The organism is Salimicrobium halophilum, assembly GCF_900100295.1.
In the GTDB taxonomy this organism is placed as follows: domain Bacteria; phylum Bacillota; class Bacilli; order Bacillales; family Halobacillaceae; genus Salimicrobium; species Salimicrobium halophilum.
In genome coordinates, this window is sequence record NZ_FNEV01000005.1 from 174,575 (window position 1) to 232,245 (window position 57,671).

The 57,671-nt window shown below is 47.4% G+C and carries 53 protein-coding genes, 1 tRNA gene and 2 riboswitches (2 of these 56 running past the window's edge); of the genes, 40 read left to right on the top strand and 14 right to left on the bottom strand.

Going from position 1 to position 57,671, the window contains the following annotated elements; all coding sequences use genetic code 11:
* Together BLQ44_RS09700 and BLQ44_RS09705 are read left to right on the top strand one after the other, a co-directional pair.
* On the top strand, window positions 1-73 hold the end of the coding sequence (locus tag BLQ44_RS09700; RefSeq protein WP_093193692.1) for an NAD kinase. The gene continues 749 nt to the left of window position 1, outside the view; 73 of the gene's 822 nt are visible here — the last part of the coding sequence; its start codon lies off the left edge, out of view; it ends in the stop codon at window positions 71-73.
* Window positions 70-909 carry an RluA family pseudouridine synthase gene (locus BLQ44_RS09705; RefSeq protein WP_093193693.1) on the top strand — a complete coding sequence of 280 codons (840 nt, stop codon included), beginning with the start codon at window positions 70-72 and terminating at the stop codon, window positions 907-909. Before BLQ44_RS09700 ends, BLQ44_RS09705 begins: the two co-directional genes overlap by 4 nt.
* 293 nt (window positions 910-1,202) lie before the next feature.
* Here the strand turns inward: BLQ44_RS09705 and prpE are convergent, their stop codons facing one another.
* The gene (prpE, locus tag BLQ44_RS09710) at window positions 1,203-1,943 is read right to left on the bottom strand and encodes a bis(5'-nucleosyl)-tetraphosphatase PrpE (RefSeq protein WP_093193694.1); all 741 of its coding nucleotides are present in this window, start codon (window positions 1,941-1,943) and stop codon (window positions 1,203-1,205) included.
* 166 nt (window positions 1,944-2,109) lie between these two features.
* Between prpE and mgtE the strand changes: the two genes are divergently transcribed.
* From mgtE to BLQ44_RS09740, 6 genes are all read left to right on the top strand, one after another.
* Window positions 2,110-3,474 carry a magnesium transporter gene (gene mgtE, locus BLQ44_RS09715; RefSeq protein ID WP_093193695.1) on the top strand — a complete coding sequence of 455 codons (1,365 nt, stop codon included), beginning with the start codon at window positions 2,110-2,112 and terminating at the stop codon, window positions 3,472-3,474.
* A 75-nt stretch (window positions 3,475-3,549) separates the two neighbouring features.
* Entirely contained in the window at window positions 3,550-4,335 is a 786-nt protein-coding gene (gene fabI, locus BLQ44_RS09720; RefSeq protein ID WP_093193696.1) for an enoyl-ACP reductase FabI, read from the top strand.
* A gap of 270 nt (window positions 4,336-4,605) precedes the next feature.
* Window positions 4,606-5,085, top strand: coding sequence for a PH domain-containing protein (locus tag BLQ44_RS09725; RefSeq protein WP_093193697.1), 480 nt, complete (start codon window positions 4,606-4,608; stop codon window positions 5,083-5,085).
* On the top strand, window positions 5,075-6,526 hold the full coding sequence (locus tag BLQ44_RS09730; RefSeq protein ID WP_176757488.1) for a PH domain-containing protein: 1,452 nt from the start codon (window positions 5,075-5,077) through the stop codon (window positions 6,524-6,526). The genes BLQ44_RS09725 and BLQ44_RS09730 overlap by 11 nt, the downstream gene beginning before the upstream one ends.
* Window positions 6,527-6,538: 12 nt before the next feature.
* Window positions 6,539-6,919 carry a CotO family spore coat protein gene (locus tag BLQ44_RS09735; protein WP_093193699.1) on the top strand — a complete coding sequence of 127 codons (381 nt, stop codon included), beginning with the start codon at window positions 6,539-6,541 and terminating at the stop codon, window positions 6,917-6,919.
* A 19-nt stretch (window positions 6,920-6,938) separates the two neighbouring features.
* A complete protein-coding gene (locus BLQ44_RS09740; RefSeq protein ID WP_093193700.1) occupies window positions 6,939-7,628 on the top strand; it encodes an RluA family pseudouridine synthase in 690 nt (229 codons plus the stop codon).
* A gap of 62 nt (window positions 7,629-7,690) precedes the next feature.
* On the opposite strand, the gene BLQ44_RS09745 is transcribed toward BLQ44_RS09740, so the two are convergent.
* Window positions 7,691-8,143 (bottom strand): CotY/CotZ family spore coat protein, encoded by a 453-nt coding sequence (locus BLQ44_RS09745; protein ID WP_093193701.1) that lies wholly within the window; start codon window positions 8,141-8,143, stop codon window positions 7,691-7,693.
* 200 nt (window positions 8,144-8,343) lie between these two features.
* Here BLQ44_RS09745 and BLQ44_RS09750 point away from each other — a divergent pair, with 200 nt between their 5' ends.
* Window positions 8,344-8,649, top strand: a complete 306-nt coding sequence (locus BLQ44_RS09750) for a hypothetical protein (protein WP_093193702.1) — start codon at window positions 8,344-8,346, stop codon at window positions 8,647-8,649.
* Window positions 8,650-8,673: 24 nt separating this feature from the next.
* A complete protein-coding gene (locus BLQ44_RS09755; RefSeq protein ID WP_093193703.1) occupies window positions 8,674-9,567 on the top strand; it encodes an MBL fold metallo-hydrolase in 894 nt (297 codons plus the stop codon).
* Here the strand turns inward: BLQ44_RS09755 and BLQ44_RS09760 are convergent.
* Window positions 9,562-10,236 (bottom strand): DUF421 domain-containing protein, encoded by a 675-nt coding sequence (locus BLQ44_RS09760; RefSeq protein ID WP_093193704.1) that lies wholly within the window; start codon window positions 10,234-10,236, stop codon window positions 9,562-9,564. The two genes, BLQ44_RS09755 and BLQ44_RS09760, sit on opposite strands and share 6 nt — an antisense overlap.
* A gap of 298 nt (window positions 10,237-10,534) precedes the next feature.
* Here BLQ44_RS09760 and BLQ44_RS09765 point away from each other — a divergent pair, with 298 nt between their 5' ends.
* Window positions 10,535-10,762 (top strand): hypothetical protein, encoded by a 228-nt coding sequence (locus BLQ44_RS09765; protein ID WP_093193705.1) that lies wholly within the window; start codon window positions 10,535-10,537, stop codon window positions 10,760-10,762.
* 104 nt (window positions 10,763-10,866) lie between these two features.
* Window positions 10,867-11,364 carry a GNAT family N-acetyltransferase gene (locus BLQ44_RS09770; protein ID WP_093193706.1) on the top strand — a complete coding sequence of 166 codons (498 nt, stop codon included), beginning with the start codon at window positions 10,867-10,869 and terminating at the stop codon, window positions 11,362-11,364.
* A gap of 93 nt (window positions 11,365-11,457) precedes the next feature.
* On the opposite strand, the gene qoxD is transcribed toward BLQ44_RS09770, so the two are convergent.
* From qoxD to BLQ44_RS09805, 7 genes are all read right to left on the bottom strand, one after another.
* Complete coding sequence (qoxD, locus tag BLQ44_RS09775; RefSeq protein ID WP_093193707.1) at window positions 11,458-11,739, bottom strand: cytochrome aa3 quinol oxidase subunit IV; 282 nt, start codon at window positions 11,737-11,739, stop codon at window positions 11,458-11,460.
* 1 nt (window position 11,740) lies between these two features.
* Window positions 11,741-12,337, bottom strand: coding sequence for a cytochrome aa3 quinol oxidase subunit III (gene qoxC, locus BLQ44_RS09780; RefSeq protein WP_093193708.1), 597 nt, complete (start codon window positions 12,335-12,337; stop codon window positions 11,741-11,743).
* Window positions 12,334-14,283: a cytochrome aa3 quinol oxidase subunit I gene (gene qoxB, locus BLQ44_RS09785; protein WP_093193709.1), complete on the bottom strand. Its 1,950-nt coding sequence runs from the start codon at window positions 14,281-14,283 to the stop codon at window positions 12,334-12,336. Before qoxB ends, qoxC begins: the two co-directional genes overlap by 4 nt.
* An 18-nt stretch (window positions 14,284-14,301) precedes the next feature.
* A complete protein-coding gene (gene qoxA / locus BLQ44_RS09790; protein WP_093193710.1) occupies window positions 14,302-15,192 on the bottom strand; it encodes a cytochrome aa3 quinol oxidase subunit II in 891 nt (296 codons plus the stop codon).
* Window positions 15,193-15,471: 279 nt separating this feature from the next.
* Window positions 15,472-17,001 carry a sensor domain-containing diguanylate cyclase/phosphohydrolase gene (locus BLQ44_RS09795; protein WP_093193711.1) on the bottom strand — a complete coding sequence of 510 codons (1,530 nt, stop codon included), beginning with the start codon at window positions 16,999-17,001 and terminating at the stop codon, window positions 15,472-15,474.
* Between the two features lie 5 nt (window positions 17,002-17,006).
* Window positions 17,007-19,859, bottom strand: a complete 2,853-nt coding sequence (locus tag BLQ44_RS09800) for a CheR family methyltransferase (RefSeq protein ID WP_093193712.1) — start codon at window positions 19,857-19,859, stop codon at window positions 17,007-17,009.
* A 131-nt stretch (window positions 19,860-19,990) separates the two neighbouring features.
* Window positions 19,991-20,062: transfer RNA gene (locus BLQ44_RS09805), tRNA-Val, on the bottom strand.
* A 179-nt stretch (window positions 20,063-20,241) separates the two neighbouring features.
* Here BLQ44_RS09805 and BLQ44_RS09810 point away from each other — a divergent pair.
* Genes BLQ44_RS09810 through BLQ44_RS09820 form a run of 3 tightly spaced genes read left to right on the top strand, consistent with a single transcriptional unit; the run spans window position 20,242 to window position 21,931 of the window.
* Window positions 20,242-20,970: an alpha/beta hydrolase gene (locus BLQ44_RS09810; RefSeq protein WP_093193713.1), complete on the top strand. Its 729-nt coding sequence runs from the start codon at window positions 20,242-20,244 to the stop codon at window positions 20,968-20,970.
* A gap of 17 nt (window positions 20,971-20,987) precedes the next feature.
* Window positions 20,988-21,503, top strand: a complete 516-nt coding sequence (locus BLQ44_RS09815; RefSeq protein WP_093193714.1) for a YjcG family protein — start codon at window positions 20,988-20,990, stop codon at window positions 21,501-21,503.
* Between the two features lie 2 nt (window positions 21,504-21,505).
* Window positions 21,506-21,931, top strand: a complete 426-nt coding sequence (locus tag BLQ44_RS09820; protein WP_176757497.1) for a GNAT family N-acetyltransferase — start codon at window positions 21,506-21,508, stop codon at window positions 21,929-21,931.
* 518 nt (window positions 21,932-22,449) lie between these two features.
* Here BLQ44_RS09820 and BLQ44_RS09825 read toward each other — a convergent pair.
* Window positions 22,450-23,919, bottom strand: a complete 1,470-nt coding sequence (locus tag BLQ44_RS09825; protein ID WP_093193716.1) for an MDR family MFS transporter — start codon at window positions 23,917-23,919, stop codon at window positions 22,450-22,452.
* 324 nt (window positions 23,920-24,243) lie between these two features.
* Between BLQ44_RS09825 and BLQ44_RS09830 the strand changes: the two genes are divergently transcribed.
* The 4 genes from BLQ44_RS09830 to BLQ44_RS09845 all read left to right on the top strand — a co-directional run bounded on the left by BLQ44_RS09830 (window position 24,244) and on the right by BLQ44_RS09845 (window position 29,186).
* Window positions 24,244-25,230: a helix-turn-helix transcriptional regulator gene (locus tag BLQ44_RS09830; RefSeq protein ID WP_093193717.1), complete on the top strand. Its 987-nt coding sequence runs from the start codon at window positions 24,244-24,246 to the stop codon at window positions 25,228-25,230.
* An 81-nt stretch (window positions 25,231-25,311) separates the two neighbouring features.
* Window positions 25,312-26,616 carry an MBL fold metallo-hydrolase gene (locus BLQ44_RS09835; RefSeq protein WP_093193718.1) on the top strand — a complete coding sequence of 435 codons (1,305 nt, stop codon included), beginning with the start codon at window positions 25,312-25,314 and terminating at the stop codon, window positions 26,614-26,616.
* 153 nt (window positions 26,617-26,769) lie between these two features.
* Window positions 26,770-26,947: riboswitch (Lysine riboswitch) on the top strand.
* Between the two features lie 113 nt (window positions 26,948-27,060).
* A complete protein-coding gene (dapA, locus tag BLQ44_RS09840) occupies window positions 27,061-27,954 on the top strand; it encodes a 4-hydroxy-tetrahydrodipicolinate synthase (RefSeq protein WP_093193719.1) in 894 nt (297 codons plus the stop codon).
* Between the two features lie 128 nt (window positions 27,955-28,082).
* Entirely contained in the window at window positions 28,083-29,186 is a 1,104-nt protein-coding gene (locus tag BLQ44_RS09845) for an N-acetylmuramoyl-L-alanine amidase (RefSeq protein WP_093193720.1), read from the top strand.
* Between the two features lie 406 nt (window positions 29,187-29,592).
* Here the strand turns inward: BLQ44_RS09845 and BLQ44_RS09850 are convergent, their stop codons facing one another.
* The gene (locus tag BLQ44_RS09850; RefSeq protein ID WP_093193721.1) at window positions 29,593-31,629 is read right to left on the bottom strand and encodes a catalase; all 2,037 of its coding nucleotides are present in this window, start codon (window positions 31,627-31,629) and stop codon (window positions 29,593-29,595) included.
* A gap of 185 nt (window positions 31,630-31,814) precedes the next feature.
* Here BLQ44_RS09850 and BLQ44_RS09855 point away from each other — a divergent pair, with 185 nt between their 5' ends.
* From BLQ44_RS09855 to BLQ44_RS09940, 18 genes are all read left to right on the top strand, one after another.
* Window positions 31,815-32,522, top strand: coding sequence for an ABC transporter ATP-binding protein (locus BLQ44_RS09855; protein ID WP_093193722.1), 708 nt, complete (start codon window positions 31,815-31,817; stop codon window positions 32,520-32,522).
* Window positions 32,519-33,532 carry an ABC transporter permease gene (locus tag BLQ44_RS09860; RefSeq protein WP_093193723.1) on the top strand — a complete coding sequence of 338 codons (1,014 nt, stop codon included), beginning with the start codon at window positions 32,519-32,521 and terminating at the stop codon, window positions 33,530-33,532. The genes BLQ44_RS09855 and BLQ44_RS09860 overlap by 4 nt, the downstream gene beginning before the upstream one ends.
* 136 nt (window positions 33,533-33,668) lie before the next feature.
* Window positions 33,669-34,514 carry an ABC transporter ATP-binding protein gene (locus tag BLQ44_RS09865; RefSeq protein WP_093193724.1) on the top strand — a complete coding sequence of 282 codons (846 nt, stop codon included), beginning with the start codon at window positions 33,669-33,671 and terminating at the stop codon, window positions 34,512-34,514.
* Window positions 34,465-35,415, top strand: a complete 951-nt coding sequence (locus tag BLQ44_RS09870; protein ID WP_093193725.1) for an iron-hydroxamate ABC transporter substrate-binding protein — start codon at window positions 34,465-34,467, stop codon at window positions 35,413-35,415. The genes BLQ44_RS09865 and BLQ44_RS09870 overlap by 50 nt, the downstream gene beginning before the upstream one ends.
* 89 nt (window positions 35,416-35,504) lie before the next feature.
* Window positions 35,505-36,488 (top strand): FecCD family ABC transporter permease, encoded by a 984-nt coding sequence (locus BLQ44_RS09875; RefSeq protein ID WP_093193726.1) that lies wholly within the window; start codon window positions 35,505-35,507, stop codon window positions 36,486-36,488.
* Window positions 36,485-37,492: a FecCD family ABC transporter permease gene (locus tag BLQ44_RS09880; protein WP_093193727.1), complete on the top strand. Its 1,008-nt coding sequence runs from the start codon at window positions 36,485-36,487 to the stop codon at window positions 37,490-37,492. The genes BLQ44_RS09875 and BLQ44_RS09880 overlap by 4 nt, the downstream gene beginning before the upstream one ends.
* 313 nt (window positions 37,493-37,805) lie before the next feature.
* A complete protein-coding gene (gene menA, locus BLQ44_RS09885; RefSeq protein ID WP_093193728.1) occupies window positions 37,806-38,729 on the top strand; it encodes a 1,4-dihydroxy-2-naphthoate octaprenyltransferase in 924 nt (307 codons plus the stop codon).
* Between the two features lie 18 nt (window positions 38,730-38,747).
* On the top strand, window positions 38,748-40,076 hold the full coding sequence (locus BLQ44_RS09890; protein ID WP_093193729.1) for a polysaccharide deacetylase family protein: 1,329 nt from the start codon (window positions 38,748-38,750) through the stop codon (window positions 40,074-40,076).
* A gap of 158 nt (window positions 40,077-40,234) precedes the next feature.
* Window positions 40,235-40,324: riboswitch (SAM riboswitch) on the top strand.
* A 73-nt stretch (window positions 40,325-40,397) separates the two neighbouring features.
* The gene (locus tag BLQ44_RS09895) at window positions 40,398-41,117 is read left to right on the top strand and encodes a phosphoadenylyl-sulfate reductase (RefSeq protein WP_093193730.1); all 720 of its coding nucleotides are present in this window, start codon (window positions 40,398-40,400) and stop codon (window positions 41,115-41,117) included.
* A gap of 16 nt (window positions 41,118-41,133) precedes the next feature.
* A complete protein-coding gene (gene cobA / locus BLQ44_RS09900) occupies window positions 41,134-41,901 on the top strand; it encodes a uroporphyrinogen-III C-methyltransferase (RefSeq protein WP_093193731.1) in 768 nt (255 codons plus the stop codon).
* A 19-nt stretch (window positions 41,902-41,920) separates the two neighbouring features.
* Entirely contained in the window at window positions 41,921-42,685 is a 765-nt protein-coding gene (locus BLQ44_RS09905; RefSeq protein WP_245688145.1) for a sirohydrochlorin chelatase, read from the top strand.
* Window positions 42,660-43,271, top strand: a complete 612-nt coding sequence (locus tag BLQ44_RS09910; protein ID WP_093193733.1) for an NAD(P)-binding protein — start codon at window positions 42,660-42,662, stop codon at window positions 43,269-43,271. The genes BLQ44_RS09905 and BLQ44_RS09910 overlap by 26 nt, the downstream gene beginning before the upstream one ends.
* Complete coding sequence (locus BLQ44_RS09915; protein ID WP_176757490.1) at window positions 43,268-44,137, top strand: uroporphyrinogen-III synthase; 870 nt, start codon at window positions 43,268-43,270, stop codon at window positions 44,135-44,137. The genes BLQ44_RS09910 and BLQ44_RS09915 overlap by 4 nt, the downstream gene beginning before the upstream one ends.
* Complete coding sequence (locus BLQ44_RS09920; protein WP_093193735.1) at window positions 44,103-45,911, top strand: assimilatory sulfite reductase (NADPH) flavoprotein subunit; 1,809 nt, start codon at window positions 44,103-44,105, stop codon at window positions 45,909-45,911. The genes BLQ44_RS09915 and BLQ44_RS09920 overlap by 35 nt, the downstream gene beginning before the upstream one ends.
* Window positions 45,912-45,939: 28 nt before the next feature.
* A complete protein-coding gene (gene cysI / locus BLQ44_RS09925) occupies window positions 45,940-47,655 on the top strand; it encodes an assimilatory sulfite reductase (NADPH) hemoprotein subunit (protein ID WP_093193736.1) in 1,716 nt (571 codons plus the stop codon).
* Window positions 47,652-48,581 (top strand): sulfate adenylyltransferase subunit CysD, encoded by a 930-nt coding sequence (gene cysD / locus BLQ44_RS09930; RefSeq protein ID WP_093193737.1) that lies wholly within the window; start codon window positions 47,652-47,654, stop codon window positions 48,579-48,581. The genes cysI and cysD overlap by 4 nt, the downstream gene beginning before the upstream one ends.
* A 1-nt stretch (window position 48,582) precedes the next feature.
* The gene (cysC, locus tag BLQ44_RS09935) at window positions 48,583-50,406 is read left to right on the top strand and encodes an adenylyl-sulfate kinase (protein ID WP_093193738.1); all 1,824 of its coding nucleotides are present in this window, start codon (window positions 48,583-48,585) and stop codon (window positions 50,404-50,406) included.
* Window positions 50,407-50,449: 43 nt separating this feature from the next.
* Window positions 50,450-52,225: an SLC13 family permease gene (locus tag BLQ44_RS09940; protein ID WP_093193739.1), complete on the top strand. Its 1,776-nt coding sequence runs from the start codon at window positions 50,450-50,452 to the stop codon at window positions 52,223-52,225.
* Window positions 52,226-52,325: 100 nt separating this feature from the next.
* On the opposite strand, the gene BLQ44_RS16550 is transcribed toward BLQ44_RS09940, so the two are convergent.
* On the bottom strand, window positions 52,326-52,478 hold the full coding sequence (locus BLQ44_RS16550; protein ID WP_176757491.1) for a hypothetical protein: 153 nt from the start codon (window positions 52,476-52,478) through the stop codon (window positions 52,326-52,328).
* A 271-nt stretch (window positions 52,479-52,749) separates the two neighbouring features.
* Between BLQ44_RS16550 and BLQ44_RS09945 the strand changes: the two genes are divergently transcribed.
* A complete protein-coding gene (locus tag BLQ44_RS09945; RefSeq protein WP_093193740.1) occupies window positions 52,750-53,922 on the top strand; it encodes a hypothetical protein in 1,173 nt (390 codons plus the stop codon).
* 55 nt (window positions 53,923-53,977) lie between these two features.
* On the opposite strand, the gene BLQ44_RS09950 is transcribed toward BLQ44_RS09945, so the two are convergent.
* Window positions 53,978-55,693: a pyruvate oxidase gene (locus tag BLQ44_RS09950; RefSeq protein WP_093193741.1), complete on the bottom strand. Its 1,716-nt coding sequence runs from the start codon at window positions 55,691-55,693 to the stop codon at window positions 53,978-53,980.
* Window positions 55,694-55,877: 184 nt separating this feature from the next.
* Here BLQ44_RS09950 and coxB point away from each other — a divergent pair, with 184 nt between their 5' ends.
* Entirely contained in the window at window positions 55,878-56,573 is a 696-nt protein-coding gene (coxB, locus tag BLQ44_RS09955) for a cytochrome c oxidase subunit II (protein ID WP_093193742.1), read from the top strand.
* A 16-nt stretch (window positions 56,574-56,589) separates the two neighbouring features.
* Window positions 56,590-57,671 carry the 5' portion of a cytochrome c oxidase subunit I gene (locus tag BLQ44_RS09960; protein ID WP_093193743.1) on the top strand. The gene runs 832 nt beyond the window's last position, so only the first 1,082 of its 1,914 coding nucleotides appear in the window; the start codon lies at window positions 56,590-56,592; the stop codon falls past the right edge of the window.

Here is a 57,671-nt window from a genome sequence, read left to right on the forward strand (position 1 = left end):
TTTTCCGTTTTGGCGCAGGGTTCATGATTCGTTCATATCCGATCAATATACGGAGGAAGGGAAGGACAAGTGAGGAAGGTATTCTCCGTATCAAGAGCGGGGACCGTACAGGAGGCGCTTCGTCTGGATGCATCGTTGTCCCGCAGAATGGTCAGAGAAATCAAGAGAAGCGGAACGTTACTACTGAATGGAAAGCCTGTCCTGCACTACGAACAGGTGAAAGAGGGAGATAGCCTGACGGTTCATTTTCCTGTTGTAGATACTTACCCTTATGAGCCGGAATATGGTCCGCTTGACATAGCATATGAGGATGAAGATCTTCTGATCATAGATAAACCTGAAGGCATGGCCATGACCCCTTCTGCTCAGCACCCCTCCCATACCATAGTACAGCGCGTGCTGTCTCACTACGAAGCTTCAGATTGGAAACAGACAGTGCACCCGGTGACGAGACTGGACCGGGATACCTCAGGCCTTTTGCTTATTGCGAAACACCCTTACATTCATTCTCTTTTCAACCGGAAAGAGATGATCCGCCGGAGTTATCTTGCTCTCGTCGAAGGGGTACCTGAACAAGAACAGGGAACGATTTGTGCATCGATAGCACGTGCGGAGGATTCGATCATCCGCCGAAAGGTAGCTGCAGGAGGAAAGGAAGCAGTCACTCATTATAAGGTGGTGGATACTGACGAAGGTAGAAGTATCATTCAGCTTGAACTCGAAACAGGCAGAACGCATCAGATCCGCGTCCACATGGCTTCCCTGGGTCATCCGCTCGTCGGGGATACGCTTTATGGAGCTGCTTCCGATCTGTCTCATGGACAGGCGCTTCATAGTGCAAAGCTTTCTTTTACACATCCGTGGACGAAAGAGGCGATGAGCTTCAGTTCTTCTCCACCATTCGTCTGATCAGTCTCCTTAGGCTCGAGGGGATGCCTCCGCTTTTCTGATCTAGTTGCATCACCCAGAAACCGGAGCCACAAGCAGCCTCGCTTTTTTAGGGATAGAACGCCCAAAAGAAAACAAGGCTGCTTGTGACTAAGGTTTCTAAGCGGGGTGATTCCACTTTTCTTGATCTAGTTGCGACATCCAGAAGCCCGTGCCCTAAGTAGCCCGGATCAGAAAAAAGGAAGAACGTTTTTTATCTGACCGGTCTACTTAGGTCAGAGCTTCTAAGCGGGATGCCTCCACTTTTCTTTTCTCTACTCGAATTTCCTGAAGCTCTCTGGTTGAAAGGGAAGAGAGGATGGGACTTGGACAATTTTCTCCTCAGGGAGTCTTAGGGCGGTCAGTTTGTTTCCGAAGACGCAACCGGTGTCGATGTTGACCGTGTGATTTTTGAACCTCGGTTCCAGGACGGGTGTATGTCCGTATACGATTCTTTTATTACCTGTATATCCGGCTGCCCAGTCTAGACGTTCGGGGCGTCCATCCGGCATTGTTTTTCCTGTAGTTGCTCCATATAAGACGAAGGAGCGAATCCGCTTGTTCATCTGCCCGATATCTTTTTCGAGGATGCCGGCATGAGCAACCACTGTATCGATTTCGGGAAGCTCAAGGTAAAGAGGAGAGGATTCGACCAGGGTCATGAATTTATCCCGGACGATGACTTGTTCTTTTGAAGGAAGGGAACGATATTCTTCTGTCGTAGTCTCGAGCCCGTGCTTTTCCTGTACGGGATTCCCTCGGAAGTAGCGGTACAGTTTATCACAATGGTTCCCTGGAATATATCGGCCTTTCTGATGGGTGATGACGAGATCATGGACGAAATCGATCGCTTCGATCGAGGAAGGGCCGCGGTCGGTGATATCACCAAGGAATACGGGAATTCTGCCTTCCGGGTGGACAGGGATACCTCTTTCAAATTGGTAACCGAGGTCTTCGAATAGTTGCTTCAGTTCATCGAGGCAGCCGTGAACATCACCGATAATATCGTAAGACATGAGCAGTACTCCTTTTCAATAACAAGATTTTCGTTTACATTCAGTATTACCCCTATGAAGATGTAAATCATACTTCTTTTAAGATGAAGGATTTAAAGTAGAGGTCTGATTTATACCTTCATCGGGACAAACTCACTTTTCATTATAACAAAGGAGGTGGACCGAAATGGAACATCTGGACGAACAGGAACGTCAGAATGCCTGGAATGAAATCGAGGAGTCTTTGAGAAATGGGAAGATCGATCAGTTCCGTGCTGAATTTCTGGAATTGCATCCATATGATCAGGCAAGGATCTTCGAGGAATTGGAAGAATCGTTGCGCCAGGAAATATATATGTACGTCTCGCCTGAAGAAATGGCGGATGTCATGGAACATGTGGACGATGAAGAAGTAGAGCCGTATTTTTCGGAAATGGATCCGCGGTTCGCCTCGGACGTATTCGCTGAAATGTCTTCGGATGATGCCGTAGATATCATGAATCAGCTGGACAAGGATAAAGTCGCCAGTTTCCTGACCATCATGGAACAGGAAGACGCTCAGGAAATCAAGGACCTGCTTCATTACGAAGAGAAGACGGCCGGCTCGATCATGACGACAGAATACGTTTCTCTCAAAGCTTCGATGAAAGTGCAGGAAGCGATGAATCACTTGCGCACAGAAGCTCCTGATGCAGAAACGATTTACTACACCTACGTCGTTGATGAAGATAAGCGATTAGTCGGTGTGATCTCCCTCCGTGACTTGATCATCTCTGAGCCGGAGTGGACAATCGAAGAGGCGATGAGTGACCGTGTCGTAAGTGTCTCCGTAGCGAAGGACCAGGAAGAGATTGCGCAAATGATGCGTGACTATGACTTTCTGGCACTCCCGGTCGTCGACTTTCAGGATCATCTTCTCGGGATCATAACGGTTGATGATATCATGGATGTCATGGATGAAGAAGCGAGTGATGACTATTCCAAGCTGGCGGCGATTTCAGACGTGGATGGACCGAATGACAATGCGTTCACTTCCGCCAAGAAGCGTCTGCCATGGCTGATCATTCTGCTGTTTCTCGGAAGCCTCACAGCGAGCCTGATCAGTCAGTTCGAAGAGCAGCTCAATCAAGTGGCGATACTCGCCATTTTCATTCCGTTGATTGCCGGTATGGCCGGTAACACAGGGACGCAAGCGCTTGCCGTAGCAGTGCGTGGGATTGCTACGGGGGAAATAAGGAAGCAGGGGAAAGTCCGTATGATGTTCAGAGAAGCATCTACGGGGTTGATCACCGGTGTCGTTTGTGGATTGATCATCATGGGAATCGTCTACGTATGGCAGGGGAATTTCTTTCTTGGCGTACTCGTAGGTATTTCCATCATGTCTGCCCTGATTGTAGCGACCATCGCAGGTTCGTTTGTGCCGCTCATTATGGACAGGCTGAACATTGACCCGGCTGTCGCTTCAGGTCCGTTCATTACTACGATCAATGACCTGATTTCTATTCTCATCTATTTCGGCATGGCATCTGCTTTTATGAATTTACTCGTGTAATTGTATTTTCGAGCGAGGTATAATAAAATAAGAGCAGGTACTAATAACAAATACTAACCTCAAGGAGGGGTTTTCATGAATTTTTCATTAGAAGGCCGTACATACGTCGTAATGGGCGTGGCCAACAAACGAAGCATTGCATGGGGAATTGCACGTTCGCTGCACGAAGCCGGTGCGCGTCTCGTATTCACATACGTGGGCGAACGTTTCGGGAAATCTGTGCGTGAACTCGCAGAATCGCTTGATACAAGTGAAGGACAGGAACCTCTTTTCTATGAGTGTGACGTGACAGATGATGAGTCCATCATTCAGACGTTCGAAGCGATCGGTAAGGATGTAGGAACCATTCACGGACTTGCCCATTGCATCGCCTTCGCTAATCGCGATGAGCTGAAAGGGGAATTCCTCAACACGAGCCGGGACGGATTCCTGACGGCGCAGAACATCAGCTCTTATTCTCTGACTGCAGTCTCCCGCGCCGCGAAACCGCTCATGACTGAAGGCGGGAGTATCCTGACGATGACTTATCTCGGCGGAGAGAAAGTTGTTCAGAACTATAACGTCATGGGTGTAGCGAAAGCAAGCCTTGATGCAAATATGCGCTATCTCGCAAGTGACCTTGGAAAAGACAGTATCCGTGTGAATGCTATCTCTGCTGGTCCGATCCGTACGTTGAGTGCAAAAGGAGTCGGAGATTTCAACTCGATTCTTTCTGAAATCGAGGAGCGGGCCCCGCTTCGTCGTCCAGTAACACAGGAAGAAGTCGGAAGTACCGCTTACTACCTGTTGAGTGATCTGTCCCGCGGCGTGACGGGAGAAATCATCCACGTCGATTCCGGGTTCAACATTATCGGTTATTAATCAAAAAAACGGTGCCTTCTATGGAAGGTACCGTTTTTTGTGGTTATCGTTATGGAGCGTTTTTTATAAAGAAGAGAGGAGAAAGTACCGCATAAAAATAGATATGCGGCATTTTTCATGGATGTACTATATTTATCATGCAATACAAAAATGTATGGGACAGAAATATTGAGAAAAGAGAAAAATACTGCCCTATAATCGGTAAATCAAGGAAGATTTCGCAATTCAAAGAAGCATTCGTTATAATGGAAAACAGGAAGGAGGGAGGATATGCGTCAATCTCCCGCACATCATATCGAAAAAACAGCGATTGCCGCATGGCGATGGACCGCTGTTCTGTTTTTGTTCATACCTGTACTTATAATAGCTGCATCCATTCTGACTTACATATATTTTTCATGGCCTTGGTGGGTAATCGCCCTGGCTGTGCTGTTATTCGTCATCGATCTTGTTCTGTCCGTATTCCTTGTCCCGGCTCTCCGGTGGAGACGCTGGAAATATGAAGTGTTTGAACAGGAAATTTATATCCAGCACGGAATCCTGATACGAAGAAGAACGATTGTACCGATGCTCCGCGTACAGCACGTCGATACGAAGCAGGGCCCGATTCTGAAACACTTCTCCCTTGCGACAGTGACTATATCGACGGCCGCTACGACCCACGAGATTCCGGCTCTCTCAGATGGAGAGGCTTCTGATTTACGGGATAGGATTTCAGAGCTTGCAAGGGTGGATGAAGATGATGTCTGAAAAGCGATTGCACCCGGCAGCTATTTTGTTCCAGTTCATAAAATCGCTCAAGGATATGGCACTTGGTCTCTTACCGATCATCGTCATTTCCTTCAACGGAGATACCCTCTGGTATGCAGTCATCGGCGCAGCGGTGCTGGTTGTATTGTTGTCGCTCATGGCGTTTGTAAAATGGTTGAGATTCTCTTATTTGATTACAGAAGATGAACTTCAAATCAAACAGGGTATAGTCATACGAAAAGAACGACGCATCTCGAAAAATAGAATTCAATCCATCGACTTGACGCAGTCTTTGATTCACAGGATATTCGGTTTGACGAAAGTCCAGATTGAGACCGCAGGGAGCGATGAGAACGTGGACGCTTCCCTGTCGGCTGTATTGTTCTCGGAAGGAGAGCGGGTCCAAAGCGAACTGAAGACGGGGAAACGTACGAGCCTGGAAGATGAGGAAGAGGTGGAAAAGGAGTATCCATCTGAGACGCTCGGTTACGGAAGACTTGCTCTCACGGGAGCCACGTCGGATAATGCGATTATCATATTAGGGTTGATGTGGCTGTTGTACTCGCAGGCGAATCAGATCATTCCGGACGAAGTGTACGAGCAGGTGACGACATGGGTACTGTCGTTGGCTATACAAGTACTTGTCTTCTTCCTGTTGTTGTCTGTGTTTATCGTTTGGGGAGCGGGAGTGCTCTGGACGATAGTGAAATATGGGAATTTCACGATTACGAGATACGACAAGGAGCTATATATGACGTATGGTCTGCTTGAAAAACGGCAGCGCACCATCCCTGTCCACCGTATTCAGGCAGTGATTGTGAAGGAGAATCTGATCCGTCAGCTGTTCGGTCTCTGCTATGTGTACGTCGAAGTTGCAGGAGGAGTCAGTGGAGGCCGTATGGAAGAGGGGACGGTATATATGCTTCCTTTACTTAAGAAAAAACGGGTTCCCGCTTTTCTTGAGATGTACCTGCCCGAGTATTACCGGGAGGAACCAGGGATTAAGCGTCCCCCGCTCGCAGCTATTCCTTATTACGTATGGAAAGGCGCTCTTGTATCTATAATTGCGGTCATAGCGGTATTCTACTTTTCACCTTCCTGGATTGCTGTACCATTAGTAGCTGTTCCGATTTTCCTCAGCTGGGGGTTATTCCGCTGGCAGACAGCAGGGATCGCTGTGGATGATCCATACTTGAACCTGCGTTTCCGCAAGATCAGCCGCGAAACGGTAACTCTGCAGAAGCGACGCCTTCAAGCTTTCGAAAAAAATGAGAATTGGCTTTATAAACGGCAGCAGCTTGCTACCATCGATGTAGCGATTCTCAACAACACGGCGGGCCGCCACTTTATCGTTTCCGCTCTTAAAGAGAAGGATGTAACCGAGGCATCTGCACAATTTTCAAGCGTGCCTCATATACATACAAGTGAGCAAGAACGATAAGGAGGAAGTCATATGAAGCAGGAAGGAACTTATATTACGAGACCGAAGCTTTATATAACGCAGCCACCCTTGCCTTCGATCGAGAAGAAAGGGCAGGAGACTTACCGCTCATCACCGGAAGTAAAGAAAGAAGAGAGTGGGAACGACCATGCTCCAGGAGAACGCCGTCGACGTTTTCAGGATATGGAGCTTGAAGAAAAAGTGAATTATTTCGTGACATTACCTTCACAAATGCCTAAAATGAAGTGTGTTGTCGAAACTAAAGAGAAAGAGATCCAGGGATACGTTATGTCTTACGACGGGACGGACGTAGGAATGAAGACATTTCGACGCCCTTACCATGAAACAGTGCCGTTTGAAGAGATTACTTCTATACGGCTCCTTGGCTTTTGATTAGAAAGGAGGGGATATTATCCATATCCCTATTATATATGAGGACAACCATCTACTCGTTGTCGAAAAACCTGTGAATGTGCCCGTACAGGAAGATGCGAGCGGAGATGACGATTTGTTGTCGATACTTAAAAGAGATCTGAAAATCCGATATGACAAGCCCGGGAATGTTTATCTCGGACTGGTCCATCGTTTGGATCGCCCTGTCGGTGGTGTGATGGTGTTTGCAAAGACATCGAAAGCGGCGTCGAGACTCTCCGATCAGATTCGTAGGAATGCGATGGAAAAGTACTATCTGACTATTGTCCATGGAGAAATGGAAAAAGATAGAGGACGACTGGAGAATTATCTCGTCAAAGACAGGAAAAAGAACGAAGTCTATGTTGTAGGAAAAAGCAATAAATACGGAAAAGAGGCCGTGCTCGAATATGAAGAGAAAGAACAGGAAGCCGGGTTCAGTCTTTTGGAAATCGATCTTCATACCGGTCGCCCGCATCAGATCAGGGTCCAACTATCCCATCATGGTTGTCCGATTTTCGGTGACCAGAAATACGGACAGGATGTGAATCATCCGGGTCAACAGATTGCATTGTGGTCTCATCGTCTGGTGTTGACTCACCCTACGAAGAAGGAAGACATGACATTCACTTCCCACCCGCCAGAGGAGTACCCATGGAGTATATGGCCTTCTTATACAGAGAAGAAATAGTGACTTGAATTATGAAAAATAGAACGGTGAAGGGAGAGCCCTTCACCGTTCTTGTTTTTGGATCAGGATAATGCTTCGACGGCAGGAAGGCAAGTGATGTGGCAGAAGCAGTCGACATCGACAGTGATACAGATACCAGTCGCTTTCAAATTCTTCGTGAATTGTTTGACTGGAGACTCCGGATCCTCGCACGTGTCATGCGGGTCTCTTAGAAGCTCCAGTGTTGCACAGTCGTGACTATCGATAGATTTCACCCGGAAGTAAAAGCTTGCCATAATATCTTTGATTGCTGTCTTCTTCGCTCCATACCCTTTGAAAGGTTTACATGTACCTTCGCAGTAAAGTAGCACAGGAACGGTATCAAGGCCTGTAGCCCCCGTATCTCCCAGCAGGTCACTGATGGATTGCTCGCAACTTGAGTCACAGTCGTGCAGAACGTCCGATTGGGCGTCCACAATTTCTTTCAGAATGTTTGAAACGCAATTCTTGGAATCAAATTTTTCTCCGCAGCCCATATGTCCGTCTCCTTTCCTCTTGGATTGACGTGGTGTCCTTATTAACCTATGTCGCTACACGAAATGCGTATAGGCTGACGTCCCCTTTATCGTTGATTTCGTCTCCGTATTTTCATAAGCTATGTTAGCTTCACATTGAGATTCTTCCGCTTAAAGTTCTGTGAAACGGGTATACAGAAAGAAGAAGGGAGGAGAAAGCGATGGGTTATATTCTGCCGATCAACCATTATCAGTATCAGGATTACCAGCATCGTGTCGTTCAGCGGGAACGTTCTCCGGTTGGCCTTGATAAAGTATGGAAGATCGTATTGGATCAGAAAGTGAAAGAACGAAAACAGATGAGGGAAGAAGATCGTTTGGAATACCAACAGCTGAGCGACTTGATGTACACACCATCTACTATTCATAAGGCAGAGAGTAAGAGTAGACATGTACCTAGTGAAGTACAGGAAAAAGTTTATTCGAGTATGACAGGAAAAGGATCCTTTTTCAGCGAATCTGTATGAGAGAGGCTGAAAGGGGAGAGTAGATTGAGTTTTACAACCATCACTGAAGATATACATTATTACGATAGTGCCGTTAACATTGGATATGTAAAGAAAGGATCGACAGGACTGTTGATCGATGCAGGTATTGATCGTTCCGCCGCTAAGAAGGTAATGAAAGAAATCGAAGAGAAGAATTGGCCGCTCACCCACTTGTTTATTACGCATGCACATGCGGATCATTATGGGGGAGCGGCTTTTGTGCGCAATAAATACAAAGTAGAAACGTGGGCACCTCCATTAGAAGCTGCTATCATGGAACACCCCGTAATCGAACCGCTTTATTTACATGGAGGAAATGATCCACTTCCGGAGATGAGGAATAAATTTCTTGAAGGGCCTCCGGTAACGATCGATATGCTTAGAGAAGAGGGAGAAGTACGAATCGGGGATATACATGCGAACGTCTTCATTCTTCCCGGTCACAGCTATCGTCAGGCCGGCCTTGTGATTGATGGAATTCTGTTCGCAGCAGACAGTTATTTCGGCGTGGACTACCTTCATAAACATAAAATTCCTTATATCACCGATGCTCATCTTCAATTGGAGACCTTAAACAGGCTGCTCGATATGGAGGTGTCCGGCGCAGTTCCCGGGCATGGGGAATTTGAGAATAACTTCAGAGATACTGTAAAGGAAAATATAAAATATCACCAGGAGGCGATGGATTGGGTTGAGGGATTCATTAAGGAAGAAGAAGAAGTAAGTCACGAGACACTGGTTGCTGCGATGTGCGAAGCGTACGATGTTTCCGTTACGAAGATGCCTGCCTGGATGCTGTATCGTACAGCCGTCACAGCATATATAAACGGTCTGCTACGCAATGAAAAAATCAGCGGTTATCTCAAAGATTACCGCTGGACATTTTCCATATTATAATTTGAGCAGAAACAGGGATTCCCCTTCTTTATATTCTGCGTACATGACTTCTTTGGCAGAATCGATTTTTTGTTTCTTGAGCTGGCGATGTAACCAGGTTTCGTCTTTTCCAAGTTCCTTCAGGTTATCTTCGATGATTTCTCCATCAGTGATAAGCGCCCGGGGTAGTGGAAGGTTCTGGACAGGGAAAGAGAAATCATCTTTGGTAGGTACCTGGGCCGGATCGTTTTTCATGACAGACACCGTGCCATCCGTCTCAAGAATGGCATAGGCGACATCCTGGACGGAAAATACATCCTTGGCACGAAGCAGGTGAAGCAATTGATTGACGTCGAGCTTATTTTTCTTCAGAGACTGACGGTCTATTTTTCCATGATTGATGATGATGGAAGGCTGACCTTCAAGAATGTTTCTTGTACGTTTCCACTTCTGGGTAACGATTTCCGTCGTGTAGATAAGAATCCCCCATAACAAAATAGCGAAGCCGATTTCAACGATTCCCGTATCCGGGTCGTAGAGAGCGTTTCCTACCAGCTCCCCAAGCACAAGGGCAGCAATGAAATCGAAGGCAGTGATTTGAGTGATCTGTGTTTTTCCAAGCAGTTTTGTAAGGATAAACAACCCGAGAAAGCCGAACAGGGTATCAAAAGTGATTTCAACATAGTTCATTTACTAAACTTCCTCTCCCGGAATGTAAGAATGATCGGGCCGAACGACTCCCGTTTCCTACTCCTATTCTGTCCGTGAAGAGGAGGGGTTTATACCCTGGATGTCCAAGAATTGTTCAGGGATGATCTTGTTTTTCCTAATAAACGTGGATCGATTCGTCATTCTTTATCATACCTTACCTGTAAAAGTCGAAATACGTATACAGAGCATTTCCCGGGAAATAATAATGAAAACGTTATCAAAAAATGTTTGACAATATTGTGAACAAGGGTAATAATAGAAGTAAGAGGTGATGAAAATGAATTCGAAAACGTTGAATGCAGTACAATATACGGGTGCAACGATTCTTATTATGGGAATTGTGACATTTTTGTTAAGTGTGATGGGAGTCGGTGACCGTACATTAACGATGGTAAGTGTCGGGCTGGTCATGGGATCGGTATTCATTTTCATGATGGGACTGTTCCTGGTCATGTCCGAAGAATTGACGTTGCGCTTCAAAAAAGACAAACGACTAAATCATTAATTGTAAGAACCCTAATTCTTGATTGAATTAGGGTTTTGTTATGGATGAAAAATGGAATACGTAAAGATGAGAAGCAACGATGCATGGACAAGGGGGAAAGATACATGGACTATCGTCCGCTTGATATCGATGACGCACAGCAATTTTTGAAACTCAATAAAGAACTGGATGAGTCCGGGTACATGCTTTATGCACCGGGAGAAAGAAAGATGAGTGTAGAAGAGCAGCAACAGCTTATACATAAAATCACGGAAGACCCTTCATCGGATCTTTTGGTCGGAGAAGAGAATGGAGAAATCACCGGTTTCATTTTGATGAAAGGGAATGAGCTCGAAAGGAATCGTCATGCTGCTTATTTAGCACTTGGCGTCAAAGAAGCGTGGAGAGGACAGGGAATCGGCAAAGCGTTATTACGTCAGGCATTCAGATGGGCGAGAGAAAAAGGGGTATCACGTCTTGAACTGACGGTTTTGAAGGGAAATAAAACTGCGATCCATATGTATAAACAGATGGGATTCAAAATAGAGGGGGAAAAGGTGCACTCCCTTAAAATCGATGGGGAGTACCGTAATGAATACTATATGTACAAGCTTTTGAAGTGAATAGAAATAGGTGAGCCCGGCTAATGAATGTGATTCCATCAGCCGGGCTCTTTTATTTAACATATCCAGTCGTCTCTATTTTTAATTTGTTTCTTAGTATCCCCATACCATCGCAAGGAGTGAACCAAATACGATAGCAAGGGCAATGAAGATTCCGTAATACGTATTTACATAGATCGAATCGGAATCCGGTGATTCTCCGGCGTGCATGAACACGACAAGCTGCAGTCCTGCCTGTGTGAAGGCCGTAAGAAGTAGAATGATCATGCCGAGCTGGAAGCTCATATCGATGAAGTACACCAGCAGGGCGATGACAGTCAGAACGAGAGATGCAATGAACCCTACGACTTGCTTCGCTGGAAATAGCTCTCTCATATTACATCATTCCTTTCAGGTAGACGAAGCTGAAGATGAAGATCCAGACAACGTCCAGGAAGTGCCAGTAAAGGGAAAAGATGAACGTCTTATTCGCTGTGCGAGGAGTGAATCCCCGTTTAGCCAGCTGAATAATGATTGCAATTCCCCAGAAAAGGCCGAAGGAGACGTGAGCCCCGTGTGTCCCGAGAAGGGTGAACAGTGCTGCAGAAAAGGCGCTCGTCTGAAGCGTCAGTCCTTCGTGTACATATTCATAAAACTCATAGATCTCGACACCGACGAACCCGAGACCGAGGATCAGTGTGATGATCAGAAAACCGATCGTTGCACCTTTGCGACCGACCCTCATAGCGTTGACAGCCAGACCTATCGTAAAACTACTCGTCAAAAGAACGAATGTCTGAATCATCAACGTCGAGATGACGAAAAGATGCCCTGCGGAAGGACCGTCAGCGACGCGTCCTTCCAAAATGAAATAAGCTGCGAAAAGGGTAGCGAACAACGCGATTTCGGCTCCGATGAACACCCAGAACCCGATGATATTCAGGTCATTCGTTTCAGTACTATATTCAAGCGGCTTGGAATGATCGATATTCATCGCGTGTCACCTCCCATTTCTCTTTCCGTTTCACGTACATCTTCCTCGTGGATATGACGGCCATCATCCTTCTCGAAAGAACGATAGAATAGAAGGACAGCGATACCAGCGGCTGCAATGTAAACCAGCAGCCAGAGACTGAACACCAGACCGAATCCGAGAACAAAGAAGAAAGAGCTCATAATGAATGGCTGACCACTGTTATTCGGCATGTGGATGTCGGTGATCTTCTCTTTAAAGAGTTTCTCTCCTTCGTACTTGGAGTCCCAGAACGGTTCACGGGTATTCACTTCCGGTTCTACCGCAAAGTTGTACTCAGGCACAGGAGTGCGTGTCGCCCATTCAAGCGTACGTGCATCCCATGGATCGTCTCCGATATCGCGGCTTGCATAGCGGGCGCTGTAGTAAACGTTGTATACGATGAGTATGAAGCCCATCGCCAGGCCGAGTCCTCCAAAGAAGGAGAGAAGGTTCCAGACACCGAATCCGGCTACTTCCGAATACGTGTACATTCGGCGCGCCTGTCCATCAAGTCCAGCGATGAACATCGGGAAGAACGCGAGACAAGTACCTATGGCAATGTTCCAGAATGCCCATCGTCCTATCCGTTCGTTCAGCATGAAGCCGAACATCTTCGGCCACCAGTAAGTCATTCCGGCAATCATCGCAAAGACGACTCCAGGGATGATCACAAGGTGGAAGTGAGCAACGAGGAACATCGTGTTGTGATACTGATAGTCCGCACTTGCGATACCTAGCATTACTCCGGTCACACCACCAATAGTGAAGATCGGGATGAAACCGATGGAATAAAGCATCGGTACGGTGAATTGTATCTTTCCTTTCCACATCGTAAACAGCCAGTTAAATATCTTGATTCCCGTCGGTATGGCGATGGCCATCGTCGTAATCGAGAAGATACTGTTTACAAATGCGCCTTGCCCCATCGTAAAGAAGTGGTGCACCCAAACGAGGAAGGCGAGTGTGGATATGACTACAATGGCGACAACCATTGAAGTATAACCGTATAAGTTTCGTTTGGAGAACGTAGAAATAACTTCACTGTATATACCGAAGGCGGGAAGCACAAGAATATATACTTCCGGGTGTCCCCAGACCCAGAAGAAGTTCGCCCATAGCATGGCCATACCGCCGTTATCGATTGTAAAGAAGTGGGTACCGAATAACCGGTCCATCGTTCCCATCGCGAGAGCCACTGTAAGGACAGGGAATGCGAATACGATCAACAGGTTCGTGATCAGAGCACTCCACGTAAACAGAGGCATTTTCATAAGAGTCATGCCCTTCGCGCGCATTTTGAAAATGGTGACGATAAAGTTGATCCCGGTGATTAATGTACCCAAGCCGGCGATCTGCAGGGCGATCATGTAGTAGTTCGTACCGACGTGTTCCGATAACTGATTACCGGCTAGCGGAAAGTATGATGTCCATCCGGAGCTCGGCGACCCTCCGATAACGAAGGAGATGTTGAAAAGCATCGCTCCCATGAAATAAAGCCAGAAGCTGAGCGCGTTAAGGCGTGGATAAGCAACGTCCCGTGCTCCGATCTGAAGCGGTACAGCAAAGTTCATCAAAGCTGTAATGAAAGCCATAGCCATGAAGAAGATCATGACGACTCCGTGTGTCGTGAATATCTCATTGTATTCGGCTGCACTTAATAACTCGTTGCCGGGCCTGGATGTCTGTGCACGCATCATAAGAGCGTCGACACCACCACGGAATAGCATGAGTAGCGCGGAGATCAAATACATGATTCCGATTCGTTTATGGTCAACCGTCGTCAGCCATTCCCTCCAAAGGTATCCCCATTTTTTGAAATAGGTAATACCTGCCAGGACCGCAATCAGTGTGAGACCGATGGCGACCATGGACAGATAGATGGTGGGAGTGGGGTTCGGGACGGCAAATTGTTTGAAAAACTCCATCCGTAAGACTCCTCTCTCTTAATGTTCCGAGTGTTCCATATCCTCTTCGTTCATTTCTTCCTTGTTCATGTCCCCATGGTCTCCATGTTCTTCCGGAGCAGGATCGAACTCGAGGTGTGTACCGGTAAAGGTCTTCTGACCCAAATGACCGGGTTCAAGTAGTTCATCAAATGTTTCTTCATCAATAGGTTCTGCGGTTTCCTGAACTTCTTCGACCCATTCATTGAACTCTCCCTGAGAGACTGCATTTACGTTGAAGGTCTGTTCGGCGAACCCTTCGCCAGAGAAGTTGGAATTTCGTCCCCACATCTCTGCTTCTTCCGTAGCTGCCAAGTTCAGTTTCGTGAGCATCCCTGTCATGGCGTATTTTTGTCCGCCTAGTTGAGGAATCCAGAAGCTTGAGATGGCATCAAACGAGTAAAGGCGGAATTCGATAGGACGATCCGTAGGGATATAAAGGTAGTTCAACGTTTCGATATCTTGTTCCGGGTAGCTGAAATGCCATTTCCAGTTTGAAGAAGAAGCGTAAATCACCATAGGTTCCTGGTCTTTGAACCCTTCAGGTACGCTTTCTGCCTGATACGTACTTTGAACTGATACAAACGATAGAAAAACGATGATCAGAACAGGGATTCCGATCGTAGTGATCTCCACCCATATGTTTCCTTTGATGATTGGTGGTCTATAGTCTGACGCCGTTTTCGTAGAACGATATTTGACTAGAATATATATAAGCAAAACGAAGACGACAACAACGACAAACAGCATCGTCCAAATGGAAATCATGATGACGTCTTTCAGTAGTGCTGCCTGAGGACCTTTCGGATCAAGCACCGTGACCGGTTCACAGCCGCCGAGAAAAAGAATGACCGACAGCAGGAGACCGGAGAACAGCCATTTTTTATTCATGACCAGACTCCTTTCTGAGTAAGTTCTGTAAGCGTGTATTCCTATCATAGGGGGTGAGGACAGACGTTCGCAATGATTATGTCAACAGTTCACAAATTGTTCATGTTCAGTGAAAAAAATGTCACAAAGGTGTGACGAAGTTGTGAAAAAGTGGAATAAAAAGCGGTTTGTAGACATAATCTTCACAATTCATCGAAAAAACGCGTCACCTATCATTTTACAGAAGAACGTGTCGAATTGATAGGCTAATAACCAAAAAAGAATCCTGAAGGAGGACCTTCAGGACTCTAGTACGTTTTCTATAAATAAGTCTACGAGTTTAGGATCGAATTGTGTGCCGGAATGATTCTTAAGCTCCTGGATCGCTTTTTCTTTCGATAAAGCTTCCCGGTAGGGAGTTTCACTGATCATGGCATCATAGGCTTCTGCAATCTGCAGAATACGTGCTTCGAGCTTGATATCTTCTCCTTGTATTCCAAGGGGATAACCGCGTCCGTCGAAGTGCTCATGGTGGGAAAGGACGACCATAGCGATATCGGCGAATTCTTCGGAAGAATTAAGAATCCGGTGGCCGACTTCCGAGTGACGCTTTACTTCTTCGTACTCTTCCGAAGTAAGTGGACTTTCTTTGTTGAGAATCGAGTGGTCGATGGCTATTTTCCCGATGTCATGAAGCATTCCTGCTGTTTTCAGGCTGAGTAAGTGCGTATCATCGAGCTGCAGCGCCTGGCCGAGCTTTTCGGCCAATTGACTGACCCGTTTGGAATGGGCTTCTTCTCTTGGAACTTTTTCGAACAGACTTGCCATCATACTGTTGATATAGCTTGTCCGATGACTGTTTTTCTGGAACAGTTTGTTCCGGTACATCCTGTTCTCAGCGAGCTGCAGCACTTCCTCTGTCGGCTGGAATGCCATCTTCTTCACCGAAGAGCCAAAGGACACGGTGATATGGAGGTTGTTTTCATGCTTGATGACACAGGAACGCTCAAGTCTTGATCTTACCTCCTTCACTTCTTTCTCTGTCGCATTCGGAAGGATGATCGCAAACTCATCCCCTCCCAGTCGGGCGACGACATCTCCATCTCGAGTATTGCGACAGAGTTCTTTGGAAACTTCATGAATGATTTCGTCTCCTTTTTGGTGTCCGAATGCATCATTGATAAGCTTCAATCCGTTGATGTCTGCCATAATGAACCCAAGAGGGAAGTAGCGTGTAGAATCGAATTCTTCCACTTTCTGTTCAAAGTGACGACGATTGTACAAGTCTGTCATCTGGTCATGGATAGAAAGGTGTTCGACATGCTTCTGATGTTCAACCATTTCTGTCTGATCCATACAGGCGATGCGATACTGACCTTTATTGACGAAGTTACTTTCAATCTGCATATGCTTTTCTATACCATCGATGATAAAAGTGATATTCGCAGGATGCGCTTCCTGATGGTGCTCAAGCTTTTTCGTATGAAAATAAAAAGCGTCCTGGCTATCTTCTTTGATCCACTGGTAGAGCTTTGTTCCTTTCAGGTCCCCTGTACCGAACAATTCAGAGGCTTTCTTGTTGTAATCTGTAATCAGAAAAGTGTCATCTACGAGCAGATAGGGTAGTGGCGCATCATAAAATAAAGACTCATATTTTTCTTTCATGACGGTTAGCTGATGGTTCGTCCGTTTCAACTCTTCATTCTGGAAGCGAAGTTCTTCATGATAGACAGAGAGCGTGGAGAGGATCTCTTCTTTCGTTTCATTCTTATAATCTTCAACGTTGTTTCCCTGAAGTATTTGTTCGATCACTTCTTCCATACGTTCCATAAAATCTATTCTCCTTGTTCTTTGTAGTTGGAAATATCGATGATGGTACCTCCGATGCGTGTAGGATCTTCATCATGGTCCTTTTCTAGAACTCTACCGAGAAGATGGACCGGAATGTAGCTATCATCGTCGCATCGATAGGAAACGAATATATCAATGTTATCCTTATACCCGTTAAGCATATCTTCAAAAGCACTTTTTACGCGGTTTGTCTTGAAATAATTACTTATATCCTGAAGGGTAGTCGGGAAATATTCTTTATCATAGCCACAATTCTTCAAGAACGAAGAAGAAATATCAAAATGATCGCTCCTTCCATCATACTCCCACCATCCCATATTGCTGATCTCGAGTACCTGCTCGAATTTTTCTCGGGTTTCTTCTACTTTAGTACGTTCCGCTTTCAGGGTCGTGATTTCGATGAGCGTTACGATGATGCCGTCCACAGAATTGTACTCTGTACGATAAGGGCGTATGCGTACGAACCAGTGGCGTCCTTCATTGTCCTCGATTTCTTTTTCCTTTTTGTTCAGGGAGTCCAGTACTTCGTATACATCATCGACGATTTCCGGGTATCCGGACATGACGGAAATATGCGAAATCGGTCTTCCGGTATCTTCTTCTCGTATGTTCGATACTTCGTTCATAATCGGTGTAATGCGACGGATGCAAAGTTTATCATCAAGGTAAAGTGCGCCCATCTCTGTATTATTAAGCAAGTTGTTCAAGTCGTTATTCGCTTTGGTTAGTTCTTCGATTTTTTCCTGATACTCATTGTTGACCGTGTAGAGTTCCTCATTGACGGATTGAAGCTCTTCGTTCGTACTCTGCAGTTCCTCGTTTGAAGCCGTCAGCTCTTCATTCGAAGACTGGAGTTCTTCGTTGGAGGTTTCCAGTTCTTCGACAGTCGCCTGTAATCCTTCACGTGCCAGCTGCAGTTCAGATTCGAGGTAGCGGACCCGCTCTTTCATTTCATCAGACATGTTCACGTCGCTGTTACCTTCCTCTTCTTCGCTTTGAGAGGATTCCACGAAGCTTACGAAATAGAAGATCTGGTGCTTCATTTCGATGACATGCCCATTCAGGGAAAGGGTCGTGTCTTCCTTCGCTCCATTCATAATATTGTTCAGTTTGATATGCTGACGTTCCGCTTTCAGTCTGCGTAGCATATTGTTTACAAATAGAGACAGCTCCCGGGACATATTCGTATTGAAATTGTTCGAGAACTTGCCTGGTTGTGGTCTCAGATAATCGGACATGTCGTTGATGACATGAATGATCTGATCGTTCCCGTCAATGATGAGAGACGGCGGTGAAATGCTGGAGACCGCTTTTTGCAGGACGTTTTCAAGATTCACATTCGTGGAGGAGGGTTTTGACACCTGACTTTCTTTCTCGATTTCCGGATTCTTCTTGTCATAGAAAGAAATGCTTGAGGGAACGTCCGGCTGATATCCTTCCCGAGGTTGGAATATCTTCCACTTATTATCGATCGGGTGATAGGCTTTCGTCATGTCTCCAAGGGTCTCACTATTACCAAGGAACAAAAATCCGTCTTTCTGTATCGAATAATAGAACTTATTCAGAACATATTGCTGCGTTTCGTTCTTCAAATAAATGAATAGGTTACGGCAAACCAACAGATCAAGACGGGAGAATGGCGGGTCTTTGATTAGGTTATGTTTGGCGAAGACGACCATCTTCCGGATAGGGTTCGACACCCTGTATCCTTCTGCTTCTTTGATGAAATATTTGGCGATCAGTTCCGGGTTCACATTCGCCATCAGACTCTCGGGGTACGAACCGGTACCGGCCATTTCCAATGCTTTCTCATCGACATCTGTGGCGAAAATTTTGACGCTGGTACGAATATTGTTCTTCTCCATGTATTCATTAAGGAGAATCGCCAAAGAATATACCTCTTCGCCGGTAGAACAGCCAGCAGACCATATCCGGATCGCATCTTTGTTATAGTCCAAGTTCGGAAGCACATTCTCTTTCAGGCTGTCGAAAGCTTCCGGGTCCCTGAAGAATCCGGTCACACCTATGAACAGCTCTTTTTGTAGAATGTTCCGTTCTTTCTCGGATTCTTTCAGGTACTCCACATACTCTTCAAGACTTTGAAGACGGTTGATTTTCACTCGTCGATTGATGCGGCGGACCATCGTCGACTCTTTATAGTTATCGAAATCGATCTTCGAATGGGTACGCATCACCATGTTGATGCGTGATAATACGTCTTTATCCGGTGTCTCTTTGCCGTTGGAAGCATCCGGATTCACCGGGTGTTTGATGAAGTTGATCATTTCTTCCGACATATCATCCGGTGGAAGAATGTAGTCAGCGAGACCGGTGGACACGGCGCTCCGGGGCATTCCATCGAATTTAGCCGTAGCTTCGTCTTCGACCATGACCATCCCGCCAGCTTCTTTCAACGAACGTACGCCAAGGGTACCATCACTCCCTGTCCCTGAGAGGATGATTCCAATCGCATTCTTGCGCTGATCCTCAGCGAGGGATTTGAAGAAAATATCAATAGGTAGATTCAAATGCTTCCGTTCATTCTGTTCACTCAAATAAAGCGTTCCGTGATAAATGGACAGGTTCTTCCGGGGAGGGATGAGATAGACGGCGTTCGCTTCAGTCTCCATCCCGTCCTCAGCTACGCGGATGTCCATACTTGTGTAACGGCTCAGCAGATCATCCATATGGCTTTCGAAATCCGGAGAAAGATGCTGGATGATGATGAAAGTGAGCCCTGTATCGTTCGGCATCGTCTTGAAAAAGCGTTCCAGGGACTCCAGTCCTCCGGCGGAAGCACCAATTCCGACGAAATGCCGTTCTTCGGTCTGTGTCATAATGTCACCTCTGTCACTTAGATTGTTGATATTCCCTATTCTACATGAGATGAAAAATAATGATAATCAAAAGCATACAAAAAAGGTTCTTTTCCTCAAATACCTTGAGGAAAAGAACCAATTGATTGAAATGGGCCGTGCTGGGATCGAACCAGCGACCTCTTGGTTGTCGACCAAGCGTTCTCCCGCTGAACTAACGGCCCGTGTTTTGTATTTGTGAATGGGACATGTAATAATATACTATGTGTCTGAGGTGAATGTCAATCGTTTTTTTGAATAACAATACCCTTATTTAATATGGTAAAATGATAAGGGGTAAGTTTATTCGGCGATGCAGCAGGGAAATCATTATCAGCCAACTTCATAGACTAGGGGTGTTGATGTGAAAAGAAAAGGAACATTCGAAGAACATATAATATCAAGCGACTATCTGAAAGAAGATATGAAACTCAGAGTATACTTACCAGAGAATTTTTCTGAATTATATAAATACCAGTTCTGTATCATGCAGGACGGAGAAGATTATTTCCAGATGGGACGGGCTGCAACGCTGAGTGATGAGTTGCATGAATCGAAAGAAATCGATCCTACGATTTTCGTCGGGATTCATTATGAAGACAAATTCGACCGTCAGGATAAGTACCATCCGGAAGGGGAGAGACAGCAGAACTACATCGATTTTATCGTCAACGAGGTCACACCTTTCCTGGATGATACGTATCCGAGTCATTGCATGGCGAGTTGCCGGACTCTTATAGGTGATTCACTTGCCGGATCACTTGCGTTTATGATTGCCTGTCGTTATCCATACACCTTCTCGAACTGTATTATGCAAAGTCCATTCGTGAACGACACAGTAATGGAAGATGCGAAAAAAGCCAGTGATTTCACTCCGCTTTCCATCTATCATACGATCGGGGATAAAGAAACGGAAGTGACTACCACAGAAGGCATCGTGAAGGATTTCTTGAACCCGAATCGTGAATTGAACAAGTATTTGGAGAAGAAACCGTTCGATTACACGTTCCATGAAATCGAAGGAGGAGACCATACGTGGGGCTCCTGGCAGAAGGATTTCAAAAGGGGACTTCTAACTATATTAGGAAAATAAACTAGGAGGGATAGAGAATGAAATACGGAATTGCCATTTTTCCATCTAAAAAAGTGCAGGATGAAGCGAACTCGTACAGAAAGCGTTATGACCCGCATTATGCGTTGGTGCCACCACACATAACACTGAAGTATCCATTCGAATCGGATGATGAAGAGATTGAAAAGTCGATCATCCCGGCTCTGGATGAGATTGCTAAAAATCATAAACCCATCGATATCGAAGTGAAGAAAGTCGGTTCGTTCAAGCCGGTGGAGAATGTCATTTACCTTAAGATCGAGCCGAATGATTACCTTGAAGCTCTCAGTGATGAAATGCATAAAGGTGCGATGGAAGGGGAGCGGGAACATACCTTCGTGCCCCATATAACGATTGCTCAGAAGCTGTCGGATGATGAATTCTCTGACGTGTATGAAAGTCTGCGTATGTCGAAATTCGACCTTACAGATCGCATTGATCGTTTTCAATTGCTGTATCAGCTCGAGAACGAATCGTGGAGCGTATATGAAACGTTCCGTCTGAAAGGGGAATAATGTTGGATATAAAGGTCGTAGAGACAGAACAAGAGAAGAAAGACGCATATAGCGTACGTCGGGATGTATTCATAGAAGAACAGGGAGTGACGGAAGAAGAGGAGCATGATGGGCTAGATGAAGTCGCAGTCCATTTCGTAGGGTACGAAGAGGGTAAGCCGGTGGCGGCATCACGCTTGCGGCTCATGGACTCATACGGGAAGCTCGAGAGGATCTGTGTAATGAAAGATCATCGAGGTCGTTCTTTTGGCAAAGAAATCATCCTGGAGATGGAAGAGTACGTAGCGAAACAGGGGCGCGACACATCCAAATTGAACGCCCAGACCAGGGCGGAAGGATTCTATCAGAGTCTCGGCTACCATACTACTTCCGGAGAATTTATGGACGCCAACATCCCGCATGTCGCTATGGAAAAAAGTTTTAAATAAAGAAAAGCGGAATCACCCTGTTTAGAAACCTTAGTCATAAGCAGAACCGTCAGACAAAGGTGCTCTTTCCTTTTTCTGATCGGTTCTGCTTATGGCTCCGGTTTCTGGGTGATATAGCTAGATCGAAAGAAAAGCGGAAACACCTTGCTCAGCCCTTCTCGCATAAGTGAAAATCAGCCTAAAGAAGCGCTTTTCTTCTTTATGGATGGTTTTCGCTTATGTCGCTAAGGGCTAGGTGTCACAGCTAGACAAGAAAAGCGGAGCCATCCCGCTTAGAATCTGACATATGGAAAACCCGGCCGAAGTTGCCGGGTTTTTTGTTTTGGAAAATATTCCTGCGTAAAACGAAGCAGTGGATGCAGGTATCCGATGTTATTTTGTCCGTTAATCGAAAAAGTGTTTCATATTTTAAGATATGAAACACTTTTTCCACAAGATTAAGGACTTGACTGTATGCTCTCATAAAAGTGCAGGATAACAGGCGAAAGTTCTTCCAAAGAAAAAAGCAGCAAGCGGAATTAACCGTTTGCTGCTTTTTGCCGTTCTTTCTCCACTTTTCGTTCCTCTGCTTCACGTTCCCATTCGTCCCATTGTTCATCGGACGGGGGACTTGTCCGTTTTATGAACAGTGCCATGATGACAGAAGCTGCAGAAAGCGCAGCTATTACCATGAAGGCGAAGTTTACACCGAAAATGTCCGGACGGTCCGTGAAGGCCAACGAGTCGGCTGTCTGTCGGGCTGTCGTCATGAGGGTAACGAGAACGGCCGTACCGACAGAGGCTGCGATCTGTCTCATCGTATTGCTGACAGCGGCTCCGTGCGGAATCAATTTATTCGGAAGTTCATTGAGTCCGGATGTCGTCACCGGCATCATGACCATAGAGAACCCGAACATACGGATGGCGTAAACAGCCATCAGATAAACGATGGAAGTTCCGGTGTCCAGAATACCGAGAAGAATCGTTCCGATAGTCATTATGGTAAGACCGGTCACACCAAGAATCCTTCCGCCTATCCGGTCGAAAATCCGTCCGGTGATGGGAGACATGAGCCCGGAGATAAGAGCCCCCGGTAGAAGGACAAGACCGGATTCGAACGCAGAAAAATCACGCATATTCTGCATATAAAGCGGAATCAATGTTTCTGACCCGATCAGTCCCATAAAGGTGAAAGCGGCGATGATCGTCGTAAGCGAGAACGTCTTAAGTTTGAATACACGGAACTCGAGCATCGGATGTTCCATGGAAAGCTGTCTTCTGATAAAAGCGAACAGGATAAGAGCACCTGCTGCAAGTGCTATCAACGTAATCGGGTCTCCCCACCCGTTGTTTCCTGCACTGGTGAAGCCGTATAAAAGGCCACCAAAACCGAAAGTGGACAGTAACACGGAGGGGAAATCGAGTTTCGGGTCTTTCAATTCCGTCACATTTCTCAAAATGAAAAATGCTACCACCATCATGATAACGATGAGCGGAAGAATGAAATAGAACAGGTAGCGCCATGCGAATTCCTCCGTGATCCACCCGGAAAGGGAAGGACCGATAGCCGGCGCGAATGAAATCACAAGACCGATATACCCCATGGCTGTCCCTCTTTTTTCAACGGGAAAGATAAGAAGGAATACGGTCTGCATCAATGGAAGCATGATACCGGCTCCCGCTGATTGAATGACTCGGGCGGCGATCAGACTTTGGAAGTTGAAAGCGACCGCTCCCAGCAGCGTACCAACCAGGAAGGTCCCCATTGCAGCCATGAACAGTTGCCGTGTCGTGAATTTCTCTATCAAAAAGGCGGTGATTGGAATCATGATTCCGTTCACCAGCATAAATACCGTCGTCAGCCATTGGGCGGAGTTGGCTGAGACGTTCATCTCTTCCATAATAGGAGGGATGGCCGTGATCATCAGTGTCTGATTAAGAATCGTAATGAATGATCCTGAAATTAAAAGAGCTGCGACCAGGACTTTGCTATAGTTTTGTTCCGCCATGAAATAACCTCCTTTTCCGTTCATAAACTAATGAACCATTATACGCTTCCCTCCAAAAAGTGACAACGAATTTGCAACCGCTCATAGAAAACTAACGTTCAAGAAAATGTAATAAAAGACTAACAGGAACATCAAGATAATTTTCACAGACAGTGCGTGGGGGAATATTAGCGACAATCCCCCGTTAGATATGCAAAAAATTGCTTTCCTGAACGCGCAGTTATTTTTTTTACCGGTTAAATATAGACACAAAAGTGCTAAATATTTACTATGAATTTAAGATATATATATAAGGTACATTTGACAGCGGTCGGGGGTGAGCATTTGGAATTAAATAACAACACAAGACTACTATTGCTGCAGCGTATTCTTTTCGAAGAAACGGACGAAAATAACGAATTAAGTATCGCAGAACTGAGTCAAAAGTTACAGGAACATTTTAATGTAGATAAAGAATTCGATGCGAGAACCCTTAAAAGCGATATGAGTGTGCTGGAAGAGATCGGTTATGAAATTATGAAGAACCGCGGAAAATTCGGGAAAGTATACTACAGTTTCCAGGATCGCCTTTTCGAAACGTATCAGCTGCGCCTTTTGAATGATGCGATACTTTCCGCAAGATTCATCAACGAAGACGAGAAGAAAAGCCTAATTAAAAAACTGGGCAAACTTACGAGCGTTCATATTGCAGCTACCCTCCCTGATCCACTCATTTTTTCACAGATGACGGCGAACGATTATGATCAGGTGAAGATCAACATAGACCATGTCCACCGGGGCATTTCTGAACAGCGCATCCTTTGTTTCAAATACGGGAAATATAATATGGAGAAAAATTTCGAGTACCATAGGAACGGGAATGAGTATCAGGTTGAGCCCTATGCACTTATCTGGCAGAATGATTTCTACTATCTGATCGGATGGTTCAGAAAAACAGGAGAGATGCGCCATTACCGGCTGGATCGTATCCGTGACATCAGAATATCGGATGAGCATTTCTCAAAAGGGGATTTCAATGTACAGAACTATGTGAATCAAAGCTTTCACATGTTCTCGGGAGAAAATATGCGTGTGGAAATCGAATTCCACCAGTCCCTCTTGAACGTTGTGCTCGACCGGTTCGGACTTGAAGCGTCTGTAAAGAAGTTGGACGAAGAACATTTCCTGCTATCGACAGAAGGGAAAATGAGTACCGGTCTTGTGACATGGGTGCTTCAATGGGGGCATAAGGCTCGTGTCGTGTCGCCTCGGACCCTCAAGCAGGAAGTCGAAGAAGAAATTGAAATGATGAAACGTCTATATGAAGAATAGAGAAGCCGCTCCCTAATAAAAGAGCGGCTTTTTGTATAGGGAAAAAGAGAGAGCGGATACTAAGAACAGGGAGGAATAGAAATGCGGATAAAAATCATTATGATGCTGACATTTTTATGGTTCATCGCTGCTCCTGTTCACTTAAGCGCAGAGGTGACGCCGGATAAACAGTGGACGATTGAATTCAACGTAGATATAGACCCGGATTCCGTTGAAGGGAATGTCTTCGTCAGAGAAGAAGGTTCAGATGCTAAGCTCGATCAGATCGTGTCCGTCGAGGATCGTCTTGTCACAGTAGAAGCGCCAGAAGAAGGATACGCGCCAGGAGAGACGTATACGCTGTATATCGAAGGGGTGGAATCCTCTGAAGGTGTAGAGATGGAAGGAACGGTGACCGAGTCTTTCAAAGTCAGAAGTGTTACTCCTTTAGAAGTGCACGCCATCGACGTAGGTCAGGGAGACTCGATTTTCATTGAATATCCGAACGGGAAAACGATGTTGATCGATGGAGGAGAACCGTCTGCCGGAGAGGAGATCGTTCAATATTTGAAAAGAGCCGGAATCACGACCATCGATCAGGTCATTGCCACTCATCCTGATTTTGACCATATCGGTGGTCTTATTCCGGTTCTTGAGACCTTCGACGTCAATAGAGTGATCGACAGTGGCCAGACTCACACGACGGATACCTATGAGGACTATATATCGGTCATTGAAGAGAAGAATATTCCTATCGTTTCACCGGAAGAAGGTGCATTTTTGGAAATGCATCCGGTTGTGAAGACGCAAGTTCTCAACAAAGAAGATCCTTCTGCGGAAAATAATGCAGGCTCCCTCGTCTTTAAGTTGTCTTATGGAGAAATGGATGTGCTGCTTACGGGAGATGCAGGCGAGGAAGAAGAGAAAGAGATGGTGGAAGAATTCGATGTTGAGGCCGAGATATTGAAAGTCGGACATCACGGTTCGACTTCATCAACGACAGAAGCCTTCATAGAGGAAGTGGATCCGGAGGCGGGAATTCTATCTTACGGGGAAGATAATCCATACGGTCATCCGGCTGATTCCGTGCTGGATACGTTGGAAGGTACAGATTTGTACTCCACCGCCGCTCAGGGAGATATCCTTTTCACTATTACGGAAGAGGATTATAAGGTGAACCTCGAACCATGGGACCAGGAAGAAGAGGCCCGAACAGAAGCGATCAACGTTAATGAAGCCGGATACGAAGCGCTTCAGAAAATCCCGGGCGTCGGAGAAGTCATCGCAGGAAACATCATCGATTACCGGAACGACCGCGGAGGATTCGAGACGAAAGCGGAACTCGACGAAGTTGCTTACATAGGACAAGCGACTCTCGAACAAATGCTGGACTATATTGTGCTTTGAAGAGGACAATGATAAAGCAAATGGAAGCACTTCACTCCGATTCTGCAGAAGAGTCCCATACGTGAATTTTTTTAAGGAAACATTGTAATATATGATGAAATTTGATATGTTAGAGGTAATTAAAAACTATATCTTATTTCAAATGATGTTTGAAGTAAGGGTAGAGGTGCAATAACCATAAGTAGGTGCAAGGAGAAGCATGAGCTTCCTCGAATTGTGTCGAAAGGGGAAATTGCCGAAGTGGAAGGACCTCATGATCCGGACACTGGTTCTGGTATTTAAAAGATACAGAACTGTCATATAGGAGACTATATGGAGGGCTATCTTACGGAGGAACGATGATACATGTTCTAACGGCAACAGCGGCTCTCGATGCTCGTTGTTGCCTTTTGTTTTGGTCCTCCACACCTCACTTAAAAATTTTGGAAAAGGGTGTGTAGCAAAATGAACTTTGGACAAGTACTTACGGCGATGGTAACACCGTTTGACAATCAGGAGGACATTGATTATAACCGTACGAGGAATCTAGTGGAGCATTTGATCGCTCACGGATCGGACGGTCTCGTTATTGCAGGGACAACTGGAGAATCGCCGACACTTACAGCAGAGGAAAAGATCGAATTGTCTCGCTTCGTTGTAGAAGTCGTCGATGGACGTGTGCCTGTTATTGCTGGTAGTGGATCGAACAATACGAAAGCATCCATAGAATTGACGAAGCAGATAGAACAGGCAGGGGTGGACGGAATCATGCTTGTCGCTCCATACTACAGCAAACCGTCCCAGGAAGGACTGTACCAGCACTTCTCGAAAGTGGCGCAAGCGACATCCCTTCCCGTCATGTTGTATAACATTCCGGGGCGAAGTGTAGTGAATATCGAACCGGAAACGACGATCAGACTTGCGGAAATCGATAATATCGTTTCTATTAAAGAAGCGAGTGGCGATCTGGACGCTGCGACGAAGATCATCACAGGAACTCCTAAGGATTTCTCTGTTTATACAGGAGAAGACAGTCTCACATTGCCGATGCTTTCCATCGGCGGAGCCGGAGTCGTTTCCGTATCTTCTCACATCATTGGAGATGAAATGAAAGATATGGTAGCGAGCTACAAGCGTGGAGACGTAACGACAGCTGCGAATCTGCACGGTTATATTGTTCCGATGATGAAGCGTATGTTCGAACAGCCGAGCCCGACACCTGTAAAAGAAGCACTCAACTACATCGGCGTTCCCGTCGGAAGCGTACGTTTGCCGATGATTCCGCTGAACGAGTCAGAGAGGGCCTCCCTCTACAACATGGTGTCTATTTATCAACAGAAAAAGGTAGCAAGCATTTGAGCCTTAAGTCATAGCCTCCCTGAAAGCAGGGAGGCTTTTTTTATGTATAAATATTAATACCAGGTCTTAACTTGGGACATTCGCTTGATGTTCGTTTTATAGAAAAACTGGTACAATAAACATACCGGGTGGTAGGACCCGGAGGAAAAGGAGGGGTAATTATCGGTAAACAGGTAAGTAGTGTCATCATTACAATTCTTTTTATTCTGAGTGGTGCTTCCATTGTCTCCGCGCACGAAGGCGAAGAGAAAAAAGTGGACGCATCTTCCCTTCTTTTGAGAGAGGCCCCGGATGAAGAGGCTTCGGTACTGGGCGCTATTCCTGGGGGAGAGACAGTAACAGTGAGGGAAGAGAAGTACGGCTGGGCGAACGTTGATTATAATGGTACGCATGGATGGGTCGCCGGCTACTACCTCGTATCGACTTCTGCTTCTGAAACCTCGTCGGCTTCACCACCTTCCGCTTCCATCAACGTCCAGGGTGATTCTGTACGGTTGCGAGGCGGTCCTGGTACGAGCTACCGGATTCTCGGGGTTACGAACCGGGGCGATACGTTTCAAGTACTGGAGAAGGAAAATGGATGGGTGAAAGTCCGTAGAGGTGATGGAAGTGCGGCATGGATTGCCGGCTGGCTGACGAGTGCCGGGGGATCTGCTGTATCGGAATCTGCCGGAAGATCTGCTTCAAGCAGTGCAAGTAGCCTCCAGAATGCCACAATCATTGTCGATGCCGGTCACGGAGGATATGAACCGGGAGCCATCGGCCGGGACGGAAGCCTGGAAAAAGATCTTACGCTTTCCACGTCCCAAACTATTGCAAGCGCTCTCCGTTACGCAGGAGCGGATGTAGTAATGACAAGGACATCAGACCGCTACCTTTCATTGGCTGCAAGAGCCGCTACCGGAAACTCTCACGGAGCAGATGCTTTTGTGAGCGTGCACTACAATTCCAGTAAGCATGAAAACGCACGCGGGATCAGCACTTACTATTATGGCTCTCCATCACTCGCTTCACCGATTCAGAGCCGTCTGGTCGAGCGAACATCTTATCAGGACGATGGGACAAGGCACGGAGATTTTCATGTGTTACGGGAAAACGGCGTACCCGCTGTACTGCTTGAGCTCGGCTACGTATCGAATGCCTACGAACTCGTACAGGCGAAAACCCGTAATCATAGGGAACAGGTCGCGCAAGCTGTGACCGAAGGATTAAGAAATTACTTCGCCGACTGACAACTAGACTTAATACATAAGAAGAAAAGCGGAGAAGCCCCGTTTAGAAATCTCAGCTATAAGTAGAACCGTCAGACAAAAAGTGCCATTTCTTTTTTTTCTGATCTGTTCTACTTATAGCTCGGGGTTTCTGGGCTTCACAGCTAGACAAGAAAAGCGGAGAAGAACGCTTAGAAGCTCAAATATAAGCAGACAGCTCTGGCTTCGAGCGTCTTTTCTCGAAACAGAGATGGCTAGATATCAGTCACTTTCTTGGTAGATCTGATAAGAGATCGTTGCATTCTCCTTTTTTTGCGATGTTTTCCCTGAATCTCCACATGAAAACTATCGGATAGATTAAAGAATGTGCCGTCTCCAATCACAGAAAAACCCCCGTTCCTCAATAGGAGCGGGGGTTACGTCTTTATTACGCCATTTCACGGTCGAAGAAACGGTGAGCGGCAACAGCTTTGATGAAGTCTTCTCCAAACGATTCGAGATCGTCCGAGGTGATAACACCTGGCTGGTTCGTCATCTCTTCTTCTTCGAGCCAAGCCTTCCCGTCATGCGTAGCACCGATCGGTTTGAAGTGCATATAGGCTTCTTTCGTGAAGTATTTAGCTTTGTCCTTGTAAGCTTTATCAAGGTTAGGACCGCCTACCACATAAACGGCATCGAACAGTACAGAGTCTCCGGTAAGGAAGGTATGATCCGCTTCTACCGTATCTCCGTTGTCTGCTTTGATTTTACCAAGCTTCGTACTGAATATCTCCGCATCTGCACCTGCTTTATCGATCCCATCGAGAACACCCTGAACTTCTTTTCCGTTGAACCCTTCTGCAAGAAGTACGGCAACTTTGCGTGTCTCAGGAGTTTCGATAGTATCAGCCATACTGAGGGCAGGGGAAGATTTCGTAATATTTTCCGCCTGATCCTGAGGCGCCGCAAGGCCAAGATTATCTGCTACATAAGATGCAAGGTCGATACTGATATTAGACAACATATCAACGACTTGTTCGCGGACGGATGTCTGCTGACATTTGCCCAGTTCGAAGCTGATAGCGTCTTTGATATGTCCTTTTTCGTGATCGCTCATGCTGTTCCAGAACAGGATGGCCTGGGAGAAATGGTCTTTGAAACTTTCGCTGCGTTTTCTGACCTTGTTCCCATCGACTTTCTCCTGATAATGTTCGAATCCGCCTTCTTCCGGCGGAACTGTACGAGGGTGGTTATCCGCCAGAGAGTTATTGTGGTAGCTGGATTGACCACGGTTTATCGTCATCCGGTGCATGCCATCGCGCTGGTTGTTGAAGAATGGGCATACAGGACGGTTGATCGGAATCTCGTGGAAGTTCGGTCCACCGAGACGGGTAAGTTGCGTATCTGTATAGGAGAATAGACGTCCCTGCAACAATGGATCGTTAGAGAAGTCGATGCCTGGAACGACATGACCCGGATGGAAAGCAACCTGCTCGTTTTCCGCGAATACGTTGTCCACGTTACGGTTCAGCGTCATTTTTCCGACGATTTTCACTGGTACTTCTTCTTCCGGCCATACTTTCGTAGGGTCGAGGATATCAAAGTCGAAGGAATGCTCATCTTCTTCCTTGATAATCTGGAATCCTAATTCGTATTCCACATAATCACCGTTTTCGATCGCTTCATACAAATCGGCACGGTGGAAGTCCGGATTCTTTCCGTTCACTTTCTGTGCTTCGTCCCATACGAGAGAGTGTACGCCCAATTTCGGCTTCCAGTGGAATTTCACGAAGTGTGCTTTCCCTTCTTTATTTACAAGACGGAATGTGTGCACACCGAATCCTTCCATCATGCGGAGGCTTCGTGGGATGGCACGCGGACTCATCGCCCACATAATCATATGTGCGGATTCCTGGTTGTTGGCAATGAAGTCCCAGAATGTATCGTGAGCACTTGCTGCCTGAGGCATACCGTTGTGCGGTTCAGGCTTTACAGCGTGCACGAGGTCCGGGAATTTGATTGCGTCCTGAATGAAAAAGACAGGTATGTTATTTCCTACTAAGTCAAAGTTTCCTTCATCTGTGTAAAATTTAGTTGCAAATCCACGGACATCACGTGCGAGGTCTGCAGAGCCTTTGGAGCCTGCTACCGTAGAGAAACGTGTGAATACGGGTGTTTTCTTGCTTGTATCCGTCAAGAAGTCGGCACTCGTATATTCTTCGAGAGACTCATACAGTTCGAATTCTCCGTGTGCAGAAAAACCTCTTGCGTGTACAGCACGCTCGGGAATACGCTCATGGTCGAAGTGAGTAATCTTTTCTCTGAAGTGAAAATCCTCCATCAGGGTCGGGCCGCGCTCGCCGGCTTTCAGAGAAAATTCGTCCTCCGAGAGCTTTGTCCCGTGGTTCGTCGTCATATCTTTATCGCGATCATCGGCTGTGAAGCGTTCTAACTGCTCTTGTTTCTTGCTTTGTTTATCGCTCACTTGCATCCTCCTTTAAAACTGAGTCTTAGAAAATGTACCCATAATATGACAAAGTAAAACACATTTTTTATAGAGATTATGAGATTATAAAAATTATAATCTGTGTCTGCGGGTTACTTTTTACCTCTTCCGTGTATAAGAAACGGAAGAAAGAGGGAATACAAAAACCAAAAGGGGGAGAAGCGATGATAGAGTTGAGTCGAGTGACCCATACATTCGGTAAGAAAACAGTGATCGAAGACGTCGACTTGTCGGTGCGGAAGGGGGAAGTGTTCGGACTTCTCGGACCCTCGGGATCCGGTAAGACAACGCTAGTCCGGATCATGACCGGCATGATTGAACCTTCCGAGGGCACCGTGTGGCTACGGGAACAGCAGATGCCGAAACGCGTTCTCATGAAGCGGTTCGGCTACATGGCTCAGGAACATGCTCTGTATCAGGAGCTGACCGCGAAAGAGAATCTCGACTTTTTCGCTTCCTTTTATCTGCGAAAGAAGAAGAAAGAGCGGATTGATTATTGCCTTCAGTTGACGAAGCTGACGGAAGATAAGGACCGTATCGTTTCCACTTTTTCCGGGGGGATGAAGCGGCGGTTATCGCTTGCAATCGCTCTCGTCCACGATCCGGAGATTCTGATCCTTGATGAACCGACGGTCGGGCTCGATCCCGTGCTTCGTCATGAAATATGGGAAGAATTTCACCGATTGAAAAACGAGGGGACGACGATTTTCGTTACGACTCATGTCATGGATGAAGCGGAGAAGTGCGATCGCCTGGCGATGCTGAGAGATGGCCGGATGATTGCTTCGGGAAGTCCCTCGGAGTGGAAAGAAGAGCTTCACGTGGAAAGTATTGAAGATGTATTTCTTCATTACGGGAGGCGGAAAGTATGAATGCAGGGATTGTAGCGAGACGGATATTCCGGCAGTTTCTTAGGGATAAGCGCAGCGTGGCACTCATGATTCTTGCTCCTATTCTCGTGCTCACGTTACTGTGGCTCGTACTCGATACAGATGAACGTGCCGTGGAAATTGCAGTCATCGAGGCGCCGGAGTCCGTTTATGAACGTCTTGCATCCGGTGGCATGGAAGTAAGAGCCCTGCCAGAGTCCGAAGCTCAGGAGGCTCTGAATGAAGCGGAGATCGATGCTCTTCTGCGCTGGGATGAAAATAGGCCGTTACTTATGCTTGAAGGCTCGGATCCCACCAATCATAGTGCGATCAGGACCGCTATCCAGCAGGCGATGGGAGTGAATTTGCGTGATGTCGTCAACGTGCAGTATTGGCACGGGTCGGAGGATATGAATATCTTCCATTATACGGGACCGGTACTCGTCGGTTTTTTCATTTTTTTCTTCGTCTTTATCGTCGGAGGAGTTTCGTTTCTCCGGGAACGTACCGGTGGGACTCTCGAACGTGTACTTACGACGCCGATCCACAGATATGAACTCGTGGGAGGATATCTGCTCGGTTTTGGAATATTTACGGTTATTCAATCACTCATCATCGTTTTGTTTTCCATTTATCTATTGGATATGTATATGGCCGGAAGCTTGTGGCGGGTGATTTTCATTACAGTACTTCTCGCATTGACGGCTCTTAGCTTGGGAACACTTCTGTCCGCTTATGCAAAGAATGAATTCCAGATGTTCCAGTTCATTCCGCTTGTCATTGTACCGCAAGTATTTTTCTCAGGCCTGTTTCCGATCGAAGGTCTTGCAGGATGGATCCAGGCCATCGGAAAATTCATGCCTCTTACCTACGGGGCAGAAGCACTCCGCGGCATTATGCTTAGAAACGAGCACCTCGGCGAATTACAGTGGCAGGTATTTATGCTGCTGGCTTTCTTTGTCCTGTTCACCCTCTTGAATGTAAAAGTTCTGAAACGTTATCGAAGACTTTGACACCGGGACCCCGGTGTCTTTTTTTTGTGAACATTAAGCGACAATCCCTAGCTGGTTTATTGACTTTTCTATAGTAAAACGGTATCATTATCGGTGATAATCATTCTCATTGTTAGACAGAAAGGAGTGCCTGGCTGTGGGCCACATGCACATCGATCACTTGGACGTTGGATACAATGATAAAAAAATCATTGAAAATATGAACGTGGACATTCCGAGCGGCAAAATCACGACCATCATAGGCGCGAACGGGTGCGGGAAGTCGACGCTTCTGAAGACGCTCGCGCGAATCCTTCCGAAACAGGGAGGCACTGTAACGCTCGATGGGAAAAATATCAGCAAATACCCGACCCGGGAGTTGGCGAAGAAAATGGCCATCTTGCCACAGGCTCCGGACGGGGCGCCGGGTCTTACGGTAGGAGAGCTTGTTTCGTATGGGCGCTTTCCTCATCAAAAGGGTTTCGGTAAATTATCGAAGAAGGACCATGACATGATTGATTGGGCCCTGGAGATGACGGGAGTGCTTTCCTTCAAATACGATGCGATCGATGCCCTCTCCGGTGGTCAGCGTCAGCGAGTGTGGATTGCGATGGCGCTTGCCCAGGAGACGGAGACGATTCTTCTCGATGAGCCTACGACGTATCTCGACATGGCGCACCAGCTTGAGGTGCTTGAACTTCTCGAACGTCTGAACCGCGAAGAGGGACGCACGATCGTGATGGTGCTGCATGATATCAACCAGGCAGCGAGATTCGCTGATAATATCATTGCGTTGAAAGACGGAGAAGTTATCAAGTCCGGGAACGCCCACTTCGTCATCCAGTCCGAAACACTTCGTGAAGTGTTCAATATCGAAGCCGATGTCGTGCCGGAACCACGCACAGGCAAACCGATCTGTTTTACGTATAACTTGTCAAAGGGAGAGAAAAGCGATGAAAAAATGGATAACCCTGTTCCTCTTGGTAGCGCTCGTCGCGCTTAGCGCCTGTGGAACGGACGAAAGTAATGGATCAGCATCAGAAGGTGGAGAGGGAGAAGGGGAATCTTCTTCTGAATCTTCCGAAATGAGAACTTATGAAACAGAGAACGGGGAAGAAATCGAAGTTCCTGCCAATCCCGAACGTATCGTTGTTCTTTCCTCTTATGCAGGAAACGTACTTAAGCTTGACGGGAATCTTGTAGGAGTCGATTCCTGGTCCAAGATGAACCCGAACTTCGAAAGTGAACTCGAAGGCGTAGAAGAAGTGACGGCTGATAACTTGGAGAAGATCATTGAACTCGATCCGGACCTCATCGTAGGACTTGCGAGTACAGAAAATGTGGATCAGCTGAAAGAGATAGCTCCGACAGTCACTTATACTTATGGGCAGCTAGGTTACCTGGAGCAGCACGTGGAAATCGGAAAGCTTCTCGGTAAAGAAGAGGAAGCTCAGCAGTGGGTCGACGATTTCAAAGCCGACGCACAGGAAACAGGGGAGAAGATCAAAGAGAAAATCGGTGAAGATGCTACCGTTACCGTAATCGAGAACTTCGAGAAAGAACTTTACGTTTTCGGTGATAACTGGGCCCGCGGGACAGAAATCCTTTATCAGGAAATGGGTCTGAATATGCCTGAGAAGGTGAAAGAGATGGCGCTTGAGCCCGGGTTCTATGCGATTTCTCCGGAAGTTCTCCCGGAATATGCAGGAGACTACATCGTCTTCAGTAAAAATTCGGATACGGACACCTCTTTCGAACAGACAGAAACGTATCAGTCGATTCCTGCTGTAGAGAATGGAAATGTATTTGAAGCGGATGCGAAGAAATTCTACTTCAACGACGCGATTTCCCTTGAATACCAGCTGGAGTTCTTCAAAGAGAAGTTCCTCGGGGAAAGTGAATAAATATCAAGGGGACAGATGGCCGAAGGAGGTCATCTGTCCATTGACGTTTCACGCTTGACCAGAAAATACATAAGAAAAGTTGGGCTTTTATGCGTATTGTAATGTGGATCATCAGTATAGTAGTGCTCGTCGCTTCTTTCGCGATAGCTATGACTTTCGGAGCCGCTGATTCAGGGGTGAAAGAAGCATGGCAGGCGATAGCAGGGGAGAACCTTGAAGGGACAGCACTCATTTTAAGAGAAATCCGTTTGCCTCGTGAAGTCGCAGCGATGCTGGTAGGAGCGGCATTGTCGGTAGCCGGGGCAATTATGCAGGGGCTTACGAGGAACCCGCTTGCGGATCCGGGACTTCTTGGCCTGACAGCAGGAGCGAATGCGGCTCTTGCTTTCACCTATGCCTTTCTCCCGGATGCGAACTACTTCATGATCACTATCGGTTCCTTCATCGGAGCTGGTGTCGGCATGGCGCTTGTATTCGGGGTAGGGGCGATGAATCGCGGAGGGTTCTCCCCGTTCCGGATTGTCCTTGCCGGTGCTGCCATCTCCGCTTTTTTGTTCGGAATAGCTGAAGGGGTCAGTTTGATTTTTAAAATCTCTAAAGATGTATCGATGTGGACCGCCGGAGGTCTCTCCGGAACAAGTTGGGGACAGGTACAGTTGCTTGCGCCCCTTGTTCTAGTCGGTATTTCCATATCTATGTTTTTTGCGAAGCATTTGACGATCATGAGCTTGAACGAGGAGCTTGCCATCGGTCTCGGCCAAAAAGTGAACCGCGTGAAATGGGCGCTATTTGTCATTATCGTGCTTTTAGCCGGTGCTGCGGTTGCACTTGTCGGAAATATGGCATTCCTCGGTCTGATGATTCCGCATATCGTCCGGCCGCTGGTCGGGTATGATTACCGGAATGTACTACCGGCTTCTGCAGTAGTCGGGGCGAGCTTCATGCTGATTGCCGATACACTTGCGAGAACGGTGAATGCCCCATATGAAACACCGGTGGCCGCCATCGTCTCCTTTATCGGACTGCCCTTCTTCTTATTCATCGTACAGAGAAAGGGGCAGAGTTTCTCATGATCCATCCGTCGGTACTTAAAAAATTCAAAATTTACCTCGTTACGTTGACGCTGTTGATTATAGCTACAGCGATAGTAGCTATGGCTCTCGGGTACTCGTCTGTCGCTTTCTCGAGACTCCCGGCTGTATTCATGGGAGAGGGAACCTTCAAAGAGAATTTCGTGTTCTTCCAGGTCCGTCTGCCGCGGATCATTGTGACAGTACTTGCGGGTATGGCCCTGGCGCTCTCCGGTGCGATTTTGCAGTCGCTGTCGCGGAATGACTTGGCCGATCCCGGAATTATAGGAATCAATGCAGGGGCAGGAGCGGCAGTGGCCGTATTTTTCCTGTTCGCGCCGCTCGAGCCAGGCAGTTTCATCTACCTGCTTCCGGTCGTTGCTTTTCTGGGCGCGCTCGTTACGTCTCTTCTGATTTACCTGTTCTCGTTCGATAAACGGGCAGGTTTCCAGCCGATCCGTCTCATTCTTGTAGGTGTCGGTTTTTCTATGGCACTCTCGGGATTAATGATCATCCTCATTTCGTCTGCGGAACGGGAAAAGGTGAACTTCATTTCCCAGTGGCTCGCCGGAGATATATGGGGAGCGGACTGGCCGTTTATTCTGGCTCTGTTACCGTGGCTAGTCGTTTTGATTCCACTTACTTTCTTCAAAGCGAACCGGATGAATATCCTGAATCTCTCGGAACCGGTCAGCATCGAGCTCGGCCTTCCGCTTGGACGCGAGCGGTTCACGATGCTGATGGTCGCAGTGGCCCTTGCCGCTTCTGCCGTTTCCGTAACAGGCGGCATTTCGTTTATAGGTCTGATGGCGCCACATTTGGCGAAAACGATCATCGGTCCAAGGACGCAGCTTTACATGCCGCTCACGCTTCTCCTCGGAGGTTGGCTGCTTCTGGTAGCGGACACGATCGGACGGAACGTACTCGAACCGGATGGATTGCCGGCGGGTGTGATGACAGCGCTGATCGGAGCTCCGTACTTCATTTATCTTTTGACAAAGAAATAGTTCATGACTATCCCGTATCGTTCTGATGCGGGATTTCTTTGTAGAGTTGTAGTGGAAAAGTTATGAGATGATTTCGGAGGTTGAGTCGGTGAAAACGTCTCATAACTTTTTGGATGAGACAGTTCTTAGGCTACTCCCCTAAGAAAATAGGCTATAAAAGTAGATATCCCTCATTATTTCATCCTTTGCAAAAAATAATGAACCATAGTGCACAGCCTTCGATAGAATCTTCTTTGCTTTCTTTACAATTTTCTACAATTGGTGTTTTTTCTCCCTGTAAAAAAGGTAAAGAGAGAGAAAGGAGGCGGTATCGATGGCAGGGTCAGGTGTCCGGGTAAAAGGAGAAGCCGCTTATCGTTACAAAAGTTCATGGTTCCAGCTTTCGCGCCCGATGACATGGTGTGGAACGATCAGTCCGATTTTGGCGGGCAGTGTTCTGGCTGCAGGCACAGGTTCCTTCCGATTCGATCTCATGGCGATTCTTCTGGTTTCTGCTATTCTTATTCAGATAAGCGCCAACATGCTGAATGATTACTTCGATTTCAAAGGAGGCCAGGATCAGGATCGGTGGGAAGAAGCCCTTGATAATCAGGACAGTCGCCCCCTCCACCATCAGATTCCGATAGTAGCTGTCACTCTCCTTACGATCGCCGTGCTTCTCGGAGGCTGGCTGGCGATTGTCGTAGGGTGGTGGATCACGTGGATCGGTACAGCTGGCATCGTGGCAGGTGTGTGCTATTCAGCAGGTAAGAAGTCTCTCGCCTCTCTCGGTCTCGGTGAAGCGACGGCTTTTCTTTTTCTAGGTATGGTAGCAACGCTTCTCGGTTTCAGCGTCCAGACAGCCACGGTCAGTTTCCCGGCGGTCGGCGTCGCTTTGTTATACGGATTGTTGATCAGCCTGATGATTTTGACGAACAATTTGAGGGATATCGACAAAGATGAGGAGTTCCGAAAAACGATGGCGATCCGGATTGGAAGAACGCATGCCCGAACCGTTCTTTCTATGCTGGTAGCCCTGCCTTATGCGGGTCTTCTCTTACTTATGGTGACGGGAGCCATTACACCGTTCGCTGTTCTTGCTGTTCTTGCTTTGCCCTTCTCCAGCCAACTACCCCGTGCCTTCGGAAAATCGGGAACGAAAGAAACCGAGCAGCTTGCAATGAAGGCGGCCGCCAGGCATCACTGGGTGTTCGGAGGACTGCTTGTTCTCGGATTGTGGACAGGGAATTTTTTATAAGAGAGAAGGGAGACGATCATGATCAGACTGAAAGCAATGCTTGCATCCCTTCTTTTTCTCTTCGTTTTAGGGTTGGCTGGTACAGCGTGGTGGTGGATGCAACCTTCAGAAGAGACGGTGATCAGGAAGGAGACGACGACTGCATCTTCCGTGTATCCAGGCGTTTCCATCCGGACACTCACCGAAGAAGACGATACGTATCGCAGTTCCATCCAGGTTCCGGTCTTACCGGATGAACAGATGAATGAAAAGATTGAAGCATACATAACGAAAAAGGAAGCAGCTTTTCATGAGAAGCGGAAAAGCCAGCCTCTCAAGTTCCTCCTCGAACGTCCGGCTGCGTTTTCAGTTTCCTTTGATATCCATTCTGTCGGGCGAGCCGTGCACTCCCTCGTTCTCAATGTCGACAGTTTCACAGGGATCAGAGAACCCCGAGAGAAAAACGCACTTATCATCGATTTGAACACCGGGAAAAAAGTGATTCCCTCGGCACTGTTCCAAGAGGGAGAATTCGAAAAGGTCAAGAAACTACTTAAAGCAGATACGGAGAGAGAGGAAGATTTTTTTCAGAAAGTATTTCTGACGGAGAAGGAGGTCGTCATGATTCGTGAAGATGGAGGAGAAGTTTCTGTTCCTTTCTATGAAGTGAAGGATCTTTTAAAAGAGGAGTGGCAGCCGATTCTTCATACGGAGAAACCAGAGCCTAAGGAGTCTATATCGAAAGATGAAAGTGAGAATAAGCGGGTAGTTACTCCGGAAGCCATGAAAAAGAATCCGGAGGGGAGACAAGTAGCGCTTACATTCGATGACGGCCCTCATCCTGAATACACGCCTGAAATTCTTGAATTACTCGACGAATATAATCAGACAGCGACGTTTTTCCTGCTTGGCAGCAGAGTTGATTTCTATCCTGAACTCGTTGGTGACATCGCCGAGAGTGATCATGAAATCGGTAACCATACGTGGAATCATAAAGATTTGACTACGTTGACTGAAGAGGAGATCAGAAAAGAGATTACGGACACCGGACAAGCCATAGAAACTATTACAGGGGAGGCGCCCACCTACTTCCGCCCGCCTTATGGAGCGGAGAATACGAAGGTGCGCCGGGCAGCAGGTCTTCCATCGATTCTATGGACGCTGGATACGAAGGATTGGAAACTTTCCTCTTCGGAAGCCATAGCCACCAGAGTTCAAAAAAAGATAGAGGACGGCTCCGTAATCCTTTGGCATGATATCCAGAAGGCGACCCCGGAAGCATTGGAGAAAGTACTGATTTATCTTGAGGAGGAGGAATTCGAGACGGTGCCTGTTTCAGAAATGTATGAGGTTAAGGCAAATGAATAGAAACGTGAGAAGATGCATGGAAAGCAAGTTCGCTTTCATGCATCTTTTTTTTGGTTAAAATTTTCAAAAAATAGGTTGTGTGGTAAGAAGGATCGTGTTATCGTAATTAAAACATAGTAAATAGGTAAGTTTTATCAACATTATGTGTTTTAGTGCATATCTTATCGAGAGAGGTGGAGGGACTTGGCCCGACGAAGCTTCGGCAGCGGCTCATGAAGAGACTGTGCCAATTCCAGGAAAGATAAGAGAGTAGGATGAATTCTAAGCCTCTCTTCTTACTCGGAAGAGAGGTTTTCTTATATCCATAGAAAGGAGTCGGCTATGACTTATACGACCGTTTCATATGAAAATTTCACCGGTGATCCTTTCAGCAGTTTATCTGTTGATGACGATACGAAAGGAGCCCTTGAGGTTCTGAAGTGGGCTTATGAAGCCTATGATTCTATTACGTATGCCTGTAGTTTCGGAGCAGAAGGAATTGTGCTCATCGATTTGATTTCACAAGTGAAAAAGGATGCGAAAATCGTGTTTCTGGATACCGGAATCCATTTCCAGGAAACCTATGATCTTATCGAAAAGGTGAAGAGAAACTACCCATCCCTTGATATAGAAATGAAAAAGCCGTCCCTGACGCTGGAAGAACAGGCGGAGGAACATGGGTCAGCCCTTTGGAAACGAAATCCGGACCAATGTTGCTTTATCCGTAAGATCAAACCTCTGGAGGATGCTCTCGATGGTGTGGGAGCCTGGGTTTCCGGATTAAGGCGAGAGCAGTCGCTTAGCCGCAGCAATACGGATTTTGTAAATAAAGATGAACGGTTCAAATCGATAAAAGTGTGTCCGCTTATCTACTGGACCTGGGAAGATGTCTGGTCTTATATCCGACTAAATAAATTGGATTACAATGAATTGCATGACGAAGGCTACCCGAGCATCGGCTGCATTCCCTGTACCTTCAAAGCTGAAAGCGGAGGAAGGGATGGTCGTTGGAAAGGGATGGAAAAAACAGAGTGTGGCCTCCATACAAGAGGTCAATCGTGACGAGGGGGAAGAAAAAATGAGTAAAGTGTACATCGTCGGGGCAGGACCAGGAGATGCGGACCTTATCACTGTCAAAGGACTGAAAGCAATACGCCAGGCGGACGTCGTTCTGTACGATCGCCTCGTGAATCAGGAGTTGTTGGAAGAAGCAGGAGAATCCGCCCGTCTTGTATATTGTGGGAAAAGTCCGGATCATCATTCCCTGACCCAGGAAGAAATCAATGTGCTGCTTACTGATTTGGCTGCGCAAGGGCTTACGGTCACCAGGCTGAAAGGCGGCGATCCGTTCGTATTTGGGCGCGGTGGTGAAGAAGCGGAAGTGCTCGCTGCACGTGACATCCCCTTCGAAATTGTACCAGGCATCACTGCAGGTATTGCAGCCCCGGCTTACGCGGGAATCCCGGTTACTCACAGAGAACACAGTTCTTCGGTCGCTTTCATTTCAGGTGTAAGCAAACTCGGGATGGAGGATGAAGTTTACTGGGAGCATGTTGTGAAAAGTATGGATACTCTTTGTATTTACATGGGGGTACGGAAATTGCCGGATATATGTGAAAGGCTGACCCGTCATGGGAGAGAAGGGACGACACCAATCGCTCTTGTGGGTTGGGGAACGACTGAATGGCAGAAGACAGTTACAGGAGACATCGACTCCATCGTAGAGAAAGCCGAACATGTTGAAAATCCGGCGATGATCATCGTCGGTGAGGTGGTCCGCTGCAGAGATTCCATTCAGTGGTTCGAGAAGCTTTCCGAAGCGAGAGAAGTGGAGGTAACCGGATAGTATGCAGGGAGTATTATATGTGAGTCATGGAAGTCGAATCGAAGAGACAAGAGACGAAGTGGAACGCGTCGTGAAAGACGCAAACAGCGGTGTGAATGCTACACTTCACGAGCTGTGTTACTTGGAAATCGCTTCTCCGAGCATCGAAGAAGGAGCAGATAAATTGATAGCGGACGGTGCTGATCGGATAGCGGTTGTCCCGATGCTCTTGTTCAGTGCCGGTCATTATTACTCGGATATTCCGGAAGAAATAGAAATTCTTCAGCGTAGGCATCCGCGCGTCACCTTTACATACGGAGAACCTCTCGGTGTACAGGAAGCTTTGATAGATACGCTTGCATCCCGGTTGAAGGAACACAAGGGAAGAGATGCGTTTCTACTTGTTGCGCGGGGGAGCAGGAATCCGGAAACGAAACAGGTGATAGAAACAATTCGAAAACGCCTCGAAGGAAAAACAGGAGGCATGCGAGGAGAAGTCTGCTATCTTGCTGTTCTGGAACCGACGTTCGAAATGGGGTTGGAAGACGCAGTAATAAAGCATCCAGAAGGATTGATTGTTCTGCCATGCCTTTGGTTCACCGGCCGTTTGATCCAACACATTGAAAAGGAAGTCGGAGCGTTGAAGGAGGAAGGGTGGAAGGTAGACACTGCCCATTATCTCGATAATCACCCGTTCATCATCGAAATCCTGCGAAACCGTGTACGGGAATCTATAGACAAGGAACCGTTTTTTCCCACAACGGAGAAGGGGGAAGTTCATGAGCCATCTGCCACTCAACATTGATGTGAAAGGGAGGCGAATTATCATCGTCGGAGGTGGGCCAGTCGCTGAGAAGCGTGCGAAGGCATTTCTGGGAACAGGAGCTATGATCACTGTAGTAAGTCCGGAAGTCACCCCTACCCTGGCGAACTGGGCGGGAGAAGAAGATTTACACTGGTTAAGAAAAGAGTATGAACCAGAAGTTGTGAATGGTGCGTTCCTTGTGGTAGCTGCGACAGGAGTACGAAGTGTGGATAGGGAAGTGAAAGAAGCCGCAAAAGAAGTTCCACTTGTGAATATAGCAGGAGAGGCAGAATACGGGAATACGCACTTCCCTTCTTATCTCTCCCGCGGACGACTTTCGATTGCGGTGTCTACCGATGGGGCGAGTCCGGCTCTTGCTTCTCGTATCAGACACCGACTGGAAGAAGAATTTGATGAAGATTACGCAAGGTACATAGATTTTCTGTATCTTTGTCGGATGAAAATAAAAGAGTTACGACTCTCCAAGAGAAAGAGGAAGGAAGTTCTTGAAGAGATTCTTGATGAAAAGTACGAGAAAGAAAGAGAGCAGGAGCGTATGGTGGCATGGTTGGAGGGGATCACGTGAACAGTTTGAAAGACAAAAGAATAGCTATTGCTGCAGATAGGCGTGCTTCAGAACTTGGAGCGCTCATTGAGAATTTTGGTGGAACGCCCGTTTATACCGCTATTCAGGGAGAGCGGCAGCTGCATGATAATCGTATTCTCGAAGACGTTCGTATCCTGTTGGAACGTGATTTTGAATGGGTTGTTTTGACGACAGGCATCGGGGTTCGGGCACTTGAGGAGGCAGCTCGTAAAGAGGGGATGTATGGGGCTTTCATCGAAAAGATGAAGACTACGAACATTGCCGTACGTGGAAAGAAAACGCAGGCCCGACTCAAGGAAATCCAACTCAGGGCTGATGTCGTCTCCGAAGATGGAACCATGAAAGGAGTGGTGCAACAGCTTGAGATAGAATCGGGAACAGCTTTTTTTCAGGCTTACAATGTCGATGATGAAGCTTGGAGAGAAACGTTCGAAAAGTCATTCAAAAGCGTATATCTGTCTACTCCCTACGAATACAAGAGACCATCAGAAGTCGTGAGAGATAAGTTGAAAAGAAAGATCTTGAACGCCGAAGTTCAAGCCGTTTTATTGACCAGTAAAAACCAGGTAAGAAATCTTTTCGAAGAAGAGGCTTCTCATGCTGAACTGATCACCTCTCTGAATAACGAAGTGAAAGCGATAGCCACAGGAAAAGTGACAGCACAGGAACTCGAGAACTTCGGGGTTCGGAAGGTATTGTTCCCGGAAAATCAGAAAATGGGAGCCATGGTTGTGGAGACGGCCCGCTACTTTGAAGCAAGTAATGATAAGGGGGAAAGGGAACATGCGAGACAAACAGGAGGTGGAAACGGTGCAACTCGAAGTGATGAACAGTCCATTCAATGAAAAGCAGGCCGACCTTTTAAACCAGTTGCTATCTTCGATGACGGAAAATCAGAAAATTTGGCTGAGTGGCTATCTTGCCAGTGCTCCGGTCCTTACAGCGGAGACACCACCGGCGACAGATTCAGGAAAAGATGAGAAGACAGAAGCAGGGAAGCGGACGATCACCATTTTGTACGGATCCCACACAGGGAACTGTGAAGAACTCGCAGACCAATTATCACAGAACCTGAAGAATAAAGACTTTCAGGTGACGGTTTCTTCCATGGACGATTTCAAAACGAAGAACCTTAAGAAAACGGAAGACCTGCTCGTACTGACGAGCACGCACGGCGACGGTGACCCGCCGGATAACGCCATGACGTTTTATGAATTTCTCTTCAGCAAGCGTGCACCTGAATTGACAGACGTGAGATATTCCGTGCTTTCTCTTGGAGACAGTTCGTATGAGTTTTATTGCCAGACAGGGAAAGATATCGATCGAAGACTTGAAGAGCTTGGTGCAGAGCGATTATACGAAAGGGTAGACTGTGATCTTGATTTTGAGGAGCCCGCAGAAGCATGGAAAGATGGGGTGCTCCAAAAGCTTGATGAAGAGAGTGGCTCCGCTCCAGTCGAAGGCTTGCCGGAGAAGAACGAGGCGGGCATAAGCCCTGTTTACTCAAAAGCGAATCCGTTCCGTGCGGACATTCTCGAGAATATCAATCTGAATGGGCGTGGCTCGAATAAGGAAACCCGTCATATCGAACTGGATCTAGAAGGGTCAGGAATCGACTATGAGCCGGGGGATAGTCTGGGGATTTTGCCGGAGAATGACGAGACGCTCGTCGATGAGCTGATTCAGGAAATGAGCTGGGACGGGGAAGCTTCGGTGACGATCACCAAAGACGGAGAAATCCGCTCAGTAAAGGAAGCACTGTTATCCGTTTATGAAACGACAGTATTGACGAAGCCGCTGCTTGAGAAAGCCTCTGCTTTTACGGATAACGATGAATTGAAAGAAATCCTGGCTGATCCGGAAGCCGTCAAATCATATATTTACGGACGCGACTTATTGGATTTTGTACGGGATTTCGGGCCTTGGGAAGTGCCGGCTGAAGAATTCCTATCGATACTCCGTAAACTTCCAGCCCGTCTCTATTCGATTGCAAGCAGCAGCGCAGCGAACCCTGATGAAGTTCATCTCACAATTGGAGCTCTGCGTTATGAAGCGAACGGCAGACAGAGAAATGGCGTTTGTTCCATACAATGTGCAGAACGGGCAGGAGCAGGAAGTACACTCCCTGTATTCGTTCAGAAAAACCGTAATTTCCGCCTGCCTGAATCAGGAGATACAAAAGTCATCATGATCGGTGCCGGTACCGGTGTAGCCCCGTACCGGGCGTTTCTCGAAGAACGTGAAGAAAGGGAGGACGAAGGGGAGAACTGGCTATTTTTCGGGGAACAGCATTTCGTCACCGATTTCCTTTACCAGACCGAGTGGCAACGCTGGAAAAAAGACGGCCTGCTCAGCCGGATGGATGTGGCTTTTTCGAGGGACACGGAAGAGAAAATTTACGTACAGGACCGTTTGTGGCAACAGCGGGAAGAAGTATTCCGTTGGCTCGAAGACGGAGCGTATATATATGTGTGCGGTGATGAATCACGTATGGCGAAAGATGTAGAAGGGGCGCTTAAGGCGATTGTGGAGACGGAAGGGAAAGTTTCGAGGGAAGAAGCGTCTGATTATATAAAAACACTCCGAACAGAAAAACGATACCAGCGGGATGTGTACTGAACCGCTGCAGGAAGAAAGGAAGAGAGAAATGTCTGAGAAACAGCCGGGACCACCGAGTGATATGGAGAAATTGAAGGAATCAAGTGACTACCTGAGAGGGTCCCTCGTCGAGAGTTTTCAGGAACCACTGACCGCGAGTATTCCGGAAGGGGATGCGAAACTACTGAAATTCCACGGCAGTTACATGCAGGATGACCGTGATCTGCGTCTCGAGAGGAAACAGCAGAAACTCGAACCCGCCTACCAGTTCATGACGAGAGTGCGGGCCCCGGGCGGCGTAGCGACTCCTGAGCAGTGGCTCGTCATGGATGAAATAGCCAATAAGTATGGAAATGAGACGCTGAAGCTGACGACGCGCCAGGCTTTTCAGACGCACGGGGTATTGAAATGGAACATGAAGCCTCAGATACAGGCAATCAATGAAGTGCTTATGGATACACTTGCTGCCTGTGGAGATGTGAACCGAAACGTAATGGCCGGAGCCAATCCATACCAGTCGGAAGTACACGGCGAAGTATACGGGTGGTCGAAAAAATTGAGCGATCACCTTTCTCCACAGACTAACGCTTACCATGAAATTTGGCTCGATGAAGAGAAAATTGTCGATACCAGATCGGAAGAGGAAATTGAACCCATGTACGGCAAATACTATCTTCCGAGGAAATTCAAAATCGGGATCGCTGTTCCCCCATCGAATGACGTGGATGTCTATTCCCAGGATCTCGGATTCATTGCGATTGTGGAGGAAGGAAAACTGAGCGGTTTCAACGTAGCGGTCGGGGGTGGCATGGGGATGACGCATGGAAACACGAACACGTATCCTCAGCTCGCCCGTGTCATCGGCTTCTGCAAACCGGAAAATATCGTAGACGTGGCAGAGAAAGTCATCACTATCCAACGGGACTACGGCAACCGGTCCGACAGGAAGAATGCCAGATTCAAATATACCATCGATAAGCGTGGACTCCCGTGGGTAAAAGAAGAGCTCGAACAACGCCTGGGATATGGACTCGAGGAAGAGCGTCACTTCCATTTCGATCACAACGGAGACCGGTATGGCTGGACTGAAGGAAACGGGGAGTGGCACTTTACACTGTTCGTTCAGAACGGTCGGATCAAAGATGAAAAAGGCTACAAGCTAATGACGGCTCTCCGTGAAATTGCAAAAGTCCATGAGGGAGAATTCCGATTGAGTCCGAACCAGAATCTCGTTATTGCCCGCGTATCGGATGAGAAAAAGGCGGAAATTGAAGCACTGGTCGAAGACTATGGACTGACCGATGGCAGTTCGCATTCGGCTCTCAGGAGAAACTCGATGGCCTGTGTCGCAATGCCTACGTGCGGACTTGCGATGGCAGAGTCGGAAAGGTATTTGCCGACACTGATCGACAAACTCGAGGACATCCTTGATGAAGCAGGTCTCCGTGAAGAGGAGATTGTGATCCGTATGTCTGGATGCCCGAACGGCTGCTCAAGGCCGGCTCTTGCAGAAATCGGGTTTATCGGGAAAGCCCCAGGCAAATACAACATGTATCTCGGCGGCGGGTTCACCGGGAACAGGTTGAACCGTCTGTACCGGGAAAGTATCGGAGAAGAAGAAATCCTCGAAACCCTGCGTCCTCTGTTCATCGAATATGCAACGGAAAGAGAAGAAGGAGAACGGTTCGGTGATTTCGTCATCCGTAAAGGACACATAAAAGCCGTATCCTCAGGGCTCGATTTCCATTCGGAGGTGAACGTATGAAAGTGAAAGCTCAAGCGAAGAATCAAGAAGCCGCCCTAACTCATCTGGATAGACTGGAAGCTGAAGCTATCTATATCATCCGCGAAGTCGCAGCGGAGTGTGAGAAACCGGTCATGCTGTATTCGATCGGGAAAGACAGCTCGGTAATGCTTCATTTGGCGATGAAGGCCTTCTATCCCGAGAAACCTCCGTTTCCGTTCATGCATATCGATACGACGTGGAAGTTCAGAGAGATGATTGAATTCCGTGATCGAAAAGCCAGAGAACTTGGCATCGACATGATTGTCCATACTAACCGGCAGGGTGCGGAAGAAGGCATCAACCCTTTCGATCATGGGGCGAATTATACCGATATCATGAAGACCCAGGCGCTGAAGGAAGGGTTGGATAAATACGGATTTGATGCAGCCTTCGGCGGGGGACGAAGGGACGAAGAGAAGTCACGTGCTAAAGAAAGAGTCTTTTCATTCCGTAACGAGAACCATGCCTGGGATCCGAAGAATCAGAAACCGGAGATGTGGAAGTTGTACAATACACGGATCAACAAAGGCGAATCAATGCGTGTCTTCCCATTATCCAACTGGACGGAAAAGGATATCTGGCAATATATCCGGAAAGAGAACATCGACATCGTACCTCTCTATTATGCGAAAGAACGACCGGTCGTCTACCGCGAAGATAACATCGTAATGGTCGATGATGACCGGATGCGCTTCGAGCCGGGAGAGGAAGTCGTAAACCGGAAAGTCCGTTTTCGTACCCTCGGGTGCTACCCGTTGACCGGTGGTATCGAGTCTGAGGCGGAAACGTTGGATGAAATCATCGAAGAGACACTCGGGGCGGTATCGTCGGAACGCACGAGCCGAGTAATCGATCAGGAAGCGGCCGGGAGCATGGAACGCCGGAAGAGAGAGGGGTATTTCTAACATGAAAAGTCTGCTGAAATTCATTACGTGCGGGAGCGTGGATGACGGAAAGTCCACGCTCATCGGGCACATGTTGTATGATGCGAAACTTCTGTTTGCCGATCAGGAGAAGGCGCTTGAACTCGACAGTAAAATCGGGAGCCGCGGAGGTGACATCGATTATTCGTTGCTGCTCGACGGACTGATGGCTGAACGGGAACAGGGAATTACCATTGATGTCGCCTACCGTTATTTCACCACGGACGACCGCTCATTCATAGTAGCCGATACACCCGGTCACGAACAGTATACAAGAAATATGGCCGTCGGAGCTTCTTTTGCCGATCTCGCAGTGATTCTCGTCGATGCCAGCAAAGGGGTCATCTCCCAGACGAAGCGCCACGCGAGAATCTGCTCGTTGATGGGAATACGGCACATGGTGCTGGCCGTCAACAAAATGGATCTCATCGACTACGACGAGGAAGCTTTCAGTAACATCAGACGCGACTTCGAAATGTTCCTCTCCACGTTTACAGATGTAGAAGCGACGGTGATTCCTGTATCCGCCACCGAAGGCGATAATATAACGGAAAACTCATCAAATACACCGTGGTACGACGGTCCTTCACTACTTACATATCTTGAAGATGCGGACCTCACCAAAGATGAAGGGGAGGTACCGTTCGTCATGCCGGTTCAACGGGTCTCCCGTCCAGGGAATCACTTCCGTGGATTCCAGGGACAGATCGAGTCCGGTCAGATTCGTCCGGGAGATGAAGTGCTTACGCTTCCAAGCAGAGAAAGAGCAAGCGTCAAGAGTCTTCTGGTGACGGATGAAGAAGTGGGAGAGGGGGTTGCAGGGCAACCGGTGACCGTGCAACTGGACCGGGAAGTGGACGTCTCCCGAGGGAACGTGCTCACCAACACAGATCTTCCGGTCACGGACCGTTTCACCGCAAGCCTTCTCTGGATGGATGATGAGCCGCTGACGGAAGGGAAGAATTTTCTCGTGAAAGCCGGGACGAAGACGATTCCGGGGACGGTAGTCGCCATCCATTATAAAACGGATATCAATATCGGGAACCAAATCAAGGTATCGCGAGGAGAGAAGAACGAACTCCTCACCATTGAAGTTGTCACAGCGGAAAGGAGTGTATTCGACACCTTCCGCAGCAACGAAACATTGGGAGGTTTCATCCTGATCGACCGTGTAACGAACAGCACTGCAGCAAGCGGCGTCATCGAAGAAACGATTCAAAGATCTCCGAATACGGTTTGGGAAGACACTTCTGTCACCCGCGATTTACGAGCAGGACAAAAAGGCCAGAATCCGGTCACCCTCTGGTTCACAGGATTATCAGGCTCAGGGAAATCAACACTGGCAAGTGAGGTAGAAGAACAACTTGTACGGGAAGGTTATCATACGATGCTTCTCGACGGAGACAACGTACGCCATGGTTTGAACGGAGATCTCGGTTTCGATCCCGGCGACCGTTTCGAAAATATCCGCCGCGTTGCGGAAGTCTCGCGTCTTATGAATGAAGCCGGTTTGATTACACTGACCTCGTTCATCTCTCCGTATCGAACGGATAGGGAGAAAGCGAAGGGAATCATCGGAGAAGCATTCGTGGAAGTTTACGTCAGCACTCCTCTTCAAGTGTGTGAAGAGAGGGATGTGAAAGGGTTGTATAAAAAAGCGAGAACCGGAAAGATTTCCGATTTCACAGGAGTATCGGCTCCGTATGAACCACCTGTGAATCCAGATGTGGAAATTGATACGACTGACGTTCCGCTTGAAGTAGCGGTAAACAATGTGCTGAAAGAAATCAGGAAGTACCTGGAATAGAAGGCGTTTGTCGTGTTGACATGGAAAAGGGGCTTTTAAGTATATGACGATAGAGATGGGGTTGGTTTTTGGTATTGTCGGACTTATGCTGATAGGTCTCATTATGGAAGTGGGACGGCCGGAGTTGCTCGTGCTGATGACTCTTTTCGTTTTCATCGTATTCGGTTTCATTTCTCCTGAGGAGGGGCTCGCTGGGTTCTCCAATCAAGGAATGCTGACCATCGGTTTGCTGTTTATTGTCGGAGGTGTCCTCGAGAAAAGCGGACTTGCAGAAAAGCTCGTCTCCCGCCTCCTCTCAGGTGCAGGAACGGAAAGAAAAGCCAGAGGTCGTCTTCTGCTGCCACTGGCTGGAATGTCAGGGTTTCTGAACAATACACCATTAGTAGTGACGCTGACACCGGTCGTCCGCAAATGGTGTGAAGCTCACAATCTTGCCCCATCGAAATTTTTGATTCCCTTGTCTTATGCAGCAATTCTCGGAGGCACGATGACGCTTATGGGGACATCTACGAACCTTGTGATCCACGGGCTGCTTCTTGATTTTGATGAAGGAGGGTTCCGTTTCTTCGATTTGGCGATTGCGGGGTTGCCTGTCACAATCGTCGGATTGGTTTACCTTCTTCTGTTTGCTCCTGTGCTGCTTCCGGATCAAAGGAAAGAAGAGGACGAAGAAGAGACACAACCGAGAGATTTCCTTAGTGAGCTTCGCATTCAGCCTCATTTCCCCTATTCAGGAAAGACTGTCCGGGAGGCGGGGCTTGGCGATTTGAAAGGACTGACCCTTATAGAAATAAAGCGGGGGAATAAAAAGATTTCTCCCGTTACCGGAGAAACAATCGTTTTAAACGGAGATCGTCTTTTTTTTACCGGTGTGATAAATTCGATAGCGGATCTCGGAAAACGTCGTGGATTGCTTGTTGATACAGGGACTGATCTTAGCATCGCCGATTTGAAGAAAGGGACGAACAAATTGAGAGAAGGCATTGTTTCCCATCAGTCATCTCTTTTGGGGCGAACGGTGAAAGAGAATCGTTTCCGACAGACATATGATGCTGCTGTTGTAGCAGTTCATCGTAACGAAGAACGGGTGGAAGGGAGAATAGGGGATATCCAACCGAAAGCGGGTGATGTGTTACTGATGGTCGCAGGCGAGTCTTTCGATAATCGGGCGAAAAGGCATCGTGACTTCTATGTGACCTCTCCTGAAGGGAAAGAGAAATTTTATGAAGATGATCGCACTGGATGGAGCACTCTTCTCATTTTCATTTGTGCGCTCATCTGCGTAATGAGCGGATTCCTCAGTATTTTCGAAGCGATGGCCATGGCCGTCGCTTTGCTGCTCACGTTCCGTCTCGTATCTCCGGAAGAAGCATTGAAGATGATTCAGTTCAAGGTGCTTGTTCTTATTGCAGGAGCTCTCGGAATCGGGAATGTCATCATCGAATCTAAAGCGGCAGCATGGATGGCCCAAGAGCTTTCGGTAGCGATGGAACCCTACAATGTAATAATGATCCTGGCAGTTCTATATGGTACGACAGCGTTACTGACAGAAATAGTTACAAACAATGCCGCGGCAGTCATCATGTTTCCTGTCGCATATCAAATCTCTGAGGGGATCGGTATGGACCCGATAGGTATGGCGATTCTCATTGCCATAGCTGCATCTGCAAGTTTTCTTTCTCCCATTGGATATCAGACGAACTTGATTGTTCTCGGTCCTGGTGGCTATCGCTTGAGAGACTACTTGAAAGTAGGATTGCCGCTTACTATTTTGACATCTGTCGTTACCATCGGGATTATCTGTAATTATTATATGTAGGGGACAATCTTTAAGAAAAACAGCGCCTTCTCTCCTGGAGGGAAGACGCTGTCTATTTTTGTGTCTGCTTTTTCTTTTTCATACGGTGGTGGATGACCTGCTACTTCCGTTTACTGCTTCGCCGTAACCATTTCCCGCTTCTTGTCCGCTTGGCACGCTTGGCTTCTGCCAGTTCCTGTTGTTTTTTCCCTTCCGGTGTCTTGCGGAAGTCCTCTTCGAACTTCTCACGGGCTCTTGTATACAGCAAGGTCATCGTACTCCCTCCTTTCCCAGGGAAGTTTCGGAAAGGGTGGAAGGGAGGAATCGATCCTTCCCTTCAGAGTCCGTCCGGAATGGGTGGGGCGTTCAAGGGGGAATAGGCTCCGGATAGGTATCCCTTTCTTCTATATAAATTCCCTCTGTGTATACCGGTTCAAACCAGATTCCACACTATTAGTATATGCAGAAGTTTCCCTTTCTATGATTATGTTTATTTCTTTTCTATTAGGCAAAAGAAGAGAAGGGATGGAGAAAGGAAGGTCGTCATGGACACACACAGAAAAATCATCGGCATCGTTGCGGCACCTGGTTACTCGGACAGAATCGGAGCAGGACTGGAGGAGGCTATGCCTGAACTTCTCGATTACTATGTCGATCACAGCACAGAATGGATCGTGGAGAGCGACATCGATTCCCTTACCGGTGTCACAGAGAAGACGGAAGAAGTGATCGCTTCCCTTCTTGAGAAAAAAGAAGACCGGGGATGGGACATGGCGATCTGCCTGACGGATCTTCCACTTTTGTACGAAGGAAAGCTGGTTATTGCAGAAGCGAATGAACAACGGGGAGCAGGACTTATCAGTCTGCCGGGACTGGGTGCGACGCCTCTGATCAAAAGGCTCCGTGAGGCTGTCCTTCATCTGATCAGTGAAATGCATGATGGCAGTACGGATGAACAGAGGAAGAGAGTGGGAGAACGGTGGGAGCGAAAAAGCACACCGCCTTCCACCTTGAAGAAGAAAGATCCGATGATGCTGATCCGGAAGCGGGGATTCGATCGTCTCTCTCCGATTTACCGCTCCGTGACAAATGACGAAGATAATAACATTGATGTCCGCTTCCACGTGGAATCCAGACCCCGGGGAGCGCTCCGTATGGTCACAGGTATGGTCCGGGCCAATCGTCCGTGGCGGATGTTCCCGTCTTTCTTCCGCATGGTTGCAGCTTCGTTCGGTATCGGTTCCTTCTGTCTGGTTTTTCCTACGCTCTGGATGCTCAGCAATCACTATACGGTACCGAGAATCGCAGGGTTAGCTTTGATGGCCACTGGGCTTCTGACTGTCTGGCTCATCGCCGCTCATAAATTATGGGAGAAACCGAAAGAAGCGCACTCTGCTTATCTCAGCAGGTTATACAATGGAACGACACTGCTCACGCTGTTGACTGGTGTCCTGTTTTATTACGTATTATTATATATTTGTTTCCAGGGCATGGTGCTGCTTATGGTACCGCTCGATACCGTCGATTCCGAAGTGACAGGAGAATTGAAGCCGAAAGCCTATATTTATATGGCCTGGATCACTGCAAGCGTATCGACGATTCTCGGAGCGCTCGGAAGCACGCTCGAAAAAGAGGAAACGGTACTCGACGGAACGTATGGATATCGTCAAAAGGAACGATATGAGTGGGCGAAGGAACAGGAGAAAAAGAATGGATGAAAATCATAGAGAAAGCCGGTCCCTATCGTAGAAGGACCGGCTTATTTGATTCTGTTCAGAAAAGTCGTTTTACTGCTTTTTTCATGTCCGGCAAATCCATACTTCCTGTTTCGAAGAAATTCTTGATGATGTACTGCGTGTAGTTTACAGCAGAGGTATAGTCGATATGACCCGGAAGAGGGGCCATGTCTTCGATGCATACATCAATGATCGCCGGTTTATCGGAGAGGAAAGCCTGTTTCATTTTCGTTTCCATTTCGTCGAAGGATTCGATGCGGTACCCTTCTCCGCCACAGTTCTCAGCGAAGCCTGCAAAGTTCACGGGTCCAAGGTCTGTTTGGTAATTCAAATGACCCATCTGTTGCTGTTCATACTGGATCATGCCGATCGCTTCGTTATTGAGGACGATGACTTTGATTGGTAGCTGATATTTCACGGCCGTAACGAAATCATGCATCATCATCGAGAACCCTCCGTCTCCGCAGATGGCGAGTACCTGCTTATCCGGGTGCACGATTTGAGCAGCGAGAGCTCCCGGAAGTCCGATACCCATGGTTGCGAGCTGACCGGAAATCAGGAATTTCTGATCGATGAACGGAAGGAAACGGGAAGCCCAGACGGTGACGTTGCCGACATCTGCCGAAACGATGGCCCCCGGTTCGAGAAGTTTTTCCACCTGATACATGACTTGTGGGGCCTGAATCGGTGTTTTTTCTTCCCGTTTCTCTTTTTGCAGGGATATGCGCCACTCGTTCATTTTCTCTTGATATTTCTCGAGGTAGGAAGTATCTTCCGTCTGCGTCATTGTCGAGGTGAGGGCGGATAAGGTCGACTTCGCATCCCCGGCGAGTCCGACGGTTACCGGGTAATACTTCCCGATATTTTCCGGTTTGTTGTCGATCTGTATTCCATCTACCCCCTCAGGGAAAAAGTCTGAATACGGAAACTGCGTGCCTATTAGAATCAGGAGATCTGTCTCCTTCACCGCATGATAGGCGGGCTTTGTACCTATTTGTCCGTGATGACCGAGGCAATACGGATGATTGTCAGGAATCAGCCCTTTGGCGAGAAGACTGAGAATAATCGGAGCCCCCGCTTTCTCAGCGAACGAGAGAAGTTCTTCCTGTGCCCCGAATGTACCCTTTCCAGCCAGAATCACCGGCTTTTCCGCTTTTTCGATCAGTTCGCGAGCGGCGTTCATGTCTTCCTGGGCAGGGAAAATGTTCGGACGGAAGTAGGTGCTCGTCGTAAGGGACGCTCCGTCCTTCTGTTTCTCAGCGAACAGATTGTCCGGTACGATCAGTACAGAAACCCCTTTCTGTGCATAGGCTTCCCGGATTGCCTGATTCAAAAGATCTGGGAGTTGTTCAGAAGATTGCGCCCGTTTGTTGAAGACGGCCACGTCGTCGAACATGCGCTCCAGGTTGATTTCCTGGAAGGCATCTGTTCCTACGGCGGTACTCGACACCTGTCCGACGATGGCAAGTACAGGAGCGTGATCCCCTTTCGCATCATACAAGCCGTTCAACATGTGTACCCCGCCCGGACCTGCAATGGAAAGGCATACGCCGAGTTTCCCTGTCAGTTTCGCTTCACTGGAGGCGGCAAGAGAGGCAGTTTCTTCGTGACGCACTTGGATGAAATCAAGGGATTCTGATGTTCGTATGTCATCTATTAATTCGTTGATCGAATCACCAGGGAGTCCATAGATATGTTCGACTCCCCAATTCTTCAGTTGGTCTGTCATGATTGCTCCGGTTCTTTGAGCCATTTGGTGGTTCCTCCTTTTTCCTATCGCTAAAGAAATAGTAACCCTTTTTTGATACCTCTAAACCAACTACTTTTTTCTCTATTAATTAAATAGGAAGAGATACGTCGATTTTACGTTTTATCAGTAGAACAGGGTGGTAACTTCTAATTAATGTACACAGAAATTTCAGGAAAGGATAGGAGAAATGGTGAAACATATCAGAAAAATGTCGTTCTTTTTTCTATTACTGGTGGCAGGCTGTGACATCCGTGTGCTTGATCCGGCCAGTGAGACCGGGAGGAGGATAGAGGATCTTATCGGACTGAGTTTCTGGATGATGATGCTCGTTCTGGTAATCGTTTTCATTCTATTTATCCACTTCATAAAAAAATACCGTGTCAAAGATGATTCTTACGTACCGCCGGAGGAGAAAGAGAATAAATGGCTCGAGATCTCATGGACCGTACTCCCGATCATTCTTCTGATCATTTTGGCGATACCGACTGTGATTGCTACCTACAACCTTACATACAAATCGGAAGCAGAGGAAGATTCGTTGAAGAAAGAAGGGCTCCATGTAGAAGTGACAGCGGGACAGTTTTCTTTCACTTTCACGTATCCGAACGGGAAAGAATCGACCAACCAGCTACTGTTGCCGGTGGATAGAGAAGTGACGTTTACGTTGACCTCGAAAGACGTGATTCACTCGTTCTGGGTACCGGAGCTTTCCGGGAAAATCGATGCGATACCCGGGAAACAGACGCATCTGAAATTCACCCCCAATCAAGTAGGGGGATATCAGGGGAAATGCGCTGAATTTTGTGGTTCGCATCATGCGATGATGCGCTTCACTACCAGAGTCGTCGAACAGGATACATTTACCGAATGGATGGACAAATAGAAGGGAGGTTTCTGTTATGAATCTACCAGTGATAGGGAAAGTACCGTCTGATGTCGTCGTCGCCTGGATGGTGATGCTGATACTAGGGGCACTTACAATCATCTTTTTATCGAAAAAGAAAAAATGGTCACTTTTGTGGGAATACATGCGTACGACGCACCATCGGAAAATCGGAACGATGTACATTATGGCGGCAATCCTATTCTTCTTCCGGGGAGGGATGGACGCTCTGCTTATCCGGACACAGTTAGCAGTACCTCAGAACGATTTCTGGGTCTACCAGGGAGATAAGTACAATGAACTGTTCACCTTCCACGGTACCGTGATGATCTTCTTCGTCGCCATGCCGCTGTTGATCGGTCTTATGAACGTAGCCATCCCCCTTCAGATCGGAGCGAATGATTTGGCGTTCCCTTACCTGAACGCTGTAAGTTTCTGGTTGTTTTTTGCAGGGGCGATGATTTTCAACATGTCCTTTTTCTTCAACGCTGCACCTAATGCAGGGTGGACAGCCTACGCTCCGTTATCGACGGATGCCTACACGGCCCAGGTGAACAACAATTACTACATATTCGGATTACAGGTGTCGGGGATGGGGACGATTCTGACGGCGATCAACATGATTGTCACCATTTTTCGCCTACGTGCTCCAGGGATGAAGATGACGAGAATGCCTCTTTTTCCGTGGTCGACTCTCGTGACATCCGTGCTCATTCTCGTCGCCTTTCCGGTGTTGACGATTGCACTGACACTCCTGATGTTCGACCGCTATTACGGCACTCATTTCTTCATGTCCGAGATGGGGGATCCCGTCTACTGGCAGCATCTGTTCTGGATTTTCGGTCATCCGGAAGTATACATTCTCATCATTCCGGCGTTCGGTATCTTCTCGGATATCATTTCCCACTTCTCCAGACAGAAAGTATATGGTTATAAATCGATGGTCGGAGCTATCGTACTCATTGCCATGCTCGGTTTCATGGTGTGGGCACACCATATGTTCACGGTGGGACTCGGAGCGTTCGCTAACACTTTTTTTGCCATTACGACGATGATGATCGCTGTACCTACCGGAATCAAGGTGTTCAACTGGCTGTT

Bases quoted from the DNA above. Each gene is read 5' to 3' on its own strand.
- BLQ44_RS09730 (WP_176757488.1), top strand. From the start codon at position 5,075: ATGATGTCTGAAAAGCGATTGCACCCGGCAGCTATTTTGTTCCAGTTC.
- BLQ44_RS09875 (WP_093193726.1), top strand. From the start codon at position 35,505: ATGCGTATTGTAATGTGGATCATCAGTATAGTAGTGCTCGTCGCTTCT.
- BLQ44_RS09880 (WP_093193727.1), top strand. From the start codon at position 36,485: ATGATCCATCCGTCGGTACTTAAAAAATTCAAAATTTACCTCGTTACG.
- qoxA (WP_093193710.1), bottom strand. From the start codon at position 15,192: ATGAATAAAAAATGGCTGTTCTCCGGTCTCCTGCTGTCGGTCATTCTT.
- BLQ44_RS09890 (WP_093193729.1), top strand. From the start codon at position 38,748: ATGATCAGACTGAAAGCAATGCTTGCATCCCTTCTTTTTCTCTTCGTT.
- menA (WP_093193728.1), top strand. From the start codon at position 37,806: ATGGCAGGGTCAGGTGTCCGGGTAAAAGGAGAAGCCGCTTATCGTTAC.
- BLQ44_RS09870 (WP_093193725.1), top strand. From the start codon at position 34,465: ATGAAAAAATGGATAACCCTGTTCCTCTTGGTAGCGCTCGTCGCGCTT.
- BLQ44_RS09945 (WP_093193740.1), top strand. From the start codon at position 52,750: ATGGACACACACAGAAAAATCATCGGCATCGTTGCGGCACCTGGTTAC.
- qoxC (WP_093193708.1), bottom strand. From the start codon at position 12,337: ATGAATATCGATCATTCCAAGCCGCTTGAATATAGTACTGAAACGAAT.
- BLQ44_RS09760 (WP_093193704.1), bottom strand. From the start codon at position 10,236: ATGAACTATGTTGAAATCACTTTTGATACCCTGTTCGGCTTTCTCGGG.
- prpE (WP_093193694.1), bottom strand. From the start codon at position 1,943: ATGTCTTACGATATTATCGGTGATGTTCACGGCTGCCTCGATGAACTG.
- BLQ44_RS09795 (WP_093193711.1), bottom strand. From the start codon at position 17,001: ATGGAACGTATGGAAGAAGTGATCGAACAAATACTTCAGGGAAACAAC.
- BLQ44_RS09765 (WP_093193705.1), top strand. From the start codon at position 10,535: ATGAATTCGAAAACGTTGAATGCAGTACAATATACGGGTGCAACGATT.
- BLQ44_RS09855 (WP_093193722.1), top strand. From the start codon at position 31,815: ATGATAGAGTTGAGTCGAGTGACCCATACATTCGGTAAGAAAACAGTG.
- coxB (WP_093193742.1), top strand. From the start codon at position 55,878: ATGGTGAAACATATCAGAAAAATGTCGTTCTTTTTTCTATTACTGGTG.
- fabI (WP_093193696.1), top strand. From the start codon at position 3,550: ATGAATTTTTCATTAGAAGGCCGTACATACGTCGTAATGGGCGTGGCC.
- mgtE (WP_093193695.1), top strand. From the start codon at position 2,110: ATGGAACATCTGGACGAACAGGAACGTCAGAATGCCTGGAATGAAATC.
- BLQ44_RS09940 (WP_093193739.1), top strand. From the start codon at position 50,450: ATGACGATAGAGATGGGGTTGGTTTTTGGTATTGTCGGACTTATGCTG.
- dapA (WP_093193719.1), top strand. From the start codon at position 27,061: ATGAACTTTGGACAAGTACTTACGGCGATGGTAACACCGTTTGACAAT.
- qoxD (WP_093193707.1), bottom strand. From the start codon at position 11,739: ATGAGAGAGCTATTTCCAGCGAAGCAAGTCGTAGGGTTCATTGCATCT.
- BLQ44_RS09835 (WP_093193718.1), top strand. From the start codon at position 25,312: ATGCGGATAAAAATCATTATGATGCTGACATTTTTATGGTTCATCGCT.
- BLQ44_RS09950 (WP_093193741.1), bottom strand. From the start codon at position 55,693: ATGGCTCAAAGAACCGGAGCAATCATGACAGACCAACTGAAGAATTGG.
- cysI (WP_093193736.1), top strand. From the start codon at position 45,940: ATGTCTGAGAAACAGCCGGGACCACCGAGTGATATGGAGAAATTGAAG.
- cysD (WP_093193737.1), top strand. From the start codon at position 47,652: ATGAAAGTGAAAGCTCAAGCGAAGAATCAAGAAGCCGCCCTAACTCAT.
- BLQ44_RS09895 (WP_093193730.1), top strand. From the start codon at position 40,398: ATGACTTATACGACCGTTTCATATGAAAATTTCACCGGTGATCCTTTC.
- BLQ44_RS09800 (WP_093193712.1), bottom strand. From the start codon at position 19,859: ATGACACAGACCGAAGAACGGCATTTCGTCGGAATTGGTGCTTCCGCC.
- BLQ44_RS09860 (WP_093193723.1), top strand. From the start codon at position 32,519: ATGAATGCAGGGATTGTAGCGAGACGGATATTCCGGCAGTTTCTTAGG.
- BLQ44_RS16550 (WP_176757491.1), bottom strand. From the start codon at position 52,478: ATGACCTTGCTGTATACAAGAGCCCGTGAGAAGTTCGAAGAGGACTTC.
- BLQ44_RS09750 (WP_093193702.1), top strand. From the start codon at position 8,344: ATGGGTTATATTCTGCCGATCAACCATTATCAGTATCAGGATTACCAG.
- BLQ44_RS09725 (WP_093193697.1), top strand. From the start codon at position 4,606: ATGCGTCAATCTCCCGCACATCATATCGAAAAAACAGCGATTGCCGCA.
- qoxB (WP_093193709.1), bottom strand. From the start codon at position 14,283: ATGGAGTTTTTCAAACAATTTGCCGTCCCGAACCCCACTCCCACCATC.
- BLQ44_RS09910 (WP_093193733.1), top strand. From the start codon at position 42,660: ATGAGCCATCTGCCACTCAACATTGATGTGAAAGGGAGGCGAATTATC.
- BLQ44_RS09745 (WP_093193701.1), bottom strand. From the start codon at position 8,143: ATGGGCTGCGGAGAAAAATTTGATTCCAAGAATTGCGTTTCAAACATT.
- BLQ44_RS09825 (WP_093193716.1), bottom strand. From the start codon at position 23,919: ATGGCGGAACAAAACTATAGCAAAGTCCTGGTCGCAGCTCTTTTAATT.
- BLQ44_RS09815 (WP_093193714.1), top strand. From the start codon at position 20,988: ATGAAATACGGAATTGCCATTTTTCCATCTAAAAAAGTGCAGGATGAA.
- cysC (WP_093193738.1), top strand. From the start codon at position 48,583: ATGAAAAGTCTGCTGAAATTCATTACGTGCGGGAGCGTGGATGACGGA.
- cobA (WP_093193731.1), top strand. From the start codon at position 41,134: ATGAGTAAAGTGTACATCGTCGGGGCAGGACCAGGAGATGCGGACCTT.
- BLQ44_RS09735 (WP_093193699.1), top strand. From the start codon at position 6,539: ATGAAGCAGGAAGGAACTTATATTACGAGACCGAAGCTTTATATAACG.
- BLQ44_RS09770 (WP_093193706.1), top strand. From the start codon at position 10,867: ATGGACTATCGTCCGCTTGATATCGATGACGCACAGCAATTTTTGAAA.